The 57671-nt window shown below is 46.5% G+C and carries 57 protein-coding genes (1 of these 57 running past the window's edge); 38 read left to right on the plus strand and 19 right to left on the minus strand.

The features are described from left to right. The first annotated feature begins 142 nt into the window (after window positions 1–142). Window positions 143–691 carry a gamma carbonic anhydrase family protein gene (locus VOR_RS0111785; RefSeq protein WP_010319905.1) on the plus strand — a complete coding sequence of 183 codons (549 nt, stop codon included), beginning with the start codon at window positions 143–145 and terminating at the stop codon, window positions 689–691. Here VOR_RS0111785 and VOR_RS0111790 read toward each other — a convergent pair whose 3' ends face one another. From VOR_RS0111790 to tsaC, 4 genes are all read right to left on the minus strand, one after another. Continuing rightward, on the minus strand, window positions 692–958 hold the full coding sequence (locus VOR_RS0111790; protein ID WP_010319906.1) for a DUF1488 family protein: 267 nt from the start codon (window positions 956–958) through the stop codon (window positions 692–694). A 2-nt stretch (window positions 959–960) separates the two neighbouring features. Continuing rightward, window positions 961–1791, minus strand: a complete 831-nt coding sequence (gene aroE, locus VOR_RS0111795) for a shikimate dehydrogenase (RefSeq protein WP_010319907.1) — start codon at window positions 1789–1791, stop codon at window positions 961–963. 64 nt (window positions 1792–1855) lie between these two features. Beyond that, entirely contained in the window at window positions 1856–2770 is a 915-nt protein-coding gene (gene hemF / locus VOR_RS0111800) for an oxygen-dependent coproporphyrinogen oxidase (RefSeq protein ID WP_010319908.1), read from the minus strand. A 20-nt stretch (window positions 2771–2790) separates the two neighbouring features. After that, on the minus strand, window positions 2791–3348 hold the full coding sequence (gene tsaC, locus VOR_RS0111805; protein WP_010319909.1) for an L-threonylcarbamoyladenylate synthase type 1 TsaC: 558 nt from the start codon (window positions 3346–3348) through the stop codon (window positions 2791–2793). A 200-nt stretch (window positions 3349–3548) separates the two neighbouring features. On the opposite strand from tsaC, the gene purE reads away from it, so the two are divergent. Both purE and VOR_RS0111815 read left to right on the plus strand, forming a co-directional pair. Next, window positions 3549–4034, plus strand: a complete 486-nt coding sequence (gene purE / locus VOR_RS0111810) for a 5-(carboxyamino)imidazole ribonucleotide mutase (protein ID WP_010319910.1) — start codon at window positions 3549–3551, stop codon at window positions 4032–4034. Window positions 4035–4038: 4 nt separating this feature from the next. Continuing rightward, the gene (locus VOR_RS0111815; protein ID WP_010319911.1) at window positions 4039–5178 is read left to right on the plus strand and encodes a 5-(carboxyamino)imidazole ribonucleotide synthase; all 1140 of its coding nucleotides are present in this window, start codon (window positions 4039–4041) and stop codon (window positions 5176–5178) included. Between the two features lie 72 nt (window positions 5179–5250). Here VOR_RS0111815 and VOR_RS0111820 read toward each other — a convergent pair whose 3' ends face one another. From VOR_RS0111820 to VOR_RS0111835, 4 genes are read right to left on the minus strand one after another with little or no spacing between them, the layout of a single operon-like run. Further along, a complete protein-coding gene (locus tag VOR_RS0111820; protein ID WP_010319912.1) occupies window positions 5251–5823 on the minus strand; it encodes a DNA topoisomerase family protein in 573 nt (190 codons plus the stop codon). Between the two features lie 27 nt (window positions 5824–5850). Next, window positions 5851–6327 (minus strand): DUF494 family protein, encoded by a 477-nt coding sequence (locus VOR_RS0111825; RefSeq protein ID WP_033197449.1) that lies wholly within the window; start codon window positions 6325–6327, stop codon window positions 5851–5853. Window positions 6328–6329: 2 nt separating this feature from the next. After that, window positions 6330–7439 carry a DNA-processing protein DprA gene (dprA, locus tag VOR_RS0111830; protein WP_010319914.1) on the minus strand — a complete coding sequence of 370 codons (1110 nt, stop codon included), beginning with the start codon at window positions 7437–7439 and terminating at the stop codon, window positions 6330–6332. After that, on the minus strand, window positions 7439–8572 hold the full coding sequence (locus tag VOR_RS0111835; RefSeq protein WP_010319915.1) for a LysM peptidoglycan-binding domain-containing protein: 1134 nt from the start codon (window positions 8570–8572) through the stop codon (window positions 7439–7441). Before VOR_RS0111835 ends, dprA begins: the two co-directional genes overlap by 1 nt. Window positions 8573–8712: 140 nt before the next feature. Here VOR_RS0111835 and def point away from each other — a divergent pair, with 140 nt between their 5' ends. The 5 genes from def (at window position 8713) to VOR_RS0111860 (ending at window position 14437) form a co-directional block, all read left to right on the plus strand. Continuing rightward, window positions 8713–9222 carry a peptide deformylase gene (def, locus tag VOR_RS0111840; RefSeq protein ID WP_010319916.1) on the plus strand — a complete coding sequence of 170 codons (510 nt, stop codon included), beginning with the start codon at window positions 8713–8715 and terminating at the stop codon, window positions 9220–9222. 16 nt (window positions 9223–9238) lie between these two features. Continuing rightward, window positions 9239–10186 carry a methionyl-tRNA formyltransferase gene (gene fmt, locus VOR_RS0111845; RefSeq protein WP_010319917.1) on the plus strand — a complete coding sequence of 316 codons (948 nt, stop codon included), beginning with the start codon at window positions 9239–9241 and terminating at the stop codon, window positions 10184–10186. A 59-nt stretch (window positions 10187–10245) separates the two neighbouring features. Further along, on the plus strand, window positions 10246–11526 hold the full coding sequence (rsmB, locus tag VOR_RS0111850; protein WP_010319918.1) for a 16S rRNA (cytosine(967)-C(5))-methyltransferase RsmB: 1281 nt from the start codon (window positions 10246–10248) through the stop codon (window positions 11524–11526). A gap of 76 nt (window positions 11527–11602) precedes the next feature. Then, window positions 11603–12979, plus strand: a complete 1377-nt coding sequence (trkA, locus tag VOR_RS0111855) for a Trk system potassium transporter TrkA (protein ID WP_010319919.1) — start codon at window positions 11603–11605, stop codon at window positions 12977–12979. Window positions 12980–12991: 12 nt separating this feature from the next. Continuing rightward, window positions 12992–14437 carry a TrkH family potassium uptake protein gene (locus VOR_RS0111860; protein WP_010319920.1) on the plus strand — a complete coding sequence of 482 codons (1446 nt, stop codon included), beginning with the start codon at window positions 12992–12994 and terminating at the stop codon, window positions 14435–14437. A gap of 81 nt (window positions 14438–14518) precedes the next feature. On the opposite strand, the gene trhA is transcribed toward VOR_RS0111860, so the two are convergent. Next, window positions 14519–15178, minus strand: coding sequence for a PAQR family membrane homeostasis protein TrhA (gene trhA / locus VOR_RS0111865; RefSeq protein ID WP_010319921.1), 660 nt, complete (start codon window positions 15176–15178; stop codon window positions 14519–14521). A gap of 709 nt (window positions 15179–15887) precedes the next feature. On the opposite strand from trhA, the gene VOR_RS0111875 reads away from it, so the two are divergent. The 5 genes from VOR_RS0111875 to VOR_RS0111895 all read left to right on the plus strand — a co-directional run bounded on the left by VOR_RS0111875 (window position 15888) and on the right by VOR_RS0111895 (window position 20683). Further along, window positions 15888–16154 carry a YihD family protein gene (locus VOR_RS0111875; protein ID WP_010319923.1) on the plus strand — a complete coding sequence of 89 codons (267 nt, stop codon included), beginning with the start codon at window positions 15888–15890 and terminating at the stop codon, window positions 16152–16154. 253 nt (window positions 16155–16407) lie between these two features. Next, on the plus strand, window positions 16408–17826 hold the full coding sequence (ccoG, locus tag VOR_RS0111880) for a cytochrome c oxidase accessory protein CcoG (protein ID WP_010319924.1): 1419 nt from the start codon (window positions 16408–16410) through the stop codon (window positions 17824–17826). A 46-nt stretch (window positions 17827–17872) separates the two neighbouring features. After that, window positions 17873–18859, plus strand: a complete 987-nt coding sequence (locus VOR_RS0111885; protein ID WP_010319925.1) for a serine/threonine protein kinase — start codon at window positions 17873–17875, stop codon at window positions 18857–18859. Window positions 18860–18889: 30 nt separating this feature from the next. Further along, on the plus strand, window positions 18890–19489 hold the full coding sequence (locus tag VOR_RS0111890; protein ID WP_010319926.1) for a thiol:disulfide interchange protein DsbA/DsbL: 600 nt from the start codon (window positions 18890–18892) through the stop codon (window positions 19487–19489). Window positions 19490–19723: 234 nt separating this feature from the next. Beyond that, complete coding sequence (locus VOR_RS0111895) at window positions 19724–20683, plus strand: DUF2860 domain-containing protein (protein WP_010319927.1); 960 nt, start codon at window positions 19724–19726, stop codon at window positions 20681–20683. Between the two features lie 5 nt (window positions 20684–20688). On the opposite strand, the gene VOR_RS0111900 is transcribed toward VOR_RS0111895, so the two are convergent. Next, the gene (locus VOR_RS0111900) at window positions 20689–22212 is read right to left on the minus strand and encodes a YifB family Mg chelatase-like AAA ATPase (protein WP_010319928.1); all 1524 of its coding nucleotides are present in this window, start codon (window positions 22210–22212) and stop codon (window positions 20689–20691) included. Window positions 22213–22689: 477 nt separating this feature from the next. Between VOR_RS0111900 and ilvG the strand changes: the two genes are divergently transcribed. The 6 genes from ilvG (at window position 22690) to acuI (ending at window position 30099) form a co-directional block, all read left to right on the plus strand. Next, on the plus strand, window positions 22690–24336 hold the full coding sequence (gene ilvG, locus VOR_RS0111905) for an acetolactate synthase 2 catalytic subunit (protein ID WP_010319929.1): 1647 nt from the start codon (window positions 22690–22692) through the stop codon (window positions 24334–24336). Then, a complete protein-coding gene (gene ilvM, locus VOR_RS0111910; protein WP_010319930.1) occupies window positions 24336–24620 on the plus strand; it encodes an acetolactate synthase 2 small subunit in 285 nt (94 codons plus the stop codon). The genes ilvG and ilvM overlap by 1 nt, the downstream gene beginning before the upstream one ends. Window positions 24621–24632: 12 nt before the next feature. Continuing rightward, window positions 24633–25571, plus strand: a complete 939-nt coding sequence (gene ilvE / locus VOR_RS0111915) for a branched-chain-amino-acid transaminase (RefSeq protein ID WP_010319931.1) — start codon at window positions 24633–24635, stop codon at window positions 25569–25571. 16 nt (window positions 25572–25587) lie between these two features. After that, complete coding sequence (gene ilvD, locus VOR_RS0111920; RefSeq protein WP_010319932.1) at window positions 25588–27429, plus strand: dihydroxy-acid dehydratase; 1842 nt, start codon at window positions 25588–25590, stop codon at window positions 27427–27429. 3 nt (window positions 27430–27432) lie between these two features. Then, entirely contained in the window at window positions 27433–28971 is a 1539-nt protein-coding gene (gene ilvA / locus VOR_RS0111925; RefSeq protein WP_010319933.1) for a threonine ammonia-lyase, biosynthetic, read from the plus strand. A 147-nt stretch (window positions 28972–29118) separates the two neighbouring features. Continuing rightward, on the plus strand, window positions 29119–30099 hold the full coding sequence (acuI, locus tag VOR_RS0111930; RefSeq protein WP_010319934.1) for an acrylyl-CoA reductase (NADPH): 981 nt from the start codon (window positions 29119–29121) through the stop codon (window positions 30097–30099). 52 nt (window positions 30100–30151) lie between these two features. Here acuI and VOR_RS0111935 read toward each other — a convergent pair whose 3' ends face one another. Further along, the gene (locus tag VOR_RS0111935) at window positions 30152–31090 is read right to left on the minus strand and encodes a LysR family transcriptional regulator (RefSeq protein WP_010319935.1); all 939 of its coding nucleotides are present in this window, start codon (window positions 31088–31090) and stop codon (window positions 30152–30154) included. Between the two features lie 156 nt (window positions 31091–31246). Further along, complete coding sequence (locus tag VOR_RS0111940) at window positions 31247–31432, minus strand: hypothetical protein (protein WP_010319936.1); 186 nt, start codon at window positions 31430–31432, stop codon at window positions 31247–31249. 144 nt (window positions 31433–31576) lie between these two features. On the opposite strand from VOR_RS0111940, the gene tusA reads away from it, so the two are divergent. Continuing rightward, window positions 31577–31825 (plus strand): sulfurtransferase TusA, encoded by a 249-nt coding sequence (gene tusA, locus VOR_RS0111945; RefSeq protein WP_010319937.1) that lies wholly within the window; start codon window positions 31577–31579, stop codon window positions 31823–31825. Between the two features lie 115 nt (window positions 31826–31940). Here tusA and VOR_RS0111950 read toward each other — a convergent pair whose 3' ends face one another. Then, window positions 31941–32201 carry a hypothetical protein gene (locus VOR_RS0111950; RefSeq protein ID WP_010319938.1) on the minus strand — a complete coding sequence of 87 codons (261 nt, stop codon included), beginning with the start codon at window positions 32199–32201 and terminating at the stop codon, window positions 31941–31943. Window positions 32202–32354: 153 nt separating this feature from the next. Further along, window positions 32355–32909 carry a TMEM165/GDT1 family protein gene (locus VOR_RS0111955; protein WP_010319939.1) on the minus strand — a complete coding sequence of 185 codons (555 nt, stop codon included), beginning with the start codon at window positions 32907–32909 and terminating at the stop codon, window positions 32355–32357. Window positions 32910–33323: 414 nt separating this feature from the next. Between VOR_RS0111955 and glyQ the strand changes: the two genes are divergently transcribed. From glyQ to VOR_RS0111970, 3 genes are all read left to right on the plus strand, one after another. Continuing rightward, complete coding sequence (glyQ, locus tag VOR_RS0111960; RefSeq protein WP_010319940.1) at window positions 33324–34241, plus strand: glycine--tRNA ligase subunit alpha; 918 nt, start codon at window positions 33324–33326, stop codon at window positions 34239–34241. Window position 34242: 1 nt separating this feature from the next. Next, entirely contained in the window at window positions 34243–36324 is a 2082-nt protein-coding gene (glyS, locus tag VOR_RS0111965) for a glycine--tRNA ligase subunit beta (protein WP_010319941.1), read from the plus strand. A 213-nt stretch (window positions 36325–36537) separates the two neighbouring features. Then, window positions 36538–37785 carry a valine--pyruvate transaminase gene (locus VOR_RS0111970; protein ID WP_010319942.1) on the plus strand — a complete coding sequence of 416 codons (1248 nt, stop codon included), beginning with the start codon at window positions 36538–36540 and terminating at the stop codon, window positions 37783–37785. Window positions 37786–37853: 68 nt separating this feature from the next. Here the strand turns inward: VOR_RS0111970 and VOR_RS0111975 are convergent, their stop codons facing one another. From VOR_RS0111975 to dnaA, 5 genes are all read right to left on the minus strand, one after another. After that, on the minus strand, window positions 37854–38291 hold the full coding sequence (locus VOR_RS0111975) for an Hsp20 family protein (RefSeq protein WP_010319943.1): 438 nt from the start codon (window positions 38289–38291) through the stop codon (window positions 37854–37856). Between the two features lie 320 nt (window positions 38292–38611). Beyond that, entirely contained in the window at window positions 38612–41029 is a 2418-nt protein-coding gene (gyrB, locus tag VOR_RS0111980; RefSeq protein WP_010319944.1) for a DNA topoisomerase (ATP-hydrolyzing) subunit B, read from the minus strand. 19 nt (window positions 41030–41048) lie between these two features. Next, window positions 41049–42128 carry a DNA replication/repair protein RecF gene (gene recF, locus VOR_RS0111985; RefSeq protein ID WP_010319945.1) on the minus strand — a complete coding sequence of 360 codons (1080 nt, stop codon included), beginning with the start codon at window positions 42126–42128 and terminating at the stop codon, window positions 41049–41051. A gap of 9 nt (window positions 42129–42137) precedes the next feature. Continuing rightward, window positions 42138–43238 carry a DNA polymerase III subunit beta gene (gene dnaN / locus VOR_RS0111990; RefSeq protein ID WP_010319946.1) on the minus strand — a complete coding sequence of 367 codons (1101 nt, stop codon included), beginning with the start codon at window positions 43236–43238 and terminating at the stop codon, window positions 42138–42140. Between the two features lie 73 nt (window positions 43239–43311). Next, window positions 43312–44715 (minus strand): chromosomal replication initiator protein DnaA, encoded by a 1404-nt coding sequence (gene dnaA / locus VOR_RS0111995; RefSeq protein ID WP_010319947.1) that lies wholly within the window; start codon window positions 44713–44715, stop codon window positions 43312–43314. A 309-nt stretch (window positions 44716–45024) separates the two neighbouring features. Here dnaA and VOR_RS0112000 point away from each other — a divergent pair, with 309 nt between their 5' ends. The 15 genes from VOR_RS0112000 to atpB form a co-directional block, all read left to right on the plus strand. Then, window positions 45025–45774, plus strand: a complete 750-nt coding sequence (locus tag VOR_RS0112000; protein ID WP_010319948.1) for an amino acid ABC transporter substrate-binding protein — start codon at window positions 45025–45027, stop codon at window positions 45772–45774. A gap of 75 nt (window positions 45775–45849) precedes the next feature. After that, window positions 45850–46521, plus strand: a complete 672-nt coding sequence (locus VOR_RS0112005) for an amino acid ABC transporter permease (protein WP_010319949.1) — start codon at window positions 45850–45852, stop codon at window positions 46519–46521. After that, window positions 46518–47267, plus strand: a complete 750-nt coding sequence (locus VOR_RS0112010; protein WP_010319950.1) for an amino acid ABC transporter ATP-binding protein — start codon at window positions 46518–46520, stop codon at window positions 47265–47267. Before VOR_RS0112005 ends, VOR_RS0112010 begins: the two co-directional genes overlap by 4 nt. 195 nt (window positions 47268–47462) lie before the next feature. Further along, on the plus strand, window positions 47463–47600 hold the full coding sequence (rpmH, locus tag VOR_RS0112015; RefSeq protein ID WP_010319951.1) for a 50S ribosomal protein L34: 138 nt from the start codon (window positions 47463–47465) through the stop codon (window positions 47598–47600). A gap of 12 nt (window positions 47601–47612) precedes the next feature. Further along, on the plus strand, window positions 47613–47969 hold the full coding sequence (gene rnpA / locus VOR_RS0112020; protein ID WP_010319952.1) for a ribonuclease P protein component: 357 nt from the start codon (window positions 47613–47615) through the stop codon (window positions 47967–47969). Next, window positions 47936–48196 (plus strand): membrane protein insertion efficiency factor YidD, encoded by a 261-nt coding sequence (yidD, locus tag VOR_RS18495; protein ID WP_010319953.1) that lies wholly within the window; start codon window positions 47936–47938, stop codon window positions 48194–48196. The genes rnpA and yidD overlap by 34 nt, the downstream gene beginning before the upstream one ends. A gap of 2 nt (window positions 48197–48198) precedes the next feature. Then, window positions 48199–49821, plus strand: a complete 1623-nt coding sequence (yidC, locus tag VOR_RS0112030) for a membrane protein insertase YidC (RefSeq protein WP_010319954.1) — start codon at window positions 48199–48201, stop codon at window positions 49819–49821. 112 nt (window positions 49822–49933) lie between these two features. Then, window positions 49934–51295 (plus strand): tRNA uridine-5-carboxymethylaminomethyl(34) synthesis GTPase MnmE, encoded by a 1362-nt coding sequence (mnmE, locus tag VOR_RS0112035; RefSeq protein ID WP_010319955.1) that lies wholly within the window; start codon window positions 49934–49936, stop codon window positions 51293–51295. A 43-nt stretch (window positions 51296–51338) separates the two neighbouring features. Continuing rightward, window positions 51339–51773, plus strand: a complete 435-nt coding sequence (gene mioC, locus VOR_RS0112040; RefSeq protein WP_010319956.1) for an FMN-binding protein MioC — start codon at window positions 51339–51341, stop codon at window positions 51771–51773. 422 nt (window positions 51774–52195) lie between these two features. After that, complete coding sequence (gene mnmG / locus VOR_RS0112045; RefSeq protein WP_010319957.1) at window positions 52196–54094, plus strand: tRNA uridine-5-carboxymethylaminomethyl(34) synthesis enzyme MnmG; 1899 nt, start codon at window positions 52196–52198, stop codon at window positions 54092–54094. Next, the gene (gene rsmG / locus VOR_RS0112050) at window positions 54091–54723 is read left to right on the plus strand and encodes a 16S rRNA (guanine(527)-N(7))-methyltransferase RsmG (RefSeq protein ID WP_010319958.1); all 633 of its coding nucleotides are present in this window, start codon (window positions 54091–54093) and stop codon (window positions 54721–54723) included. Before mnmG ends, rsmG begins: the two co-directional genes overlap by 4 nt. 14 nt (window positions 54724–54737) lie before the next feature. Then, window positions 54738–55511 carry a ParA family protein gene (locus tag VOR_RS0112055; protein WP_010319959.1) on the plus strand — a complete coding sequence of 258 codons (774 nt, stop codon included), beginning with the start codon at window positions 54738–54740 and terminating at the stop codon, window positions 55509–55511. Window positions 55512–55535: 24 nt separating this feature from the next. Further along, entirely contained in the window at window positions 55536–56417 is an 882-nt protein-coding gene (locus VOR_RS0112060) for a ParB/RepB/Spo0J family partition protein (RefSeq protein ID WP_010319960.1), read from the plus strand. Window positions 56418–56605: 188 nt separating this feature from the next. Then, complete coding sequence (locus tag VOR_RS0112065; protein ID WP_010319961.1) at window positions 56606–56995, plus strand: F0F1 ATP synthase subunit I; 390 nt, start codon at window positions 56606–56608, stop codon at window positions 56993–56995. Window positions 56996–57003: 8 nt separating this feature from the next. Further along, window positions 57004–57671, plus strand: partial view of a F0F1 ATP synthase subunit A gene (gene atpB, locus VOR_RS0112070; RefSeq protein WP_010319962.1) — the 5' portion only. It continues 163 nt past the right edge of the window; 668 of the gene's 831 nt are visible here — the first part of the coding sequence; the start codon lies at window positions 57004–57006; the stop codon falls past the right edge of the window.

Genomic DNA, 57671 nt, shown 5'->3' on the forward strand with positions numbered 1-57671 from the left:
AGATCGCCGTCACGTTGGCAACCTCTTTTTGCTGTTTTTTTTGATTTTCTGTTCGTTGGGATAATTTTTATTCAAAAAGAGTTGTTTTGACGCTATTTCTGTTTAATTTATCTTATGGCATCAGTTATTAAAGGAGACGAGCATGTCATCAATTCGTAGTTATAAAGGAATATCCCCACAAATCGGACAGCGCGTCTATATAGATAGTAGCTCGGTGTTGGTTGGCGATATTGTTTTAGGCGATGATTCCAGCATATGGCCATTGGTTGCAGCCAGAGGCGATGTAAACCATATTCACATTGGCCAACGTAGCAACATTCAAGATGGCAGCGTACTGCACGTGACTCATAAAAACACCGAAAACCCGGATGGTTTTCCACTTATCATTGGCGATGACGTCACAATTGGCCATAAAGTGATGCTGCATGGTTGCGTAATCCATGATCGAGTCTTAATTGGCATGGGAGCAATTGTGCTCGATGGTGTAGTCATTGAATCGGAGGTGATGGTTGGAGCTGGCAGTTTAGTGCCACCAAACAAGGTATTGGTTAGCGGCTATCTTTATGTAGGCTCCCCAGTGAAACAGATCCGCCCGCTAACAGATAAAGAGCGAGCTTTTTTGCTTAAATCTTCCGACAACTATGTGCAGAACAAAAATGACTATCTTACGAGTGTCAAAGAAAGCCATTAACTAAGCTTTAATCTCTATTTGTCCATCTAAATTGAACGCTTCATCTTCAATCAAGCTTTCAGCAAGCTCTTCAAGGTCAAATCGCCATTGTTCAAAAACTTGAATAGCTTGCTCACCGTTAGTAATCATTTCACCAGACAGATGGCTCAGTACTGATTTGTGTACCGTACACTCGAGCAGCGCTCCCGCGTGTTGAGCAGGAAAAAGTACGCTTTGGCTTGCCGAGTGCCACGTTTGTCGGTCAGGAAATAAAATCGCTTGATTCATGATTAGCCTTCTAGATTTTTTCTCAGTTCTCTCAATATTTGTCGAGAACCCGGCCTGAGTCCGCGCCATAGCATAAAGCTCTCCGCAGCTTGCCCAACCAACATCCCCAAACCATCATAAGCATGAGCGCAATGATGACTTAATGCCCACTGATTGAATGTTGTTAATCCTTTGCCATACATCATGTCATAGGCCACACTGCTCTTACTGAAGATCGTCGGAGCGATATTTGGCAATTCACCATCCAAGCTGGCCGAGGTCGAGTTAATGATGAGGTCAAAATGTTGATTAATCTCTTCCAACGCGATTGCTTTTACCGCGCCAAAGGGGCTAAAAAGCGTGGCGAGCAGCTCGGCTTTTGCAAAGGTGCGGTTGGTAATCACGATACTTGCAGGGTGCTGATCGAGTAAGGGCTTAATCACGCCGCGTGCCGCGCCGCCAGCACCAATCACTAAAATAGAAGCATCTCGTAGTGGCACTTGGTACTGAAGCAGATCTTGAACCAGCCCTTCTCCATCGGTGTTATCACCGATAATTTCGCCATCATCTAATTTTTTCAGTGTATTGACCGCGCCTGCAAGTTGAGCTCGCTCGGTTAATCGATCCGCAAACTGATACGCTTCTTCTTTAAAAGGCACGGTAATGTTGCACCCTCGGCCACCGGAGGCAAAAAAGGTTTCAGCCGCTTGTTTAAAGCCATCTAGAGCCGCGAGTTGAGCGGTATAGTGCATTTCCTGACTGGTTTGCCGCGCAAAAAGTGTGTGGATCATCGGCGACTTACTGTGTCCAATCGGATTACCAAATACTGCATATTGATCAATGTGCTGAGCCATATCCTTACCTCTCGATAATTAACAGGGCCACCTCGGCGCCCCTATCATTGAAAATGTACCGCGGTCACCACTCCCTCGGCAGCAAGAAGGTGTTTAATTTCGCTTCTGCGCTGCCCTCTTCCGCTTGATAACGATATTGCCAACGAGCTAATGGCGGCATCGACATTAAAATCGATTCCGTTCGACCGCCACTTTGCAAACCAAACAATGTGCCGCGATCATACACTAAGTTGAACTCTACATAGCGACCACGGCGATAAAGTTGAAACTGGCGCTCTCTGTCACCGTACTCCATCGCTTGACGACGTTCAACAATCGGCAAATACGCAGCGGTGTATCCTTTACCGACAGCTTGCATATAAGCAAAACAGCGCTCAAATCCCCAAGCGTTTAAATCATCGAAAAATAGGCCACCAATACCGCGCGTTTCATTACGATGAGGGAGGAAGAAATACTCATCGCACCACGATTTATGTTCGGCATACACTTTTTCACCAAAAGGAACACACAGTGCTTTCGCTGTGGCATGCCATGATTGAGCATCTTCTTCAAACGGATAGAAAGGCGTTAAGTCAAATCCTCCGCCAAACCACCAGATAGGATCTTCGCCTTCTTTTTCAGCAATGAAGAAACGAACATTGGCGTGAGAAGTCGGAACATAGGGATTGTTTGGATGCATCACCAAAGAAACCCCCATCGCTTCAAAATGACGTCCAGCTAATTCAGGGCGATGCGCGGTTGCTGAAGCGGGCATTTGCTGCCCTTGCACATGCGAGAAATTCACGCCGCCTTGTTCAAAAACACGGCCTTCTTTCATCACTCGAGTTCGCCCACCGCCCCCCAAACGCTCACTCGGTTCGCGATGCCATGCATCTTCTTCAAACAGTGCTTGGCCATCCGCTTGTTCAAGTTGCTGGCAAATGGAGTCTTGCAGCTCAAGCAAAAATTGTTTGACGGCTTGCTTATCAATGGTTGGCATCGCTTACTTCCTTAGCAGGGTTAACCCTGTCTTAATACTTGTGAGGTTTTCGCGTCACGAATTTCACTGGGCTTATTTCGACCACCGGTTTGACCATCTAAAATCGCAACCAGTTGCTCACCCAATTGCGATTCAACTTCTTCCGTTGTCAGGCAAGGTGCAAGACCACTTAAATTCGCACTGGTCGAGGTTAATGGTTTTCCAAACGCATTGCATAGCTTTTGCACTAAAGGATGATCTGTTACACGTACGGCTATCGAATCAAATTGTCCACTCACCCAAGTAGAGACTTTATCACTGGTCGGCATTATCCATGTCACAGGGCCAGGCCAAGTGGCATGTACTCGTGCGATCTGCTCTGATGTCAACTGGCTCTCATCAATATAAGGAAGCAATTGTTCGTAAGAGGCCGCAATTAAAATCAACCCCTTTTCCACAGGACGCTGCTTGAGCGCTAAGAGCTTCTGAATGGCTTGCGGGTTATCTGGGTCACACCCAACCCCAAACACGCCTTCCGTTGGGTAGGCAATTACTTCACCGTCACGTAGAGCCTGCAAAGTGTGTTCAAAGTTATTCACAAAAACTGTCCATCGGTTTCTTTAATACAGTGCGGCTAAGTGTACAAACTTCGTTGAAAACTGGCTAAAGCTATTTGTTTATAAAATGTATCAATTGCACAATTAAGCTGACGCAAACGTTTTCCTAAGGAAAAAATACTCGTATAATGCGCGCAAATTATCCCGCTCACCCCATTTTTAGAAGTATTAAGGAGTTTGAGATGAAAGTCGGAATTATCATGGGTTCAAAATCCGATTGGCCCACAATGAAGCTAGCTGCTGACATGTTGGATCAATTTGGTGTGGCATACGAAACCAAAGTTGTCTCTGCTCACCGCACACCTCAACTTCTTGCCGATTACGCCACCAGCGCAAGAGAACGCGGCCTTAAAGTCATCATAGCTGGCGCAGGCGGAGCCGCACACCTGCCGGGCATGACGGCAGCGTTTACTAGCTTGCCGGTACTTGGCGTTCCCGTTCAGTCAAAAGCACTCAAAGGGATGGACTCTTTACTCTCGATTGTGCAAATGCCAAAAGGGATTGCGGTGGGCACCTTAGCTATTGGAGAAGCAGGCGCGGCCAATGCTGGGCTGCTTGCCGCGCAAATCATCGGCACCAGTGATGAGGCCGTCATGGCAAAAGTGGAAGCATTTCGTTTAGCACAAACTGAAGCGGTGTTGAGCCACCCTAACCCTGCAGAGGATTGATACTATGCATGTTTTAGTCTTGGGCGCTGGGCAACTGGCACGCATGATGGCGCTGGCTGGCGCTCCTCTGAACATTCAAATCTCCGCTTTTGATGTGGGCAGCGGTAACATCGTCCATCCTTTGACATTACACATCACTGGTCACGGTTTAAACAATGCGATCAAACAAGCGGATGTCATTACCGCTGAATTTGAGCATATTCCCCATGAAATCCTCACTGTTTGTGAGCAAAGTGGTAAGTTTCTTCCTAGTGTCGAAGCCATTAAAGCCGGAGGCGATCGCCGTCTTGAAAAAGCGCTACTCGATGAAGCCAACGCAAAAAATGCCCAATACTTTGTGATTAATACTCGTGAAGATTTAGATGCCGCGATAACTAACATCGGCCTGCCTATGGTTCTAAAAAGTGCACTGGGTGGCTATGACGGAAAGGGTCAATGGCGTTTAAAAGAAGCTTCACAAGCAGAGCTCATTTGGCCAGAAATGGAAGCCTGCATCCAAGCCACTCCGACTCAAGCGATAGTGGCAGAGCAGTTTGTTCCCTTTGATCGTGAAGTCTCGTTAGTCGGCGCGCGTGCCAAAGATGGCAGCATCGCGGTTTACCCGCTGGCAGAAAATGTGCACATTAACGGTGTACTGAGTTTATCAACAGCGATAGATGACCCAGCCTTGCAAGAACAAGCACTGTCGATGTTTGCCTCGGTTGCCGCTCGTCTCAATTATGTCGGTGTGCTAGCGCTCGAGTTTTTTGATGTGCAGGGAACATTGTTGGTGAATGAAATTGCACCACGAGTCCATAACTCTGGTCACTGGACACAGCAAGGCGCAGAAACCTGCCAATTTGAGAATCACCTTCGCGCAGTATGTGGCTTACCTTTAGGCAGCACGAAGTTACTTCGCCCAACCGCGATGATTAATATTTTGGGTGAGGACAATTTACCAGAAGCCGTGATGACGATTGAAGGCTGCCACATTCATTGGTATGGCAAAGAGAAACGTGCTGGGCGCAAAATGGGCCATATTAATGTCAGTGCAGATTACAACGCGCAGTTGCAACGAACGCTCTGTTGCTTGGCTGAAGTGCTTGATGCGACAACGTATCCAGCCTTGCACCATTTTGTTCAAGCGCTCAAGCCGACTCTCTAAAACAAACCTAATTGACGATAAATACGGATAAAAAATGGCACGTTCAATGTGCCATTTTCATATGCCGTCGCTTTACTCTGTGGCGGATTGAATATGACCACATTTTCGATCAGCACATTGCAGCTTGATACCACTGGCGAGTTTTTTCTCTATCAATAATCCAAACCCACATTTTTCGCATTTACCGGCAACAGGTTGCTGATTGAGGGCAAACTTGCATTTAGGGTAATTATCGCAAGCATTAAAAGTTTTACCATGGCGCGTTTTTCGCTCCACTAAATGGCCTTTCAAACATTCAGGACAAAGCTGTTTTGACTGAGGGACATTGTCTGCAGGGGAATCTGTATCTTGGATATGGTGGCAATGCGGATAATGGCTACACCCGATAAACATGCCATAACGACCTTGGCGTAACACTAATTCATGGCCACACTCTGGGCATGGCACACCCAACTCCTTAACGATATGACCATCATTTTGCTGCAGCGGCTTAATATAGTCACAATTGGGATAATGGTTACAGCCTAAAAACAGCCCATGCTTACCCTGACGAAGCTGTAATTGGCCACCACATTGCGGACAAGGCTCATGCTGCAGCGCTTGTCCATGCGCAGAAAAAAGGGGGGACTCAGTTTTACGACTCATAATGCTCAACTAAACGAACGGCTGCAATCAATGCAAAATACCTTGATCTTTGGTGTATAGCAGCTCTTCCATAAGCGTGTAAGCATTTTCATTTCCCGTAACATTAAATAGCACCATCAAAATGATCCACTTCAAGTCATCCAATTCAAATTCATTGGTTTCTAAGCCCATCACTCGATCAATCACCATTTCACGAATTTCAGGGGTTAATACTTTCACTTGTTCAAGGAACAATAAAAAACCTCGGCTTTCAAGATCCAGCCTGTCCATCTCTTGTGCTGTGAACATCCGCATTGAAGTCGCCGCACTGGTTGCCATCGCTGAATGAGCATCGCTTTGTTGCAATGCTGCAAGCTCTTCTAACCAATTCAAGGCCTTATAGATATCTTTCTGGTGAAAACCGGCTCGAAGTAATTCATCTTCAAGCTCATCTTGATCGACTTGCAAATCTACATCGCTATGGACGTAGGTTTCAAATAGATACATCAATATATCCATCATCATAGCTAACCCTTCCCTTTACGAATATAGCCGCCAGAAACGGCAACAACATGACCTGAAAGCTCAAGCTCTAAAAGCTGCATCATGACTTCATGGACAGGTGTATCGGTCCTGCTCGCAAGAATATCAACAGGCGTAGCCTCTACTCCTACGTTAGCTAACAGTTCAGCAAATGGCAATTGCTGATCGCTCTGTACAGAAAATAAATCAGGTTGAGGCTGCTTTTGGCGCAATGACCAGTCTACTAAGGTGCCGATTTCAGATAATACTTGTTCACTGTTTTGCACCAAGCACGCCCCACAACGAATAAGTTGATTACTACCGTGGCAATTTGGGTTGGCAATTGAGCCCGGAATAACAAACACATCTCGCCCTTGCTCAGCCGCATAGCGAGCCGTGATCAACGAGCCACTTTTCTCCGCCGCTTCCACCACTAAAACACCAACCTCTAACCCGCTGATAATGCGATTGCGCCGCGGAAAGTTATCTGGCCTTGGTTTGGCTTTGGGACGAAATTCCGAGACTAATGCTCCGCTTTCCATCACCCGTTGCGCTAATTTTTTATGTCGCGCTGGGTAAATAGATTCAAGGCCAGAACCGAGCACGGCTATCGTCTCACCACCCGCTTGCAACGCACCGTCATGAGCATGTCCATCAATACCTAATGCCAAACCACTGGTGACAAGCAAGCCCTGTTGCACAAATTCTCGCGCAAACTGATGAGCAACTCGTTGGCCATCAGGGCTCGCATTACGACTGCCGACGATCGCCATTTGCGGATCAGAGAGTGCTGTTATTCGTCCTTTGACAAATAAAACCGGAGGTGCGGTAGCAATTTCTTTTAGTAAAGAAGGGTAACCATCGCAAAATGGAGTAAGGATGTGATGAGACTCATTAGCTTGCTGCCAACTTAGGCATTCTTCAACTTCTTGAGGGGCCGTCTCGCGCAGATAGCGGATTTGCTCTTGAACTAGACCCAGCGCAGCTAACTCCCGCTCGGAATAGTCAATTAAATGAGCAAGAGAAGCGACGCTAGCAAGGCGAGAAAGTTTCTTGCCACCCAATTTTGGCACAAAGCTGAATGCTAGCCACGCCGCTAATTCGTTCTGCTCCATCAGCTTGCGGTATCATCCTTAACCACCGAGTCCGTATCGGCTTGTTCATTTGGCTCGATTGTTAGCTCTGGTTTGAGCGGCGAAACCGCGATTACACTTTTACCAATCGGCACGCGGCTATCGGTAATCAAAGCCAAACTAAAATGTTCATAAGGTCGAATGACCATCAAACTGCCCACCAAGCTGCTTGGTAATTGCAGGGTTTCATCAAGGTTATGTTGGTGCTGTCCTTTCTTTCCAGACACTTTAGAACCGGCTTGAATCAAATCAAACATCGTCCCTTGACGCAGTTGATCTGCAAGGCCTTTATCGATCACAACTACCTGATTCTGCGCCGAATACTCACTACCCTCCAACGATCCTAGGATATGCGTTTCAGCTTGTAGTAGCGATGGCGATGGGAAAAAAGTGGTTGAAAGCGTTAAGGTTTCGACGCCCACTTCAGGTAGGGCAATATCATTGACTCTTATCTCTTGTTGCTGTGCGGTGATGGTTAGCCCGCTAAAAGCCTCATCGGCGGAGACCAATTCACCAGTAGCAATCAAACGCAAAGCCGCCATGGTTTTATTTTTCGCGGCGGCATCATGACGAGAAAACTCAGCGATTTCACGATAAATGCCCCATTTGGGATGAGTCTGTTGCTCGCTTATGTAGAGCGTATCTTGCGCCGTCAGATATTGCTTACCGTCGCTGGCACCGAGCACACGCTGGCTCTCTTGTAATGCTTGCTTATCCAGTAAGCGATCCGTATGCAGATACGGCAACACTAATCCCTCTTGCACCGTCGGAACCGCTTTTTTCTCAAGCACGCGCACTTTCGGACTCAACTTGATCACAGGCTTTAAACTCAGCACTGGCTGTCCGTTACGCCAGACTAAGGTCAGCTTATCTCCGGGATAAATCAAATGCGGATTATCGATCTCTGGGTTAATTTGCCATAAACGTGGCCACAACCATGGGTTATCAAGATAGAGCGCAGAAATATCCCACAAGGTATCTCCTTTGACGACCGTGTATGTCTGCGGGGCATTTGCTTTGACGGTGAGGAGCGCCGTGTCTTGCGCCGCCGAAGCATTAACGACCAGTGACAACGGTAAAAAAGCACACACTAAATAACGAAGAAATCGTGACATGACCTCTGTTCCTTGGCCGAAATAAGTAAGGATGAATCAGATTATTAACATTTCGATGCTGTCATTTGGGTCATAAAATGTCTAGAATTGAGCCAACAAGCTTTAAGCTGTTTCGGCACAGTTCAATATTTAGAGTGTATATGTCTGTATTACAAGTATTAACATTCCCAGATGATCGTCTTCGTACCGTGGCAAAACCGGTAGAGAAAGTGACACCTGAGATCCAAAAAATCGTCGATGACATGATTGAAACTATGTACGACGAGGACGGTATCGGCCTTGCCGCAACGCAAGTCGATATTCACCAACGCATCGTTGTGATCGATATTTCAGAGAATCGCGACCAGCCAATGGTTCTGATTAACCCTGAAATTTTAGAGAAACGCGGTGAAGATGGCATTGAAGAAGGCTGTCTGTCGGTCCCGGGCTCACGCGCCCTTGTTCCTCGCGCAGCAGAAATCACAGTCAAAGCGTTAGATCGTAATGGCAACGAATTCTCATTTGAAGCGGATGACCTTTTAGCTATTTGTGTTCAACACGAGCTTGATCACTTACAAGGCAAATTGTTTGTGGATTACCTTTCGCCATTAAAGCGTAAGCGTATTAGAGATAAGCTAGAAAAAATCAAACGCTATAACGAAAAAAACTAACTTAAGTGAGGTTACCTTGAGCCAATCATTACGCATTGTGTTTGCAGGTACTCCGGACTTCTCCGCCCGTCATTTGGCGGCGTTGTTGTCTTCGGAGCATGAGGTTATCGCGGTGTACACTAAGCCCGATAGCCCGGCAGGACGCGGTAAAAAACTGACCGCCAGTCCAGTGAAACAGATGGCCGTTGAGCACAATATTGCTGTGTATCAACCAGAGAACTTTAAGAGCGACGAAGCCAAGCAAGCGCTCGCCGATCTCAACGCAGATTTAATGGTAGTGGTCGCCTACGGATTACTGCTACCTAAGGCCGTACTTGATATGCCAAGGCTTGGCTGTATTAACGTACACGGTTCCATTCTGCCACGTTGGCGTGGTGCCGCACCGATCCAACGCTCGATCTGGGCGGGAGACAGCGAAACGGGTGTAACCATCATGCAAATGGATGTCGGCCTAGATACGGGCGATATGCTCAAAATTACTAAGCTGCCGATTGAAGCAACAGACACCAGCGCTTCTATGTATGACAAACTGGCCGAGTTAGGTCCACAAGCGTTGGTAGAATGCATCGCCGATATCGCCAGTGGCAAAGCGATTGCCACTCAACAAGATGATACATTGGCCAACTACGCACAAAAACTTAGCAAAGAAGAAGCCAAAATCGATTGGTCAGCGGATGCTGCTTTTATTGAACGCTGCGTGCGTGCTTTTAATCCATGGCCAATGAGCCATTTTGATGTGGCTGAGAACAGCATTAAAGTGTGGCAAAGTCGCGTTGAAGCACAAACCAGCGACCACCCTGCAGGCACGATTGTTCAAGCCGATAAATCGGGTATTTATGTGGCAACCGGCAACGGCTTACTGGTGCTTGAGCAGTTGCAGGTACCGGGCAAAAAAGCGATGTCAGTGCAAGACATTCTCAATTCGCGCGCAAGCTGGTTTGAAGTCGGCACACAACTTAGCTAAACCTTAACGAGGGCAGAGATGCCCTCATTGATTTTCATTTATTTAAAGTCGGTACTTCTATGAATGTTCGCGCAGCTGCGGCTAACGTGTTGTTTCAAGTGGTTGATAAAGGCCACTCACTTTCTCACGCACTTCCTGCGGCGCAAAAAACCATCCGCCCAAGAGACCACGCTCTGTTGCAAGAGATCTGTTATGGGGCTTTGCGTTATTTGCCTCGTTTGGAATCAATTGCCAATGAGCTAATGGACAACCCACTGAAAGGGAAAAAGCGGGTTTTTCACCATCTTATTTTAGTTGGCATCTACCAGTTGAGTTTTATGCGCATTCCCGCTCACGCCGCAGTAGCCGAGACGGTTGAAGGCACCAAAACATTGCGCGGTGAAAATTTAGGTGGGCTCATCAACGCCGTATTGCGCAACTACTTGCGCGATCAAGAAGCACTGGACGCTATCGCCGTTAGCCACAACGCAGGCAAATATGGCCACCCAAGTTGGCTACTTAAACTGTTACAACAAGCGTACCCAGAACAGTGGGAAACGGTTGTGCAAGCCAACAACCAAAAAGCGCCAATGTGGTTACGCGTCAACCGTCAGCACCACACTCGTGATGAATATCTTGCACTACTAGCTAGCGAAAATATCGAGTGCAGCGTGCACTCTCACGCCGCCGACGCAATAAAACTCGCTGTACCTTGCGATGTAACGCTTTTACCCGGTTTTGATCGTGGTTGGGTATCGGTGCAAGATGCCGCTGCGCAGCTAGCGATTGACTACCTTCAACCTAAAGCAGGCGAGCTGATTTTAGATTGCTGCGCCGCCCCAGGGGGTAAAACCGCGCACATCCTGGAGCACACACATGATACTGAAGTGGTTGCGATTGACAGCGATGCAACCCGCCTTGAACGCGTCTATGACAACTTGGAACGCCTGCAACTTCGCGCTGATGTGATCTGCGGTGATGCTCGTTATCCTGAAGAGTGGTGGCATGGCGAACAGTTTGACCGAATTTTATTAGATGCACCTTGCTCTGCCACTGGGGTTATTCGCCGTCATCCAGACATCAAATGGCTACGTCGTGGTAGCGATATTGAGGCATTGGCTCAATTACAAAGCGAAATACTGGACGCAATGTGGAAGCAATTAAAAGTCGGTGGCACTATGGTTTACGCAACCTGCTCAGTCACTCCACAAGAAAACAGCTTGCAGGTCAAAGCCTTCTTAGAACGAACTCATAACGCTCAATTAGTGGGTTCCGATCGTGAGCAGCCGGGGCGTCAGATACTCCCCGGAGAAGAAGATATGGACGGTTTTTACTACGCAGTATTAACCAAACAAGCGTAAATTCGACGCACATTGGCAGCATTATTGCTGCCTTTTCAGTGGCCGATATTCGGCAGGTAGCAAAAGAGAACAGAGTATGAAAATCATTATTCTTGGTGCAGGTCAGGTCGGTGGCACACTGGCAGAAAACTTGGTCGGCGAGAACAATGACATCACCATTGTCGACAAAAATAGTGATCGCTTGCGCGAGCTGCAAGACAAGTACGATTTGCGGGTGATTAATGGTCATGCCAGCCACCCTGATGTACTGCGTGAAGCGGGCGCACAGGACGCAGACATGCTGGTTGCGGTCACCAATACCGACGAAACCAACATGGCAGCATGTCAGGTGGCATTCTCTTTGTTTAATACGCCCAATCGAATTGCGCGTATTCGTTCTCCTGAATATCTGCTTGAAAAAGAGACGTTGTTTCAGTCAGGTGCAATCCCGGTGGATCACCTCATTGCCCCTGAAGAGCTAGTGACGAGCTATATTGAACGGTTGATCCAATACCCTGGCGCACTGCAAGTGGTGAGTTTTGCCGAAGAAAAAGTAAGTCTAGTGGCCGTGAAAGCCTACTACGGCGGGCCACTGGTTGGTAATGCCATCTCTGCGCTACGTGAACACATGCCACACATTGATACCCGCGTCGCAGCCATTTTCCGCCAAGGTCGGCCAATTCGCCCGCAAGGCACCACCATTATTGAAGCTGACGATGAAGTGTTCTTCGTGGCAGCCAGTAATCATATTCGCTCGGTCATGAGTGAGCTACAGCGGCTGGAAAAAACCTATCGCCGTATCATGATTGTTGGCGGGGGTAACATTGGGGCAAGCTTAGCCAAACGTTTAGAGCACAACTACAGCGTTAAACTGATTGAGCGTAATTACCCACGTGCAGAGCAGTTATCGGAAGAGTTAGAAAACACCATTGTATTTTGTGGTGATGCTGCGGACCAAGAGCTGCTAGCCGAAGAGAACATCGACCAAGTCGATGTATTTATTGTGCTGACTAACGAAGATGAAACCAACATCATGTCGGCCATGCTCGCTAAACGTATGGGCGCGAAAAAAGTGATGGTACTTATCCAGCGTGGCGCATATGTCGACCTCGTACAAGGCGGCGTGATTGATGTCGCGATTTCACCCCAACAAGCCACCATTTCCGCACTACTGACTCACGTACGTCGTGCTGATATCGTCAACGTCTCTTCGCTACGCCGTGGCGCGGCTGAAGCGATTGAGGCAATTGCACATGGCGATCAAAACACCTCTAAAGTGGTCGGACGCGCAGTGGGTGATATTAAACTACCACCAGGCACAACCATTGGCGCGATTGTGCGCGGCGAAGAGGTGTTAATCGCCCATGACCGCACCATTATCGAGCAAGATGATCACGTGGTGATGTTCTTAGTGGATAAAAAGTACGTGACCGATGTAGAAACCTTGTTCCAACCTAGCCCATTCTTCCTATAGGTCACTGGCGTCATGCTGAATTTACGCCCCATTTCATTCGTTATAGGACTCGTGCTGTCTAAGCTTGCCCTATTTATGTATGTACCGACACTGGTGGCTTTTTTTACCGGTACCGGTGGCTTCCTTGATTTTGCTCAAGCGGTCATCATCACTCATATTGTCGCCTTTATCTGCTTAAGCTTAGGGCGTACCGCGCACTTTAAGCTCAGCGTGCGCGATATGTTTCTCATCACCAGTTTAGTGTGGACGGTTGCCAGTGCTTTCGCGGCGCTCCCTTTCGTCTTTATCAACCACATCAGCTTTACCGACGCCTACTTTGAAACCATGTCAGGGCTAACAACTACAGGTTCAACGGTACTCAGTGGCCTGGATAATATGCCGCCCAGCATCTTGTTATGGCGTTCTATCCTGCAATGGCTTGGTGGGGTTGGGTTTATCGTAATGGCGGTAGCGGTATTACCAATGCTTAATGTGGGTGGGATGAAATTGTTCCAAACCGAATCATCTGATTGGTCCGATAAAAGTAGCCCACGCGCCAAAACTGTCGCGAAAAATATTGTGCTGGTCTATTTGGTGCTGACCTTACTGTGCTTGATTGGCTATATCCTCACTGGTATGACGTTTTTTGAAGCAATCAACCACTCGTTCACCACCTTATCAACTGGCGGATATTCCACCTCCGATGGTTCGATGAACCACTTTTCAAATGGTGCGCATTGGGTAGCAACGCTGTTTATGTTTTTGGGGGGCTTGCCCTTTCTACTGTTTGTCGCCGCAGCACGTAAACAAAATATCAAAGTGATCATAAAAGACGCACAAGTTCGCGGATTTGCTTATCTTTTCTTAATTGCCAGTCTCATCATTGCATTGTGGCTGAATCTCAAACTAGGCTACCACTGGCTGGATGCCCTGCGAGTGGCGATGTTTAATATCGTTTCAGTGGTCACCACCACAGGTTACGGTTTAGAAGATTTTACCGCTTGGGGCGCACTGCCAAGTACACTGTTCATCTTCTTAATGGCAGCTGGAGCCTGCTCCGGCTCAACCTCTGGCGGGATTAAAGTATTCCGCTTCCAAATTGCGATGACGCTGCTCAATAAACAAATTATGAAGTTGGTTCATCCCTCGGGCATTTTTGTACAGCGCTATAATAATCGTCCGGTTAATGATGATATTGTTCGCTCTGTTGTGGCTTTTGGTTTGACCTTTTTCATCACTGTCATAGCTATAGCCGGCACGCTCAGTGCAATGGGCCTTGACCCTGTCACCAGCATTTCAGGTTCCATCACCGCAGTGGCCAACGTTGGTCCTGGAATGGGCTCGGTGATTGGCCCAACGGGTAATTTCGCACCACTGCCTGACGCAGCAAAGTGGGTTCTGAGCTTAGGAATGTTGATGGGGCGTTTAGAAATTTTGACGATTATCGTTCTGTTTTTTCCTGCATTTTGGCGACGTTAAATGAATATACAACTGGTTATGATGATGCTGGTCGCTATCTATCACCACCAGCTAGGCGAACATCGAACGCATTGAGATGCGTTAAGCGCTTACAGGGTGAACAAAAAGATAAACCGCAAAAAAGTGACAAGCACTGCCACCTAGCACGAATAAATGCCAAATCGCATGGTTATAGGGAATGCGTTTCGCTACATAAAAAGTTACCCCGAGCGAATAGATCAAACCACCAACGGCGAGTAGCACCAAACCACCGACCTCAATATTGAGAGCCAGTTGGTAGATCACAACCAAGGATAACCACCCCATCGCCAGATAAGTGACTAGTGAGAACTTTTTAAAACGGTAGACAAAGGCAATTTTCATGATGATGCCGAGCAGCGCCAACAACCAAATCACCACCATAAGCCCTATCGCCAAAGGTGTGCGAAGGCTAACCAACAAAAAGGGTGTGTAACTTCCGGCAATCAGTAGATAAATGGCACAGTGATCAAACGTTTTTAACCAGCGCTTGGCTTTCGGTGTCGCAACGGAGTGATAGAGCGTTGAAGCAAGGAATAACGCTATCATGCTGCCACCATAGAGACTCATGCTGATATAAGTCAATGCATCGGCCTGCGCACTTGTTGCCTTGATCAGCAGCAAGACTAAACCGACAAAACTAAGCAATAACCCCAAACCATGACTCAGTGCATTCGCCCGTTCTTCACCAGCACTATAGCCGTCATTGTCAACAGCAGACATAAACACCATACCAAAAGCAATAAAATGTGGGCTTAGTATTGCACACCTCAGCTTACAGTTGTAAGCCTAAATACAAATTTCGTAACGAAACGGGTATCAAGGAGAGCGATAAATCGCGAGTTTTTTGTAAACGACATAGGTACCTCCTATTTAACAAAACGCGATGTAATGCCGATCAGATGACAAACTCAATCAAGTATCACACTCAATTTTAGGCTTTATTTGCTGTAATATTCATTTCAATAATCGTTCAACTATCGATCAATTCAAAACTTGGTGCTAATCTAACTACGATATGAAAGCATATCGTTATTCCTGAATCATTATTTGGATTGGCGAGAGCCAGAAGAGCCTCCCTTCAATTATGAAGCTCAACTCATGGTGATTCAGGCCATTAGATTGGCAATGGATGTGCCTGACCGTTAGGTTAATGAATGCGCCCAACAGCTGTCAGGTTTTCGCACACAAACCGTAGTGCAATGCGTCGTCGTAGTGGTTTTGCTGCTGCTCCGACCGCAAAAAAAGTCGCTCCAGCAATGACTTTAGTTGAAAAAAATGCCCTTACTGCATCGAGCACAACTAATGTTGTTCAGGCAGCATAATTAAAAAGCGCAGCTAAACCCTGCGCTTTTTCTTTGCACCCAATTGGACTTCAATCCGCAATTTGATACCTTTACTCAAAATACTTATAAAAATTGGGGAAAAGAGAATGCAATGCCATCGAATTGAAGAGCTAATTGAACTACTTGCGCCTGAATGGCAAAAAGATCAGCAGCTCAACTTAATACAATTCATCACCAAACTGGCTCAAGAGGCGGGTTATAAAGGGCCATTAGAAGCGCTTACAGATGATGTATTGATCTACCATCTAAAAATGCGCAACAGCGCTAAAGATGAAATGATTCCGGGCCTGAAGAAAGATCAGGAAGATGATTTTAAAACGGCCATTTTACGCGCGCGCGGCATTATCAAATAGTATCCTTTATCGAGACTTAAGCGACCTTCTAGGTCGCTTTTTTATTATTCACGGCAAAGATTAGGAGTTGAGGCTTTATTGTTAAAGGTTGATAGTGTTAAAGAAATAAAATTGTTATTGACGTTATACTGGTTGCTTAACCAATATTTAGATAACAATGATTTCTCTTTTAAACACTAAAAAGAGAAAACAGCAATGTCTCAGAGTGTGAACCAATAGAAATCACACCTTACAGCCCAAAAAGGATCATTTCATGAGTCAGGACAAAATCGATATAAAGGATGTGACTCCTAAAATATTCAACCCCAAAACTCACAAAGGCAACGGTGACCGTTTTAACCCCAGCAACCGTATTTATGTGCGCGAAAGTCAAGGTACTTATCAACAACTCCGCCGTTATGGCGGCTGGTTTTTATTACTGCTTTTTACTTTGGTACCGTGGATCTCTTATGGTGATCGTCAAGCAATTTTGCTCGATATCGGCCACCAGCAATTTAACTTTTTCGGCACCACACTTTATCCACAAGACCTCACTCTACTTGCCCTGTTATTTATGATTGCGGCATTCGGCCTGTTTTTTATTACCACCTTTCTTGGCCGTGTCTGGTGTGGCTATCTTTGCCCGCAAACCGTATGGACATTTATCTACATTTGGTTTGAAGAAAAACTCGAAGGCGCCGCCAATAAACGCCGCAAGCAGGACTCAGTAAAACTCACAGCCAATCTTGCGATAAGAAAAGCCATCAAACACATTGCTTGGCTGGCGATTGCACTCGGTACTGGTTTTACTTTTGTCGGCTATTTCGTCCCGGTACGCGAACTCGTGGTGAATTTTTTCACACTCGATGAAAGCTTCTGGCCCGTCTTCTGGGTACTCTTTTTCACCCTTTGTACTTACGGCAATGCAGGCTGGATGCGATCAATTGTCTGCATCCATATGTGCCCTTATGCGCGTTTTCAGTCTGCGATGTTTGATAAAGATACCTTTATCGTCGGCTATGACAGCAAACGCGGTGAAACTCGCGGGCCACGTGCACGTAAAGCCGATCACAAAGCACTCGGTTTAGGTGACTGCATTGATTGTGATTTGTGCGTACAAGTGTGTCCGACTGGCATCGATATTCGTGATGGCTTGCAGTACGAATGCATTAACTGCGGCGCTTGTATTGATGCGTGCGATACCACGATGGAACGTATGGGCTATGAAAAAGGGCTCATCAGCTATACCACGGAGCACCGCCTCTCCGGTCACCACACTAAAATATTGCGCCCCAAATTACTTGGCTATGGCGCTGTGCTACTAATGATGTGTGGCCTTTTTGTGGCACAAGTGGCCAGTGTTGATCCGGTCGGCTTGAGTGTATTGCGTGATAGAAACCAGCTATTTAAAACCAACAGCAATGGTGAAATTGAGAACACTTACACCTTGAAAGTCATCAATAAAACTCAGCAAACGCAAGAGTATAAGCTTGACATGAAAGGACTATCGGACGTCTCTTGGTATGGTAAACAGACCATCCAAGTTAAACCAGGAGAGGTATTGAACCTACCAACCAGCCTTGGCGTCGCTCCTGACAAACTCAGCTCTCCTGTAGCGACGATTCAGTTTATACTCACGGACAGTAACCAATTCACGATAGAAGTTGAGAGCCGGTTTATTAATAAACTCTAACTTCGTAACGAATGGAAAAGGGCTCAGTAATGGGCCCTTTTTAATCATGACCAAAGCTTCTTTCCATTTTGATGCACTCACCCCTGATACCATGTGGTATGCCTTAGAAAGCATCGGCATTCGTGCTGAATCAGGATTTCTGGCACTCAACAGTTATGAAAACCGCGTTTATCAATTCATCGATGAAGAGCGCCAACGTTATGTGGTGAAATTCTATCGACCTCAGCGCTGGAGTGTTGAGCAAATTCAAGAGGAGCACGATTTCACACGCGAGCTGTACGCGGCGGAAATTCCGATTGCTGAACCATTACTCATCAACGGGGCAACCTTACATAACTATCAGGGCTATCATTTCGCGCTGTTTACCAGTGTGGGGGGGCGGCAGTTTGAAGTGGACAATATGGACCAATTAGAAGGCGTGGGCCGATTTCTTGGACGCATTCATCACATCAGTGCCACTCGAACTTTTGTTCATCGCCCGACCATCAGCTTAGATGAGTATCTTTATCAACCCAAACAGCTATTGGAAAATGCGTCCTTCATACCTCAGCACTTGCAAAATACCTTTTTCAGTGACTTATCGTTATTGATCAACAAAATTGAACAGCAATGGCCAGCAAAATCCTCGGCCATCCGCTTGCATGGTGATTGCCATCCAGGCAATATTTTGTGGCGAGATGGGCCCATGTTTGTCGATTTAGACGATGCTCGCAATGGACCTGCAGTGCAGGATTTGTGGATGCTACTCAATGGCGAATTGCAAGATAAGCGAATGCAGTTGGACATTATCTTAGAGTCGTATCAAGAGTTTCACGATTTTAATCCAGCCGAATTGAAACTAATTGAACCATTACGCGGTCTACGAATGGTGCATTATATGGCATGGTTAGCCAAACGATGGCAGGACCCTGCTTTTCCACTCGCCTTCCCTTGGTTTAATGACCCTAAATATTGGGAAAGCCAAGTGCTTGCGTTTAAAGAACAAATAGCAGCATTAGACGAGCCTACGCTCTCACTAATGCCACAATGGTAAGTCACCTTGAAGCAATAAATGGAGTACACAATGAAGAAGCTGTTTGCACTGGTTGCAACCTTACTGCTGAGCTTATCGGCTCATGCGGCCCAATTTAAAGAAGGTGAGCATTATAAAGTGCTTGATCTTGAACCCTCTAAAAATCCAACCGTGACGGAGTTTTTCTCCTTTTACTGCCCACACTGCAATACCTTTGAGCCGATCATCGCCCAACTGAAAAAGCAGCTCCCACAAGGGGTGACTCTGCAGAAAAACCATGTTTCTTTTATAGGTGGCTCTATGGGTAAATCAATGAGTAAAGCTTACGCCACCATGCTTGCCCTCAAAGTTGAAGACAAAATGGTGCCCGTGATGTTTAACCGCATTCACACGATGCGTAAACCACCAAGAGATGATGCGGATCTACGCCAAATCTTCCTAGACGAAGGCATTGATGCGGCAAAATTTGATGCCGCTTTTAATGGTTTTGCCGTCGATTCAATGGTGCGCCGCTTTGACAAACAGTTCCAAGAAAGCGGTCTTTCAGGTGTCCCTGCTGTCATGGTTAACAATCATTATTTGGTGCAGGGACAAGGTGTTAAATCGACCAATGAATACTTCGAACTGGTCAATTACCTACTGACCAAGTAATCATTCAAAAATGAGGAGTAAAAGCTCCTCATTTTTTTACTCAATCAAGTTCAACCTTGCAGCGCTTTCTCATACAACCAATATTGAAACACAAGCCATCGCAGCACAAAACTGTGTATGCCTAAGACAAGGCTCACCCTTCATTCATAAAACGGTCAGATTAGTTTTATCGTGTCGTCATCCAAGTTTATTCATATACTTAACCACTATTCAATCAAAGTATGGAAACGCCTAATGAATAAATACCTGTCCATGACGCTTGTTAGCGCTCTGGCTTTTCATGTATCTGCCGAACTGGCTCCAGAAACAGGTTTAAGTGGTGAGATTGCCATTAATACTATTTTTGCATCTTCTCAATCTCAATTTGATACGAACGGTGATGAACGTATTACATCACTCGAAACAAAGAGTAGCACGCAGTCAAACTTTGCCGTTGGGCCTTTGGGTAACCTTGCCTACACCTTCGGGGACAAACGTCAACAGCAGGTTTATTTAGGAACCTCACGTGACGATATTGCCGTCGGCACCTTAGCGCTTCAGTTCGGGTATCAATATGAGATGGAGACAGGTACCGTGGTTGATGTGGCTTTTTTGCCGACCGTGATGTCTGGAAAAACCTGGGCCAACCCTTACCAACTCAACAGCCAGCGCCAAGAAACCGATGAGTCAGGAAATGCCTACCGATTAACATTCAATAGTATTCAAGGCAGCCCATGGACAGTCGATGTCGCTTACGCGACCAAAGAGATCGACAACGATCAGTTTCCAAGCCCTGAACTGGCTCGTGATGGTAAAAGTTACTACCTAAAAGGGCAGTACCGTTACTCTCTAAGCCCAACCAGTTTGTTACTACCCTCCATCACTTATATCAACCACCAAGCGGATGGCGACGCCAATACTCATCACTCTTACGCCGCCGATCTCTCCTACTTCACGTTTATCAATCGCCATAAACTGGCACTGACCGCTGGTTATACCAAGCGCGACTATCAAGGTGGAAACTCACTGTTTAATCAGACTGTGCGTAATGACGATGAGCTGAGCCTATTCTTCGCCTACGAATACAGCCAATTTCTGGATTGGGATGATTGGTCATTAATCGCTTTAGCTGGTTATAACCAATCGAGCTCAAACCTCTCGTTTTATGACGAATCGTCTCTCTTTACAGCGCTAGGGTTAAATTACCAATTTTAAGTTCATTACACCGCTTGTGCGGTCAGTTGTTTCAACAAGCGGTCCATCGCTCGATAGCCGAGCGCTTCCGCTAGATGGGGCTTAGCAATCTGCTCGGCCCCTTCTAAATCGGCAATCGTACGCGCCACTTTGATAATGCGATGATAGGCGCGGATGGAGAGCCCTAGGCGGTGCAGTGCATTTTCCAAAAATTCGGCGTCAGCCTTAGTTAAAGGGCAATACTGTTCAATTTCTCGGCTCCCCAACAAAGCGTTAACCTTGCCATTACGAATCACCATCCGTTCACGAGCAATCAGCACTCTTTCTTTAACCACAGCCGTTGCTTCACCTCTTTCGCCGCCATTCGCCAACATCCCTTTGGGAAGCGAGGGGATTTCTATCGACATGTCAAAGCGATCAAGCAGTGGCCCCGATAAGCGTCCCAAATAGCGCAAAATACTCTGCGGGTTGGCTCTGGCTTGCGTGCCTTCGTAATAACCGGTTGGGCTGGGGTTTAACGCCCCCACTAATTGAAAGCGAGCTGGAAAACGCGTTTTGCCTTGCGCTCTTGAAATAATAATTTCACCTGACTCTAATGGCTCACGCAATGAGTCGAGCACTTTTCGTTCAAATTCCGGCATTTCATCAAGAAACAATAACCCATTGTGTGCCAAAGAAATTTCCCCCGGCCTCGGAATAGAACCGCCACCGACCAGCGCCGCCATTGAACTGGAATGATGAGGCGAGCGAAATGGCCTTTGCTTCCAGTTGTGCTGGTTGATGTCTTGTGGAGTCAGAGAAGCAACCGAAGCGGTTTCCATCGCTTCATCCTCATTCATTTCTGGCAATAAATCACACAACCGAGAGGCAAGCATGGTTTTACCCGTTCCGGGTGGACCGAGAAAAAGCAGGTTATGGTTGCCCGCAGCGGCAATTTCTAACGCTCGCTTTCCTTGCTGTTGACCAATGATATCTTGCAGATCGCGAGTATTTTTATCTCGGCACGGCTTAGGTTCGGTTTGAAAAAGAGAGAGGGTTTGTTGACCACACAAATCAGCACACACCTCAAGCAGCGTTTGCGCCGATTTATGCTGATCCTTTGCCACTAACGCGGCTTGATCACCATTACCATGAGGCACCACTAAACAGCGCTTGGCTCGATTCGCAGCTAAAGCAGCAGGTAATACGCCTTTAACAGGACGTAACTCACCAGATAAGGCTAATTCACCAATAAACTCATACCCATCTAACTTCGTTAGCGCTATCTGCTGTGAGGCCGCCAAAATACCCAGCGCGATCGGTAAATCAAATCGACCGCCCTCTTTGGGGAGATCTGCCGGTGCTAGATTGACCGTAATACGCTTGGCGGGAAACTCAAAGCGGGAATTAATGATAGCACTGCGCACGCGATCACGAGACTCTTTGACCGTCGTTTCTGGCAAGCCAACCAACGTAAAACCGGGCATGCCATTGCTAATATGTACTTCAACTGTCACTGTCGGTGCTTGCACGCCAACACTGGCTCGGCTGTGAATAATTGCGAGTCCCATTTCATTCCTTTGTGGTTGTTTAAAAAGCGTTCGTTCCGTTTCTGCGCCTTTATTTGCACACGAGAGATTGTTATATAGCTTGTTGTGATGCTGAAAGAATGTGAAAAAAGAATGAGTTTTTGCTTGTCATTTAACGGAAATGTATGTTAACACTAGAGACGTAAACAATTTCGTAAGATATTACGCCAACCATTTTAAGAATTAAGTGATGAATTTGAACGCTCACATTAACCTACTGCTAAGCCTGATTATCGTGGTCATTATTGATTCCGCGCGGGGGCTAGTTGGCGCAAAATAACCACCAGATTCAAAAAACCCCCGCACTGAAAAGTCCGGGGGTTTTTTTACAACTATTAAACTAAAAAGTTCATACTGGTTGGTGATTATCCAACCCGATATGACAGGAAGAATGGGAACGCACATGAAGTGCAAACACAACATGGTTTACTGTGCCATACACAGTTTGGGAGGGTTACGATGACAGGAGCACAACTGGTTGTAGCCGCATTAAAGCAGCAGGGAATCAAAACCGTTTTTGGTTATCCCGGCGGCGCTATCATGCCAATCTATGATGCATTATACGATGGCGGTGTAGAACACATCCTCTGTCGCCACGAACAAGGTGCCGCCATGGCGGCGATTGGCATGGCGCGCTCGACACAAGATGTCGCGGTGTGCATGGCCACCTCAGGGCCCGGAGCGACCAATTTGGTCACCGGTCTTGCCGATGCATTTCTTGACTCAATCCCCCTCGTCGCCATCACCGGCCAAGTGGCAAGCTCGCACATTGGTACCGATGCTTTTCAAGAGATGGACGTGATTGGTATGTCACTCTCTTGCACCAAACACAGCTACCTCGTTACCGATATCCACGATCTCGCACCCACCCTTGCCGAAGCCTTTGAGGTAGCGAAAGCGGGTCGCCCCGGCCCGGTGATTGTGGATATCGCTAAAGATGTACAACTGGCAAAAACCCCCGTGACTGAGCTACCTGCGTTCACTGCGCCAGCCATGCCAGTTGCCAGCCAAGAGCAGCTTCACGCAGCGCAACAACTGCTTTCACAAAGCTCTCGTCCTGTATTGTATGTTGGCGGTGGCGTTCAACTGGCCAAAGCGACCGATTCCGTACGCGAGTTTTTACGCCTCAATCCGATGCCATCAGTAAGCACCTTAAAAGGCTTGGGTACGATTGAGCGTAATGACCCGCACTATCTTGGCATGCTTGGTATGCACGGGACTAAGGCGGCAAACTTAGTCGTTCAAGAGTGTGATTTGCTGATTGTGGTTGGAGCGCGCTTTGATGACCGAGTAACGGGAAAGCTGGATACTTTTGCACCACACGCCAAAGTGATTCATATCGATATCGATGCGGCCGAGTTTAATAAACTCCGTATCGCCAATGCGTCACTACGTGGTGACATCAATCTCATTCTTCCACAACTGGAACTAACGCGTGATATCGCACCGTGGGTTCACCACAGTGAAAGTTTGCGCAGTGGCTTTAAGTGGCGCTATGACCACCCGGGCGATCTCATTTTTGCGCCATTGTTACTCAAACAACTGTCCGACATGATGCCCGATTCAGCCATCGTCTCAACCGACGTTGGCCAACATCAAATGTGGGCCGCGCAGCACATTCAGCCGCGTGCTCCCCAGAACTTCATCACCTCAGCTGGCCTTGGCACTATGGGCTTTGGGTTGCCCGCCTCAATGGGCGCGGCCGTTGCTCGCCCAGATGATCAATCCATTCTGATTTCTGGTGATGGCTCGTTCATGATGAACGTACAAGAACTTGGTACGCTCAAGCGCCGCCAAATCCCGGTCAAGATGGTACTACTGAACAACCACCGTTTGGGTATGGTGCGCCAATGGCAATCGCTGTTCTTTGATGGCCGCCATAGTGAAACAATTTTGGATGACAACCCAGATTTCGTGATGCTAGCTAAGGCGTTCGATATTCCTGGCAAAACCATCACCAAAAAAGAAGAAGTTGAACCGGCACTTAAAGAAATGCTGGCCAGCAAAACAGCTTATCTGCTTCACGTTTTGATTGATGAAGAAGAAAACGTATGGCCGCTCGTACCACCGGGCGCCTCAAATAGTGATATGTTGGAGAACACCTAATGGATAGATACCTATTAGACATCAAAGCCGATGATAAACCGGTGCTATTAGAGCGTGTTCTGCGCGTGATTCGCCATCGTGGGTTTGTGATAAAACAAGTGGCCGCAACGCAAAACCACGCCAGCAAAGTCGCCAGTGTTGAAATCATTGTTGATAGTGATCGCCCCATCAGCACACTGATCAATCAAATTGAAAAATTATGGGATATTCGCAGTGTCGATGTCACCCCAATAAAAAATAACGAACTACCGAATAACAATTTACAACAAAAGATTTGTGCATAAGGAAGGCAATAAATGGCAACAAAAACTGCAGATTACATATGGTTCAACGGTGAAATGGTTCCGTGGGCAAATGCAAACGTTCATGTACTGACACACGCGATGCACTACGGCACTTCGGTGTTTGAAGGTGTGCGTTGTTATAACACTCCTAAAGGTCCAATCGTCTTCCGTCATAAAGAGCACGCTCAACGCCTAAAAGATTCAGCAAAAATTTACCGTTTCCCTATCCCCTATACGATAGAAGAGATCATGGAAGCGACACGTGAAACATTGCGCGTCAATAAACTGGATTCAGCCTACATTCGCCCACTTGGCTTTGTTGGCAACGTTGGCCTTGGCGTTTGCCCCCCAGTGAACACTGAAATGGAGTTAATCATTGCCGCCTTCCCTTGGGGTGCTTACTTAGGTGATGAAGCGCTAGAAAATGGTGTGGATGCGATGGTTTCTAGCTGGCATCGCGCTGCGCCAAACACCATTCCAACCGCAGCCAAAGCGGGTGGTAACTATTTATCGTCTCTGCTTGTCGGTGGTGAAGCTCGTCGTCATGGCTATGCCGAAGGTATCGCCTTAAGCGTGGATGGTTATTTATCTGAAGGTGCAGGCGAAAACATTTTCGTCATCAAAAACGGTGTGCTGCTCACACCACCAACCACCAGCTCCATCTTGCCGGGCATCACGCGTGATTCGATCATGACGCTGGCTAAAGAGATGGGTTACGAAGTGCGTGAAGTGAACATTGCGCGTGAAGCACTCTACCTTGCTGACGAAATTTTCATGACCGGCACCGCCGCCGAAATCGTCCCTGTACGGAGCGTAGACCAAATTACGGTTGGAGAGGGCAAACGTGGGCCAATCACGAAAGTGATGCAAGAAGCTTACTTTGGCCTATTTAACGGCACCACAGAAGATAAGTGGGGCTGGTTGGATTACGTGTACCCACAACCGAAGTAATAGAGGACGATAGACAATGCCAAAGTATAGATCCGCAACAACGACACACGGACGTAATATGGCTGGAGCGCGCGCATTATGGCGCGCCACTGGCGTCAAAGATGAAGATTTCGGTAAGCCGATTATTGCGGTGGTTAACTCGTTCACTCAATTCGTACCGGGCCACGTGCACCTCAAAGATATGGGGCAATTGGTTGCGGGTGAAATCGAAAAAGCCGGCGGCATCGCCAAAGAATTTAATACCATCGCGGTAGATGACGGTATCGCCATGGGGCATGGCGGCATGCTGTACTCACTGCCATCACGCGAGTTGATCGCAGACTCTGTCGAGTACATGGTTAATGCACACTGCGCTGATGCGATGGTCTGCATTTCCAACTGCGACAAAATCACCCCTGGGATGATGATGGCGGCACTGCGCATTAATATTCCCGTCATCTTTGTTTCTGGCGGGCCAATGGAAGCGGGTAAAACCAAGCTTTCTGATCAAATCATCAAACTCGATTTAGTCGATGCGATGATCCAAGGCGCTGACCCAAAAGTCTCCGATGCACAAAGTGAACAAATTGAACGCTCGGCCTGCCCAACCTGTGGTTCTTGTTCTGGCATGTTTACCGCCAACTCAATGAACTGTCTCACCGAAGCGTTGGGACTTTCTCAACCGGGTAATGGTTCGATGTTGGCCACGCATGCCGATCGTGAAGCGCTCTTCATCAACGCAGGTAAACGCATAGTTGAATTAACCAAGCGTTACTACGAGCAAGATGATGCATCCGCCTTACCGCGTAATATTGCCAACAAAGCCGCATTCGAAAATGCGATGGCGCTCGATATTGCCATGGGCGGCTCAACCAACACCGTATTGCACCTATTAGCAGGCGCTCAAGAAGGTGAAATCGATTTTGACATGGGTGATATCGACCGCATGTCACGCCGCGTACCTCATCTGTGTAAAGTCGCGCCATCGACTCAAAAATATCACATGGAAGATGTGCACCGCGCGGGTGGTGTGATGGCGATTCTTGGTGAATTGGATCGCGCAGGCCTCATCAATAATCAAACTCACACCGTGTTGGGTTTATCGATGAAAGAGCAGTTGGCTCAATACGACATCATGCAAACCCAAGATGAAGACGTCTTAACCTTTTTCCGTGCCGGTCCTGCGGGTATTCGTACCACTAAAGCCTTCTCACAACAATGCCGCTGGGATCGCCTCGATGACGATCGCAAAGAAGGCTGTATTCGCACCAAAGAGCATGCTTTTAGCCAAGATGGTGGCCTAGCCGTCCTATCAGGCAACATTGCCGTTGACGGCTGTATTGTCAAGACAGCAGGGGTTGATGAAGGTAGCCTGAAATTTGCAGGCCCAGCCGTGGTCTTTGAAAGCCAAGAAAGTGCCGTTGAAGGTATTTTAGGCGGTAAAGTGAAGGCCGGTGATGTTGTCGTCATCCGCTATGAAGGCCCAAAAGGTGGCCCAGGTATGCAAGAAATGCTTTACCCAACCACCTACCTAAAATCAATGGGGCTAGGCAAAGAGTGCGCGCTACTGACTGACGGTCGTTTCTCTGGCGGGACTTCCGGTTTATCAATTGGTCACGTTTCTCCAGAAGCTGCCAACGGCGGAACGATAGGTTTGGTGAACTCTGGGGATATTATCGCCATCGATATTCCAAACCGCTCCATTACGCTCAACGTTTCAGAAGCTGAACTGGCTGAGCGCCGCGTAAAACAAGACCAGCTCGGTTGGAAACCTGTCAATCGCCAGCGTGAAGTCTCTTTGGCATTGAAAGCCTACGCAAGTATGGCCACCAGCGCTGATAAAGGGGCTGTTCGAGACAAATCTAAGCTCGAGGGCTAGCGGATGAGCGACTCAGGTAACGCAACTCAAACTGGCGCAGATTATCTGCGCCAAATCCTGCGCGCTCCCGTTTATGACGTCGCAACGGTAACGCCACTACAGGATATGCCCCGTTTGTCAGCGCGCATTAAAAATCGCGTTCAGCTCAAGCGTGAAGATCGCCAGCCTGTACACTCTTTTAAATTACGCGGCGCTTATAATATGGTGTCGAGTTTATCTGAAGCGCAAAAGCAAGCAGGGGTGATTGCCGCGTCAGCGGGCAACCACGCGCAGGGAATGGCTCTATCGGGCACAAAATTAGGCATTAAAACCACCATTGTGATGCCTAAAACTACCCCTGATATCAAAGTCGAAGCGGTGCGCGGTTTTGGCGGTTTGGTGATTTTGCATGGCAACAACTTTGATGAAGCCAAAGCCGAAGCGGAACGCTTGGCTCACGAGCAAGGTTATACGTTTGTTCCACCGTTCGATCACCCACTGGTCATTGCAGGGCAAGGCACGATTGGCATGGAAATGCTGCAACAAAATGGCCACCTTGATTACATTTTTGTACCGGTCGGCGGTGGCGGTTTAGCCGCTGGGGTCGCGGTGCTGATCAAACAGCTGATGCCAGAAATCAAAGTGATTGCGGTTGAACCTGAAGATTCTGCTTGTTTAAAAGCAGCACTCGATGCAGGTAAACCCGTAGTGCTTGACCAAGTCAGCATGTTTGCCGACGGTGTCGCGGTAAAACGTATTGGTGATGAAACCTTCCGTTTATGTCAGCAATACATTGATGGCCACATCACGGTATCAAGCGATGAAATCTGCTCGGCGGTTAAAGATATCTTCGAAGACACGCGTGCAATTGCCGAACCCTCAGGGGCGCTTGCTCTGGCTGGTCTGAAGAAATTCGCGGATAAACATAAACTGGTGGATAAACAGTTAGGCACCGTGCTTTCGGGCGCTAACACCAATTTCCACGGCTTGCGCTACGTGTCGGAGCGATGCGAGCTAGGCGAAAAACGTGAAGGGCTTTTGGCGGTGACCATACCTGAACGTCAAGGCGCGTTTTTTGAGTTTTGCAATATCATTGGCGGCCGTGCGGTCACCGAGTTCAACTATCGCTATAACGATGACAAGCTGGCCAACATTTTCGTCGGTGTACGCCTGTTAAGTGGGCAAGAAGAGCTCGACAACATCATTCACGATTTACGCCAAGGTGGCTACCCTGTGGTGGATCTATCGGATGATGAAATGGCCAAGCTGCATGTGCGTTATATGATTGGAGGCAAACCCTCTAAGCCGCTAAAAGAGCGATTATACAGCTTCGAATTTCCGGAATATCCGGGCGCTCTGCTGAAATTTCTCAGCACGCTTGGCACACACTGGAATATTAGCTTGTTTAATTACCGCAATCATGGCGCCGATTATGGCCGCGTATTGTGTGGTTTTGAACTCGAAGAGAGCGATTTAAACCGCTTCTCCGCTCACCTTAGAGAATTGGATTACCAATGCAAAGATGAGACAGACAATCCTTCATACCAGTTCTTCTTATCCTAAAGCTCAATGCCAGTCCCACGACTGGCATTTTTTATCAGTGATGCATAATACGCATAGAACCAATGCTAAAGTTTCATTTTAGTCATAGTTAATTCAGTACTACACTTAGCGACATCTTATGCTTGCTGTGCCAATCTGGAGATCCGAATGTTTAAAGCGTTAATCCTTAATCAACAAGAAAAAAACACAGTTGCCACCATTGAACAAATCGACGAATCACAATTACCGCAAGGTGAGGTTTTAGTCGCGGTCGATTACTCATCATTAAATTACAAAGATGGTTTGGCCATTACAGGTAAAGGCAAAATCATTCGCAATTTCCCTATGGTACCGGGCATTGATCTTGCAGGGACCGTACTTGAATCCCAAGATACTCGCTACCAAACCGGTGACAAAGTTGTACTAACCGGTTGGGGGGTTGGTGAAAACCATTGGGGTGGTATGGCGCAAAAAGCACGCTTGAAAGCCGATTGGTTAGTGCCACTCGTGCACGGCCTTGATAGCAAAAAAGCGATGATGATTGGCACTGCTGGCTTTACCGCCATGCTTTGCGTGCAAGCCATTTTAGATGCGGGTATTCAACCGGAAAAGGGTGAAATATTGGTGACGGGTGCCAGTGGCGGCGTTGGTTCAGTTGCTGTAACACTATTAGCTAAGCTAGGTTATACAGTTGCTGCGGTAACCGGTCGTGTTGAACAAAATGGTCCACTGCTAGAAAAACTAGGAGCAAACCGCATTATTGATCGCAGCGAATTTGAAGAGCCAGCTCGTCCGCTGGAAAAACAGATTTGGGCTGGCGCGGTCGATACAGTAGGCAGCAAAATGTTAGCCAAAGTGTTAGCTCAAATGGACTACAACAGCACGGTTGCGGCGTGTGGTTTAGCGGGTGGTTTTGATTTACCCACCACCGTCATGCCGTTCATTTTGCGCAATGTACGCCTGCAAGGTGTCGACTCGGTCTCTTGCCCGCTAGAAAAACGCATGGCAGCATGGGAAAGCTTAGCGAAACTGCTACCTGCAAGCTACTTTGAGCAAGCGTGTGAGGAAATCACCCTCGAACAAACAGCACAATACGCTGAAACGATCACCAATGGTCAAGTGACTGGTCGCGTGGTGATTAAGCTTTAAACCATTCATTCATCAAGCTTTGGTCTTACTCAAAGCTTGATGATTTTTACCCCTATAACTGCATCTCTTCAATACGCTTAGCAATCAACCGGCTGCACTCTTGTTTGACGATCTGCCTTAACCATTCTTGGGCAGGAGAATGCTCACATCGCGAGTGCCAAATCATAGAGTAGTCAAACGGCGTAAACTGAAACGGTAACGGCTTCACCACCAATGCGTAACGCTCTGCCACTAAATAGGCCAGATCCGCAGGCACCGTAATAATCAATGGCATGGTATCAACAATCGCTAGCGCAGCTTCTAAATGATAGGCTCTGAGCACCATTTTCCGTTTAGGCTGCCCACTTAATGCTTGTTCAATTAAGGCATTAACACCATCACTGATCGCAATCATCGCATGAGGGTATGCCAGGTAATCCGCTAAAGAGATCTGCCGATTCGCCAGCGGATGGTGCTGGGAGAGCAAACAAAGCACACCGACTCGCCCAGGCACCTCACTCATCAATGGTGCTACTGGCGACGTTGGGCGACAAATCGCTAAATCAGCCCCTTCATAAGTCAGTTGATCGGCCAACCTATCATGCTGCAAAGGTAAAAACTCAAACGACACGTTTGGTGCCTCTTGATATATCCTTGGTAAAGCAAACGGTAAGATGGTCTGCATTGCGTAATCTGTCGTGGCAATGGTGAAGGTTTGTTCACATTGCTGGGGGTCAAATTCAACAGGTGAAAGGATTTGACGTAGAGACTCCAGTGGCTCGCCTAAGGCGCGATTAAGCTCCAACGCTTTTTCAGTCGCAATGAGATGCTGACCTTGACGCGTAAAAAGAGGATCATTGAGCAGATCACGTAACCGACCTAATACACGGCTCATGGCTGACTGGCTAAGATTTAAACGCTGGGCCGCTTTACTGACACTGCTCTCTTCTATCAACACTCTCAGTGCAATCAATAAATTCAGATCGCGACGATAGATATCTTCCAACTCCATGCAACAACCACACTTTTATCATGGCAAATAGGCTCAGTGTACGCGTTAGGCAAAAAAAATCCCGCCTTTCAGCGGGGAAGCCCAAGAAAATGGGGATAGTGTCGGAATGTGTTACGTGTCGTATTTAGTGCTATGCGTTGATCAATATGTGATGGATTAGTGATTCTGCTCTTCTGAGATGCCTTTCCAAAGATGCATCTCAAGCCAGATCCCAACCAGTGACGCACTGACACCAAAAAGTGGCATCCATGACGTTTCTGCAGGCGTTCGCATCACTAAGGCACAAAATGAGATAAAGCAGAGAACCGAATAAATGGTTAACCTATCAAGCGCTGTTAACATAAGTGCCTCACCAAATTGTTATCAACTTGTTATCAACTTGTTAAGTAAGTTAAAACAAAAAGATCACTTTGCCAAGTGGTTATTGAATATTTTTTCCTCGCCAGTATTATCTACGCCTTGCGATAACATCGATTAGGTTTGACTATGACATTTGATCCGGCACTTGCCACACAAACACTCGAAGCCGAAGGATTGCGCTGTCCCGAGCCTGTAATGATGGTCAGAAAAACCATTCGAACCATGCAAGATGGCGAAATTTTACTAGTGAAAGCCGATGACCCGTCAACCACTCGAGACATTCCCAGTTTTTGCCGCTTTATGGATCATCAGTTAATTGCCGAGAAAGTGGACACATTGCCCTATCTCTATTTGATTAAGAAAGGATTGAGTTAAGCCTCGATCTAAGTGATGCGTACGCAAAAGAAAAGGCGACCTCAAAAAGGCCGCCTTTTGCTATTAATTCATTGATTCATTGATTCATTGATTCATTGATTCATTGCGCTGCACACTACTCATTAAACTCGATGGTGCGGATCTCTGATTGCAGTTTTGTGATCTGCTTTTGCAGGGTTCGAATTTCATCGTGCATCGGGATAATGTGCGCGACTCGGATCCAAGATTCCACCATCAAGCCACACAATATGATTGCGCCGGCCACCATAGGTAGCCACATTTCCGTTAACGCCATACCCAGCAACGTCAGCACAAAACCGAACGTAAACAAGTAACTTTGGCTCTTGGCGGTCATTCCCATATAACGTGTCAGCATATGCATTCCCTCTTACTTGCATCATCTAGCACTACAGTAACATGGCCAGTATGGCATAAATTTGTCACTCATCACGCAACTGTAGATGTTGGGCAACAAGTTGAGTAATAAATTGTGTCACACTCACTCGCCCAATCATCTAATCGATTGGAATTACCAAATCTCCGCGCCGATCGCTAATATCAAAAAGAGTACCGCCGTGATTTTACGAATCAGTCCTAGCGGCATTTTATCGGCGGATAATTTACCAATCAGCACCACAGGTACGTTAGCCAGCAACATACCAATCGTCGTTCCGAGCACCACCCACAGTAGAGCATCCGCATATTGCGCACCAAGAATAGACGTTGCTATTTGGGTTTTATCGCCAATTTCAGCGACAAAAAAGGCGATGAAGCTAGCGACAAAAGGGCCTCGATTGGTAATTTTTTCATCGCCGTCGAGTTTGTCTGGAATTAACACCCAACCTGCCATGGCTAAAAAGCTGGCGACCAACACCCATTTGAGGATCTCGGGTGAGAGATAGTCAGCGACCACAACGCCCAGCCAAGCGGCAAGAGCATGGTTAACCAGAGTGGCCAAAAAAATGGCGGCAATAATAGGTAAAGGTTTACGATAACGACTGGCTAGCAGCAGAGAAAGCAGTTGGGTTTTATCGCCAATTTCAGCTAAGGCGACGGTAGTAATTGAAATAGCTAATACGCTCACGACAGGCTCAATGGGGCGGGATAATTATAATAACCATAGACAAACGCCACTCCCCGCCCCGGTTTGTGATGTTTGTCTAAGGTCTTGCTAAGCTAAAATGACTTTAGCCTCGAACGCCACGGTGATTTGGCACCAATTATGTTGACGAACGAACCGTTAAGATAAGAAATCTCACTGGTAAGCTACTCCCCAAAGACGGCGCAATTCTAATCAGGCCGAGTGAAAATCTCAAGTTAGAAATCAGTCAAAATCATTCAGGTGTAATAATTTGGCACAATCGATGCGATAAATTCGGCTAAAACGGATTTTCGACCATTAATTAAGCAAGATTACCGCTACTCGCTGAGCGAATATCTGGGTATACTTGTTCGTTATTTTCATCCATTCAGACAGAAGAATCGCGCGAACCTGACTATGCAAAAATACGATATCAAAACCTTTCAGGGTATGATCCTCGCGCTGCAGGATTATTGGGCCCAACAAGGCTGTACCATTGTTCAACCATTAGATATGGAAGTGGGTGCAGGAACCTCTCACCCAATGACATGCCTGCGAGCTTTAGGCCCAGAGCCCATTGCAACGGCGTATGTTCAACCCTCTCGTCGTCCAACGGACGGTCGTTATGGTGAAAACCCAAACCGCCTGCAACACTATTACCAATTCCAAGTCATCATCAAACCTTCACCAGACAACATTCAAGAGTTGTATCTAGGGTCTTTAGAGGTGCTCGGTGTTGACCCACTAGTACACGATATTCGTTTCGTGGAAGATAACTGGGAAAACCCAACCTTAGGTGCTTGGGGTCTTGGCTGGGAAGTGTGGCTAAACGGCATGGAAGTAACTCAATTTACTTACTTCCAACAAGTCGGCGGCCTTGAGTGCAAGCCGGTAACCGGCGAAATCACTTACGGTATTGAACGTCTTGCCATGTATATTCAATGCGTGGATTCAGTGTATGACTTAGTCTGGACAGATGGCCCATTAGGTAAAGTCACCTATGGTGACATTTACCATCAAAATGAAGTCGAACAATCCACTTACAACTTCGAACACGCGGATGTCGATTTTCTTTTCACTTTCTTCGACCAGTGCGAAAAAGAGTGTAAGCATCTACTTGAGCTAGAAAAACCGCTGCCACTTCCTGCCTATGAGCGTATTTTGAAAGCGGGCCATGCCTTTAACCTATTGGACGCACGTAAAGCGATTTCGGTGACAGAACGTCAACGTTACATCCTACGCATCCGTAACCTGACCAAAGCGGTTGCAGAAGCGTACTACGCATCTCGTGAAGCACTCGGCTTCCCTATGTGTAAAAAGGGTGAGGACAAGTAAGATGGCAAAAGAATTTCTAATTGAATTAGGCACAGAAGAGCTACCACCAAAACAACTTCGCACTTTGGCTGAAGCGTTTGCGGCTAACTTTGCCGCAGAATTGAAAACCGCTGAACTGGCACACGAAGGCATCAAATGGTTTGCAACCCCTCGCCGTTTGGCACTGAAAGTGACCAACTTGGCCCAGGGTCAAGCGGATAAAGTGGTCGAAAAACGTGGCCCTGCTATTTCAGTTGCTTTTGATGCCGATGGCAATCCAACCAAAGCAGCACAAGGCTGGGCGCGTGGCAACGGCATTACTGTTGAGCAAGCGGATCGCCTAACAACAGACCAAGGTGAATGGCTACTGTTTAAACAGGATGTCAAAGGCCAAGATGCTAAAGCCATTGTGGTTGAACTCGCCGCCAAAGCCTTAGCAAACTTGCCTATCGCCAAACCCATGCGTTGGGGTGATAAAGAAACACAATTTATCCGCCCAGTAAAAACTCTGACTATTTTGATGGGTGATGAACTGATCGAAGGTGAGATCTTAGGCGTAGCTTCTGCGCGCACCATTCGTGGTCACCGCTTTATGGGCGAAAAAGAGTTCACCATCGATTCAGCAGAACAATACCCAGCGATTTTAGAACAGCGCGGTAAAGTGATCGCCGATTACGATGCGCGTAAAGCGATAATTATTGCTGATGCACAAAAAGCAGCGCTACAGGTTGGCGGTGTTGCCGATCTTGACGATGACTTGGTTGAAGAAGTGACCTCACTGGTTGAATGGCCAGTGGTGCTAACGGCGAAATTTGAAGAAAAATTCCTTAAAGTACCGTCAGAAGCTTTGGTTTACACCATGAAAGGTGACCAAAAATACTTCCCGGTTTATTCTCATCAGATGAGCGATGCGAATAAGCAATTGCTGCCTAATTTTATTTTCGTCTCTAACATCGAGTCGAAAGAGCCTCGCCATGTTATCGAAGGCAACGAGAAAGTCGTTCGTCCACGCTTAGCGGACGCGGAATTCTTCTTTAATACCGATCTCAAAAGCAAATTAGTCGATCGTCTACCACGACTAGAAACCGCGATTTTCCAACAGCAGTTGGGTACGATTAAAGATAAAACTGACCGTATTACTGAACTGGCTGGTTACATTGCAGAACAGATTGGCGCGGATGTAGAAAAATCAAAACGTGCGGGCTTACTGGCTAAATGCGATTTGATGACCTCAATGGTGTTTGAATTTACCGACACGCAAGGCGTGATGGGTATGCATTATGCTCGCCATGACGGAGAAGCAGAAGAAGTCGCCGTTGCACTAAACGAGCAGTACATGCCACGCTTTGCTGGCGATGCTCTGCCAACCAATGGCGTTTCCGCCGCAGTGGCCATCGCAGACAAGCTAGACACCATAGTCGGCATCTTCGGTATTGGCCAAGCGCCAAAAGGCTCGGATCCCTTTGCTCTGCGTCGCGCATCACTGGGTGTACTGCGCATCATCGTTGAATACGGCTATAACTTGGACTTAGTTGACCTAGTAGCAAAAGCGAAATCGCTGTTTGGTGATCGCCTCACCAACGACAACGTTGAGCACGATGTGATTGAGTTTATGCTTGGCCGTTTCCGTGCTTGGTATCAAGATGAAGGTTTTAGCGTCGACATCATCCAAGCGGTACTTGCTCGTCGTCCAACCAAACCCGCTGATTTTGACAAACGTGTTAAAGCAGTTTCCCACTTCCGTGAACTGGAAGCGGCTGAAGCCCTAGCGGCGGCAAACAAGCGTGTCGGTAACATTTTAGCGAAATTTGACGGTGAACTGGCTGCAGAAATCAACCTAACACTTCTTCAAGAAGCGGCCGAAAAAGCCTTAGCGGAAGAAGTGGAAGTGATGACCGAAGCACTAGAACCTGCTTTCGCTACCGGTGATTACCAACAAGCACTGAGCAAGCTGGCAGCACTACGTGAACCTGTTGATGCTTTCTTTGATAATGTCATGGTGATGGCAGACGATGAAGCATTAAAACAAAACCGTTTAACGCTGCTCAATAACTTGCGTAATCTGTTCCTACAAATTGCTGATATTTCACTGCTGCAAAAGTAGTCGCTGATATTTCGGCACACAAATTAATCTATCAAAGCCCAGCAGTCATCCGCTGGGCTTTTTGTTTTATCTGACCGCAGTGTGTTATTTGGCGAAAAATAGTGCTTTGACTCGCAAAAACATTGGGATATGTTCAAGGATTACTCGATGGGCATGGCATCGTTTTATGCCCCTTTATGCAAGCAAATACAAGAATGAATTAGGCAGTCAGCAATGCAGTTTTCGAAATTTGGTGAAAAATTTAATCAGTATTCCGGTATTACCCAGTTAATGGACGATCTCAATGATGGCCTGCGCACCCCCGGAGCCATTATGCTCGGCGGTGGTAACCCAGCCGCCATTCCCGCCATGATTGACTATTTTCATCAAACCAGTGCCGACATGCTTAGCAGTGGTGAACTGATCGCTGCCCTCGCCAACTATGATGGCCCACAAGGCAAAGATCTGTTCGTTAAATCTCTCGCAAAACTGCTCAAAGAAACCTATGGCTGGGAAATCAGTGAAAAGAACATTAGCTTAACCAATGGCAGCCAGAGTGGATTTTTCTATCTATTTAATCTGTTTGCTGGCCAGCAAGCTGACGGTTCACATAAGAAAATTTTACTGCCACTAGCGCCTGAATATATTGGTTATGGTGACGCCGGGATAGATGAAGATATTTTTGTCTCCTACCGCCCAGAAATAGAACTACTCGACAATGGCTTATTCAAATACCACGTGGATTTCGAAACCTTGAGCGTGGATTCGTCGGTGGCCGCCATTTGCGCTTCACGCCCAACCAATCCGACGGGAAATGTGCTCACAGAACAAGAGATCCACAAGCTCGATAAGCTGGCTAGAGAGAACAATATCCCACTGATTATCGACAACGCATATGGCGTTCCCTTTCCCAACATCATTTTTGAAGAGATTGAACCCTTTTGGAATGACAACACCATTTTATGCATGAGCCTTTCGAAACTGGGTTTACCCGGTGTGCGCTGCGGTATCGTCATTGCCAACGAAACCATTACCCAAGCATTAACCAACATGAATGGCATCATTAGCTTAGCGCCAGGCAGCATCGGCCCTGCCATTGCTCATCATATGATTGAAAAAGGCGATCTATTAAGGCTCAGTCGCGATGTGATCAAGCCCTTTTACCAACAGAAATCACAAAGAGCAGTCGAGTTACTCAAGCAAGCCATTAGCGACCCGCGCTTTCGTATCCATAAACCAGAAGGGGCGATCTTTTTATGGCTCTGGTTTGATGAGCTCCCTATAACCACCATGGAACTTTACCAACGTCTAAAAGCCAGAGGGGTATTGATTGTACCGGGTGAATATTTCTTTATTGGTCAACAAGACGATTGGCAACACGCGCATCAGTGTCTGCGTATGAACTACGTGCAAGATGATGAAGCCATGCAAAAGGGCATTCAAATTATTGCTCAAGAAGTGGCATTAGCTTATCAGCAGTAATCCATCCTTTCTGCCATGAAAAAGAGCGCCAAAAGGCGCTCTTTCACTACTTTAATGTGGCCAGTAACTTAATTGTTCTCAATTAAATTTTTGCCATTAATCGCAATTTTACGTGGTTGCATCGCTTCAGGTGTTTCACGTTCAAGATCCACGTGTAGCAAGCCATTTTCCATTGTGGCTCCGAGTACTTTAACATAGTCGGCCAATTGAAATTTACGTTCAAAATCGCGCTCAGCAATACCTTGGTAGACGTAGTTTTTATTCTCTTCGGGTTTACGTTCGCCACGTACAATCAGCGTATTTTCTTGTTGAGTAATCTCAATCTGCTCTTCAGAAAAACCAGCTACCGCCATCGTGATGCGATATTTATTGTCGTCTTGCTGTTCAATATTGTACGGAGGGTAACCCGCAGAACTATTCTTCGCTGAACTGGATTCCATCATGTTTAATAGACGGTCAAAACCAATTGCGTTGCGGTATAAAGGAGTGAAATCTACTGTTCTCATCATACTATCCTCATCATAAGCAATAGCCTTAGCGCATAGGCGCTAAGCCGTTAGCAGCCATTCTTTCAACATGGAGCTAACAACACATTTAATGATCACAACACAAGGCTCCTCTTAAGAGAGCAAACCTGTGTCGCCATTTCAGAGGTCCTTACGGCATCCTCTTCATTAATAGATATCGGGGCACGACAATTCTTTTCAAGTTTTTTTGAAAAAATTTTTAGCTACTGCAAGCGCTAACAAGGAATGTTAGGCCTGATAGTAAAAAAACACCGCTCTTGCGAAACGGTGTTTTTTGGGATTTGTTTTATAACAACGACTTAGACATCGAGGTTGGCAACTTTTAAAGCGTTCTCTTCGATGAATGCGCGACGCGGCTCAACTTGATCACCCATCAAGGTGGTAAACAGTTCATCAGCACCAACAGCATCTTCAATCGTGACTTGCAGCATACGGCGAGATTCAGGATCCATCGTCGTTTCCCACAACTGATCTGGGTTCATTTCACCTAGACCTTTGTAGCGTTGTAGGCTTAGGCCACGACGAGACTCTTTAATTAACCAGTTCAACGCATCAACAAAGTTATCGACAGGTTGAATACGCTCACCACGTTGAATGTAAGCCCCTTCTTCAACCAAGCCATAAAGTGCTTCAGAAAGGTCCGCCAGCTTGCTGTACTCTTTCGAATTGAGCAAATCAGCACTTAATAGATGTTGGTGCGTTACACCATGGGTGCGCACTACAATATTAGGCTGATAAATACCAAGCTCTGCATTGTGCTCAGTTTCAATGCTGTATTGGCTTGCACCAACTTCTTTCGCATTTAACTGCTCCACCAGCTGTTTGCCCCACGCTTCTACTACTGCAGAATCAGCGCATTGATCAACAATGATACGCGGCATATAGATGAATTCATGGATCAAGGCGTAAGGGTAGCGGCGGCTCATACACTCCACCAGCTTAATGGCGACATTGTATTGCTTAACCAAGGTTTCTAACGCTTCGCCTGCTAATGCTGGCGCTTGAGGGTTAACATGCAATGAGGCACCATCCAATGCCAAAGCAACTTGGTATTGGTTCATCGCCTCTTCATCTTTGATGTACTGCTCTTGCTTGCCTTTTTTCACTTTATATAAAGGCGGTTGAGCAATGTAGATGTAGCCACGCTCAATCAGCTCAGGCATTTGACGATAGAAGAAGGTCAACAGTAGCGTACGGATGTGCGAACCGTCGACGTCCGCATCGGTCATGATGATGATGTTGTGATAACGCAGTTTGTCTGGGTTATATTCATCACGGCCAATGCCACAGCCTAATGCAGTGATAAGCGTTGCGACTTCTTGCGAAGAAAGCATTTTGTCGAAACGAGCTTTTTCAACGTTAAGAATTTTACCTTTCAGCGGTAAAATCGCTTGGTTTTTACGGTTACGTCCCTGCTTGGCAGAACCGCCAGCAGAGTCCCCTTCCACTATGTACAGTTCAGATAGTGCAGGATCTTTTTCTTGGCAATCGGCGAGTTTACCCGGCAAACCAGCAAGATCTAACGCACCTTTACGACGTGTCATTTCACGCGCTTTACGCGCCGCTTCACGAGCACGAGCCGCATCAATGATTTTTGAACAGACCATTTTGGCTTCACTTGGGTTTTCAGCCAAAAACTCCGCCAATTTCTCACCCATTGCTGATTCAACCGCAGTTTTCACCTCAGATGAAACTAATTTATCTTTAGTTTGGCTAGAGAACTTAGGATCCGGCACTTTCACTGAAACCACCGCGGTTAAACCTTCACGAGCATCATCACCCGAGGTCGCCGCTTGCGCTTTTTTCGAGAAGCCTTCTTTATCCATGAAGGTGTTTAGGGTACGAGTTAACGCCCCACGGAAACCCGCTAAGTGGGCACCACCATCACGTTGAGGAATGTTGTTGGTAAAGCAGTAAATGTTTTCTTGGAAACCATCGTTCCACTGCATCGCCACTTCCACGGTAATCCCATCGTCACGCTCAGAGCTGAAATGGAATACTTTTTCATGGATCGGCGTTTTATTGCGGTTTAAATGGCCAACAAACGCTTTAATACCACCTTCATATCTGAAGTGGTCTTTTTTGTCTTCTTCGCGTTCATCAAATAGTTTGATGGATACACCAGAGTTTAGGAAAGAGAGCTCACGCAGACGCTTAGCTAAAATATCGTAATGGAATTCAATGTTGGTAAAGGTTTCAGCACTTGGCCAAAAACGCAGGGTTGTCCCGGTTTTATCGGTTTCACCCACCACAGCCAACGGCGCTTGTGGCACACCGTGACAATAAGTTTGTGTGTGAATAGCGCCGTTACGATAGATAGTCAGTAGCACTTTTTCAGACAGCGCGTTGACGACGGACACACCGACGCCGTGCAGACCACCCGAAACCTTGTATGAGTTGTCATCAAATTTACCGCCCGCATGCAGAACCGTCATAATCACTTCCGCGGCAGAAACTTGTTCTTCTTCGTGAAGGTCGGTAGGAATACCACGGCCATCATCGCTAACTGAAACTGAATTGTCTTCGTGAATAGTCACTACGATGTCTTTACAGTGACCTGCCAACGCTTCATCAATTGAGTTATCCACCACCTCAAAAACCATGTGGTGCAGACCGGTGCCATCATCCGTGTCGCCGATGTACATTCCTGGACGTTTACGAACTGCGTCCAGACCCTTCAGTACCTTAATACTCGATGAATCGTAATTATTCGACATGAGTTACTCTCTCACTATTTTATCCGTGCTCTATTGTGCCATGTTCCACATGAAACATCTTGCTGTTTGACTCAATCATGTCTGCAACTTGGCCTTGCGTAATAGAACTTACAAAAACTTGTGCCCCCGTCGATTTTAAGCAATCCGCTAAACGCTTACGACGATGGCTATCTAATTCGGAAGCAAAGTCATCAATTAAATAGATGCATTGCTTACCTGTCAGCTCGGTTAAGTGTTGTCCTTGTGCGACGCGCAGTGCACACACCATTAATTTAAGCTGACCGCGTGATAGAACATCTTCAACCGGTGTTCCATTGACCTTTATTTTTAAATCCGCTTTGTTCGGGCCACTGAATGTGTAGCCTAGCGATTGATCGCGTTCGAAGTTTTTCTCGAGGATTTGTTGATAGGGCGTCTCTTTTTCCCAACCACGATAATACTTCATTTGCACATCAAATTCTGGCAAAAAACTGCGACACAACGCCTCGGCAACACACTTCATTTGCGTCACATAATGTGTGCGCCATGCATCGATTTGTTCAGCCAAGCGCGCCATCTCCTGATCCCAGTAACTGAGTTCACGATAATGGGTTGCCGTTTTTAACAACGCATTGCGCTGCTTATTGAGGCGCTTAAAACGACCCCATGCATCATAAAAGGCAGGTTCACTATGAAATACCCCCCAATCAATAAATGCACGTCGTTGTTTTGGTCCATCGGTGAGCAGATCAAACCCTTCCGGATGAATCAATTGCAAAGGTAAAACTTGTGCCAGTTGCGCCAGTTTTTGTCCAGATTGACCGCCTATTTTAACCTCTGTTGAACCGTCACGCTGCTTATTAATGCCAATCGGTAGCTCAAATTGATCCGAGGTCAAAAAACGCCCATGCACAAACAGCTCCTGACACTCATTTTGTATGACGCGTCCGGTTAAGGCGTTTTTGAACGAGCGGCCATGACCCAGCAGGTAAATCGCTTCCAGTACACTGGTTTTGCCGCTGCCATTAGGGCCAATAAGAAAGTTAAAGCCTGATGATAATGGGATATCACAGGCTTTAATATTGCGAAATTGTTGGACGATTAAACGAGTCAGCGGCATTGCGCAAACTTAAAGTCGGATCGGCATGACGACATACATCGCACTATCGTCATCGCGATTTTCAATCAGCGCGCTGGCGTTGGCGTCAGACATCGATACACGAACCTGTTCACAACGTAATGTATTCAGTACATCGAGTACATAGCTGACGTTAAAACCAATTTCGATGGCGTCGCCCTCAAAGGTAACATCCAACAACTCTTCCGCTTCTTCTTGCTCTGGGTTATTGGCGGTAATGCGCATTGCGTTATCCGCAAGATTAACCCGTACACCGCGAAACTTTTCATTTGAGAGAATTGCAGCACGAGAAAACGCCTGACGTAACTCATCACAGCCCGTTTCTAAGGTTTTGGTGGTTTGCTGCGGCATAACGCGGCGATAATCAGGGAAGCGGCCATCAACCAGCTTAGAAGTGAAGATGAAATTATTCACTTGGGCGCGCAAATTTGAGCTACCAATTTGCAGCACAACTGGCTGTTCTGGCGCATCAAGTAACTTGACCAGTTCCTGTACCCCTTTACGCGGCACGATGATCTGTTTATTGGCAAAATCCGCGCTGAGTGCCGTTTGCGAAACCGCCATACGGTGTCCATCGGTTGCCACAGAGCGCAAGGTTGAACCGTCGATTTCAAATAGCATACCGTTCAGGTAATAACGCACATCTTGGTTAGCCATCGAAAACTGGGTTTTCTCAATTAAACTACGCAGTTCTGCCTGAGTGAGCGACACTTCCACTTCACTTTGCCAATCTTCAATATTAGGAAAGTCACTGGCAGGTAAGGTTGCCAGAGAGAAACGGCTACGGCCAGAACGCATCTGGATGCGATCGCCTTCCAATACCACAGTGATCACGGCGCTATCGGGCAAGCCGCGACAAATATCTAAAAATTTACGCGCAGGGACAGTGATGCTTCCTGCTTCGCACTCACCTTCAAGTGTCACGCGGCTAATCAGTTCGACTTCAAGATCGGTCGCCGTCATCGACAGCACGTTCTCTTCCACTTTGAGCAACAAATTACCAAGAATTGGCAAAGTCGCACGTCCGCCTAATGTTCCAGATACTTGCTGAAGTGGCTTAATGAAGTGGCTACGTTCAATAGTAAATTTCATAGTTAGCTCTTACGATGTTATCGGGCGACCCCAAATGTGAGGGTTAAAATAGCTGATATAAGAAGGTTGTGCATCAAGAAGACAGGGTACGAATTAAATTCGAATAGTCTTCTTTAATGTCGTGGCTCTCTTCGCGTAACTGCTGGATTTTACGGCAAGCATGCAGCACTGTCGTATGATCTCGGCCACCAAACGCATCACCAATTTCAGGCAAGCTGTGGTTAGTCAGCTCTTTAGCCAGTGCCATCGCCAACTGGCGTGGACGGGCAACCGAGCGAGAACGACGTTTAGAAAGCAAATCCGCCACTTTAATTTTGTAGTATTCCGCCACGGTCTTTTGAATGTTATCAATGGTGACCAATTTTTCTTGCAAAGCTAATAAGTCACGCAGCGCTTCACGCACAAAATCGATGGTGATCGGACGGCCGGTAAAGTTAGCGTTGGCGATAACACGGTTTAGTGCACCTTCCAATTCACGCACGTTGGAACGTAAGCGTTTGGCAATAAAAAAGGCAACTTCATCGGCAAGATGAATTTGGTGATCTTCTGCCTTCTTCATTAAAATCGCGACACGCGTTTCAAGCTCTGGTGGCTCAATCGCAACCGTCAAACCCCAACCAAAACGAGATTTCAGGCGATCTTCCACCCCATTGATCTCTTTCGGATAGCGGTCGGAAGTCAAAATGATTTGTTGGTTACCTTCAAGCAGTGCGTTAAAGGTATGAAAGAACTCTTCTTGCGAACGCTCTTTATTGGCAAAGAATTGAATATCATCGATCAAGAGTGCATCAACACTGCGGTAATAGCGTTTGAACTCTTCAATCGCATTATTTTGCAGCGCTTTCACCATATCTTGCACGAAACGCTCTGAGTGCATGTAAATCACTTTCGCATTCGGGTTGTTATCAACAATCGCATTACCAACGGCGTGCAATAAGTGTGTTTTACCTAGCCCTGTACCACCGTATAAGAAGAGTGGGTTATAGGCCGCGCCAGGGTTATCGGAAACTTGACGCGCTGCAGCCAAACCGAGTTGGTTCGATTTACCTTCAACGAAGTTATTGAACTTATGTTTAGGGTTAACGTTTGATCTGTGATTAATGTCTGCCACAACCGTGTCGTTTTCCCACGTACGATGTACTGGTTTACGCGCTTGTAACTGTGCAGGAGCTGAAGATTCAGCCGCGACATCCGCTTGAGTACGAACGGGAGCAGCTTTAGGCGCGCTGACCCGGCGACTACCCACTTCAAAACGCAGGTTCGGGGTATCGTGGCCACAATGCTCTTGCAGTAGTCGGTTGATGCTGTTGATGTATTTATCGCGCACCCAATCAAGCACAAAGCGGTTTGGGGCGAATAAAGTGAGAGTATTGTCATTGAGCTCCGCTTGTAACGGACGTACCCACATGCTGAATTCCGCTGCTGGTAACTCTTCTTGAAGCTGTTGCAAACATTGCAACCAAAGCGAAGATGACACGGTTGCCCTCACCCTAAGTAAATGATCGAAAAGACTGGCGATTTTACCTGTTGATAACCAAGATCGCCAGCGATTGATCCGTGATCCAGTGAATAAGATCGAAGTTATTCACACAATTTGCGCTTGATTTTTGTCGATCTTCACAATTAGCACCACTTTACCCACACGATGATCCACATATACAAGGATCCTCTATACTTATCCCCAATTGTGTCACTATGTTCGGTTATGGTTAATAACTACTGGTTATTTATTCTATTGAGTGCTTTACCAGTAACATCCCTCTCTATAAATATAAGGAGTTTCAAGATGAAAAACTGGGTTAAAGTCGCCATTACTGCAATTGCACTCTCCGCTGCAAGCGTACACGCGGCAACGGAAATAAAAGTCGGCATGTCAGGGCGCTATTTTCCATTCACTTTTGTCAAACAAGACAAGCTGCAAGGCTTTGAAGTGGATGTTTGGGATGAGATAGGTAAACGCAACGATTACGATGTAAAATATGTGACTGCTAATTTCTCCGGTCTCTTTGGCCTACTTGAAACTGGCCGAATTGATACCATTTCAAACCAAATTACCGTCACAGAAGCACGTAAAGCGAAATACTTATTTGCTGACCCGTATGTCATCGATGGGGCACAAATTACCGTTCGCAAAGATAATGACAGCATTAAAGGGATTGACGATCTTGCCGGCAAAACGGTCGCGGTCAATTTAGGCTCAAACTTCGAGCAGCTGCTACGCAGCTTTGACAAAGACAATAAAATCATCATCAAAACTTACGATACCGGTATTGAACATGACGTTGCTCTTGGCCGTGCCGATGCGTTTGTGATGGATCGCCTTTCGGCTCTGGAATTGATTAAAACAACGGGCTTACCGTTGCAATTGGCTGGTCACCCTTTTGAAACCATTGAAAACGCTTGGCCGTTTGTTAACAACGAGCAAGGCCAAAAACTGCAAGCTGAAGTGAATCAAGCGTTAGCCTCGATGCGCGCTGATGGCACACTGAGTGCGATTTCTGAAAAATGGTTTGCTGCCGATATCACCAATAAGTAAATTCCCCTATTATCAAAAAATAGGATTGAGGTGGAACCACACATTCCACCTTTTTTGTTTTAAAAAGGTAAGCCGATGGGATTTGATTTTCACTATATGCTTGAGCTGATGCCAATACTGCTCAGGTATTTAGGCACCACCATGGAGATGGCGACTTGGGGCTTAGTGTTTGCTTTGATCCTGTCGGTCATTTTAGCCAATATTCGTGTATTCAAAGTGCCCATTTTGGATCCGCTAAGCCAACTGTACATCAGCTTTTTCCGCGGCACTCCCCTGCTGGTACAACTATTTCTACTCTACTATGGTCTGCCACAAGTGTTACCGTGGATGGTCGGTTTAAATGCATTTAGCGCCGCGGTGATCGGGCTAACTCTTCACTTCGCCGCTTATATGGCAGAAAGTATTCGCGCCGCCATTTTGGGTATTGATCGCAGCCAAATGGAAGCGAGTTTGTCTGTGGGTATGACCACAAGCCAAGCAATGCGCCGCATTATTTTGCCGCAAGCTACTCGTATCGCGTTGCCATCATTAATGAATTACTTCATTGATATGATCAAATCGACCTCATTAGCTTTTACATTAGGAGTCGCTGAGATCATGGCCAGAGCGCAGATGGAAGCTTCGTCAAGCTTTCGCTTCTTTGAAGCTTTCCTCGCCGTTGCATTAATTTACTGGGCCGTAGTGGTGGTACTGACTCGGGTACAAATTTGGGCTGAAGAGAGACTCAATAAGGCGTATGTACGATGATTAAACTCGATAATATTCATAAGCGCTTTGGCGATACTGAAGTGCTCAATGGCATCAGCTTAGCAATAGAAAAAGGTGAAATCATCGTCATTATTGGCTCAAGCGGTACCGGTAAATCGACCTTACTGCGCTGCGTCAACTTCCTAGAACGCGCAGACCAAGGCTCCATTACCATTGACGATGTCACCGTCGACACCCAGCAACAGACCAAAGCAGATGTATTAGCACTGCGCAGAAAAACAGGCTTTGTTTTTCAAAACTACGCGCTGTTTGCTCATATGACGGCGAGGCAAAATGTCGCCGAAGGGCTCATTACGGTGCACGGTTGGAAAAAAGATCTCGCCCTGACCCGCGCACAGCAGATTTTGGATGACATCGGTCTTGGGGATAAAGGAGAGAGTTATCCCGCAGCGCTTTCTGGTGGCCAGCAGCAGCGCGTTGGGATCGGTCGTGCGATGGCGCTACAACCAGAATTACTGCTATTTGATGAACCTACATCAGCACTTGATCCTGAATGGGTTGGCGAAGTGCTTGCTTTAATGAAGAAATTAGCCACTCATCACCAAACAATGCTGGTGGTTACCCATGAGATGCAGTTTGCAAAAGAGGTAGCCGATCGCGTGATCTTCATGGCTGATGGGCAAATTGTAGAGCAAGGCTCTCCACAGGATATCTTTGGTAATCCACAGGATCCTAAGCTCAAGAAATTTTTAAATCAGGTGGGGATCGACGAAGGATCCTTGTGATTTAAAGGAGACTGCGTATAATCCCCCGACCGGAATTTTAGTGAACCCAATCGTTGACACTTATTGTGACAGTGATTACAATTCCGCCTCTTTGTTGAGAGGCGTCGGATTCCTTTCTTTCTATAAAGAAGCGAAAATATGCCCACGCCGGGTTTATTTGAACCTAAAAACTACTGATCAGTAAGGTAATTACACATGTCTAAACGCACTTTTCAACCTACCGTTCTAAAGCGCAAGCGTACTCACGGTTTCCGTGCACGCATGGCAACTAAGAATGGCCGTAAGGTTATTAATGCACGTCGTGCTAAAGGCCGCGCGCGCCTGTCAAAATAATTCGCGATTATTTTGAATACGTACGCGTTCAATCGGGAGTTACGTTTGTTAACTCCCGAACATTATAAAAAAGTCTTCCAGCAAGCGCACAGCGCAGGCTCCCCCCATTTCACTATCATTGCTCGCGAAAACGCTCTTACCCACCCAAGGTTAGGGTTGGCCGTCCCCAAAAAACAGATCAAAACAGCTGTTGGCCGTAACCGCTTCAAACGCCTCGCTCGCGAAAGCTTCCGTAATAAACAGCATCAACTTCCTAACAAAGATTTTGTTGTGATTGCGAAAAAGAGCGCGCAAGATTTAAGCAATGAAGAAATTTTCAAACTATTTGAAAAATTATGGCATCGCCTGTCTCGCCCTTCGCGTGGTTAGCAATCGGATTCGTCCGTCTTTACCAAGGAATCATCAGTCCTCTGCTTGGACCACGCTGTCGTTTTACTCCAACCTGTTCAAACTATGCGATAGAAGCGTTGAAAGCTCACGGTTTTGTAAAAGGGTGTTGGTTATCAGGCAAACGTCTATTAAAATGCCACCCTTTGAACGAAGGGGGTTTTGACCCCGTTCCACCACCAGTCCAAAAACAAGACAGAGATAATTAACGATGGATTCTCAACGTAATATCCTGTTAATCGCCTTGGCACTCGTTTCTTTTTTACTTTTCCAGCAATGGCAAGTAGCAAAGAACCCAGCACCTCAAGCGGTTGAGCAGGCACAAAATAGCAGCACTTTAACTGCACCATCTATGGCTGATGAGTTAGACCCAGCACCAGCAGTAACCAATGCGTCTGCAAAAACTATCACCGTCAAGACTGATGTACTGACTCTGTCAATTGACACGGTAGGTGGTGATGTAGTGAAGGCGGAGCTGAATAAGTACGATGCTGAACTCAATTCAGAAGACCCATTTGTGCTACTTAAAGACATTCCTGGTCACCAATTTATCGCGCAAAGTGGTTTAGTCGGACCTCAAGGAATCGATTTAAGCAGCAATAATCGTCCAAACTATACCGTTAGCGCAGATACTTTTGCTTTAGCCGATGGTCAAGACGAGCTGCGCATTCCTATGACTTATCAAGCCAATGGCCTTGAATACACCAAAACCTTCATCCTTAAACGTGGCAGCTACGCGTTGGATGTTGAATTTGATGTAGTCAACCAATCTGGTAATAACGCGACACTGGGTATGTACGCACACTTACGCCAAAACTTATTGGACGCTGGTGGCAGCTTGGCTATGCCAACTTATCGTGGCGGTGCTTACTCAACGCAAGATACACGTTATAAGAAATACAGTTTCGATGATATGCAAGATCGTAACTTGTCACTGCCTTTGGTTAACGGTGAAGGTTGGGCGGCGATGATCCAACACTACTTTGCCAGCGCGTGGATCCCACGTGATGCAGCAGGGTCAAACTTATACACTCGCGTGATTGGCAACTTAGGTGATATTGGTGTTCGCATGCCAAATAAAACCATCGCCAACGGTGAAAAAGCGACATTCTTAGCCACACTTTGGGTGGGTCCAAAACTGCAAGATGAGATGGCTGCTGTTGCGCCAAATCTTGATCTAGTTGTCGACTACGGCTGGTTATGGTTTATTGCAAAACCACTGCACATGTTGCTTTCATTCATTCAAAGCTTCGTTAGCAACTGGGGTGTAGCAATCATCTGCTTAACCTTCATTGTTCGTGGTGCTATGTACCCACTGACCAAAGCACAATACACCTCTATGGCAAAAATGCGCATGCTGCAACCGAAGCTGCAAGCAATGCGTGAGCGCATCGGTGATGACCGCCAACGCATGAGCCAAGAAATGATGGAGCTGTATAAGAAAGAGAAAGTAAACCCACTCGGTGGTTGTTTACCTATCTTCCTGCAAATGCCTATCTTCATTGCGCTTTACTGGTCATTAATGGAATCGGTTGAACTGCGTCATTCACCTTTCTTTGGTTGGATTCATGACCTTTCAGCACAAGACCCATACTACATCTTGCCACTGCTGATGGGTGTGAGTATGTTTATGATCCAGAAAATGAGCCCGACGACAGTCACTGACCAGATGCAACAGAAGATCATGACCTTTATGCCGGTTATGTTTACATTCTTCTTCTTGTTCTTCCCATCAGGTTTAGTGATTTACTGGTTGGTATCGAACATCGTTACCTTGATCCAGCAAACCTTGATTTACAAAGCGCTGGAGAAAAAAGGCTTACACTCTAAGTAGCCACTTCAGCAAGAAGTCACACTGACAAGTGAAACAAAGGCGACCTTTTGGTCTCCTTTTTGTTTTTGGCTGATTACAATTGCGCTCATACACCCCTATGTTAGGTACCCTTATGTCTACAGACACCATTGTTGCTCAAGCAACCGCTCCAGGCCGAGGTGGCGTGGGGATTATTCGCGTCTCAGGCCCGAAAGCCGCTCAAGTCGCGCTTGAAGTAACCGGGAAAACGCTAAAACCTCGTTATGCGGAATACTTGCCTTTTAAGCATCAAGATGGCACCGAACTTGACCAAGGCATCGCGATCTATTTTCCTAACCCTCACTCCTTTACCGGCGAAGATGTGCTCGAACTACAAGGACACGGCGGCCCGGTTGTCATGGATATGCTGATCAAACGCATTTTGGCTATCAGTGGCTTGCGCGCAGCGCGCCCGGGTGAATTTTCTGAGCGTGCGTTTTTAAACGACAAAATGGATTTAACCCAAGCGGAAGCGATTGCCGATTTGATTGACGCCAGCTCTGAAGAAGCGGCCAAATCCGCCCTGCATTCATTGCAAGGTCAATTTTCCAAACGCATTCACACCTTGGTCGATTCCCTAATCCACCTGCGAATTTACGTTGAAGCAGCGATTGATTTTCCTGAAGAGGAGATCGATTTTATTGCCGATGGTAAAGTTGCCGCAGATCTGCAAAATATCATCGACAACTTAGACGCCGTGCGCAAAGAGGCCAATCAAGGGGCCATTTTACGCGAAGGGATGAAAGTGGTGATAGCGGGGCGTCCTAACGCGGGTAAATCGAGTCTATTGAATGCGCTTTCAGGCAAAGATTCAGCCATCGTTACAGACATAGCAGGAACCACGCGTGACGTGCTGCGAGAGCACATCCACATCGATGGCATGCCACTGCATATCATCGATACCGCTGGCCTACGTGATGCCAATGACGAAGTCGAAAGAATAGGCATTGAGCGTGCTTGGGATGAAATAGCAAAAGCAGATCGTGTACTCTTTATGGTTGACGGCACCACCACCGCTGCCACCGATCCGAAAGAAATCTGGCCAGATTTTGTCGATCGATTGCCTGAAAACATCGGCATGACGGTGATCCGCAACAAAGTCGATCAAACCAAAGAATCGCTCGGTATCTGTCATGTGAATTCTCCAACCTTAATCCGCCTGTCGGCAAAAACTGGAGAGGGAGTTGATGCTCTGCGCACTCATCTCAAAGAGTGCATGGGCTTTGCTGGGGGCAATGAAGGCGGTTTTATGGCCAGACGACGCCATTTGGACGCGCTAGAGCGCGCCGCACAGCACCTCATGATTGGTCAGCAGCAGCTCGAAGGCTACATGGCTGGTGAAATCTTAGCGGAAGAACTGCGTTTATCGCAGCAACATCTAAACGAGATAACGGGCGAATTTAGCTCCGATGACTTGTTAGGGCGCATCTTTTCGTCGTTCTGTATCGGCAAATGATCGCAGTGAGAAGCTTGATCACTCTTAATTATAGGAATATCTCATGATCCATATCATCACTGGCAGCACCTTAGGAGGCGCTGAATATGTCGCCGATCATCTCAACGATCTACTGCAAGAGCAAGGTTATACTACGACTATCCACAACCAACCCAACTTAAGTGATATATCCTCACAAGGGACTTGGCTCATTGTCACCTCCACGCATGGAGCGGGTGACTACCCAGACAATATCCAACCTTTTATCACTTCTTTGCAATCAACACCACCGAACACGAGCGAGTTAAAATATGCAGTGGTAGCACTTGGCGATTCAAGCTATGACACGTTTTGCGCAGCAGGTAAGCATGCATATCAACTGCTTGAGGATATAGGTGCCACGCCAATTAGCGACTGTTTAACCATAGATATATTAGAATATTCCGTTCCTGAAGATGCCGCTGAAGTATGGCTCAAACAGCACATCGAGCAATTCTAGCAAATGGCATAAAGTCACCAAGCGGCCTGTGAGCCGCTTTTTTTGTACCCTTAAGCTCTGTGTATAACTATGCTGTTATTCGGTGATTAACCTATAGTTATCCAATTAATAACTTATGCATTTCACGACCCTGTGCATAACTAGCCTTTTTGATCCCAGCTAATACACGATTAGATCATGTCAGGATCACAGCTTGTGATCCTCTTAAAAACCATGATCTTGTTGATCATTTATCGGTTATCCACAGATATGCTCGATCCTAATAATAGATCTAATAAAAGATCTCTATATAGATCTTATATATTATTAACTTACCAAGCTCAGATTAAAAAAGCAGAAAAGCGATTTTCTAGCCAGTGGAAAGCAGGTAGAATACGCCTCTTTTGTCAGTCCATGCTTCATTGAATACCTGAGGTCGGTTCATGCTTTATCACGAAAAATTTGACGTCATTGTGGTCGGTGGTGGCCATGCTGGAACGGAAGCCGCTCTCGCTGCAGCTCGTACTGGTCAAAGTACGCTATTGCTTACCCATAACATTGAGACTCTAGGACAGATGTCGTGCAATCCTGCGATCGGCGGAATTGGTAAAGGACATCTGGTTAAAGAAGTCGATGCCATGGGCGGTCTAATGGCACAAGCGATTGATCATGCAGGTATTCAATTTAGAACACTCAATGCCTCAAAAGGGCCAGCGGTTCGAGCGACTCGAGCCCAAGCAGATCGTGCGCTTTACAAATCGTATGTGCGTGATGTGCTTGAAAACACGCCAAACTTAACTTTGTTCCAACAAGCGGTCGATGATCTTATCGTTGAAAATGATCGTGTAATGGGCGTTGTGACTCAAATGGGCCTCAAATTCCACGCCAAAGCGGTGGTATTGACGGTAGGCACCTTCCTTGGTGGAAAGATCCACATTGGTCTTGAAAACTTCTCAGGAGGCCGCGCAGGAGATCCTCCATCGATCGCATTAGCGCAACGTTTACGTGAACTGCCGTTTCGAGTCGATCGTTTAAAAACGGGTACGCCACCAAGGATCGATGCACGCAGTGTGGACTTCTCAGTGTTAGAAACACAACACGGTGATAACCCAACGCCTGTTTTTTCCTTCATGGGACAACGTGAACAGCATCCACGTCAAATACCATGCTACATCACGCATACCAACGATAAAACGCATGATGTGATCCGTGCCAATCTTGATCGTAGTCCGATGTACGCAGGTGTCATCGAAGGTATAGGTCCACGCTATTGCCCATCGATCGAAGACAAAGTCATGCGTTTTGCCGACAAAAATAGCCATCAAATTTTTATCGAGCCTGAAGGTTTGACCACGACAGAACTCTACCCTAACGGTATTTCCACCAGCTTACCGTTTGATGTACAAGTGCAGATAGTTCGCTCAATGAAAGGGTTTGAAAACGCACATATTGTTCGTCCGGGTTACGCCATCGAGTACGATTTTTTCAATCCACAAGATTTAAAACAAACCTATGAAACCAAATTCATCAGTGGTTTGTTCTTTGCTGGTCAAATCAACGGCACCACCGGATACGAAGAAGCGGCAGCGCAAGGGTTAATGGCTGGTTTGAATGCAAGCTTATTTAGCCAAGAAAAAGAAGGCTGGAGTCCACGCCGTGATCAAGCTTACATGGGCGTGTTGATCGATGATCTTTCCACTATGGGTACCAAAGAACCTTATCGCATGTTTACCTCTCGCGCTGAATATCGCTTACTGCTACGCGAAGATAACGCCGATTTACGTTTAACCGAAAAAGCCAGAGAGTTAGGTTTAGTCGATGATGCGCGCTGGGCGCGTTTTAATCAAAAAATGGAAAACATGGAAATCGAACGTCAACGTTTGAAACAAACGTGGATGAACCCGAACTCCGTTGGTGTTGATGCACTGAATGCGTTGCTCAAAACACCTATGTCTCGTGAAGCAAGTGGTGAAGATCTACTACGTCGACCAGAAATCACCTATCAACAGCTCACGTCGCTTGAGTCATTTGCACCAGCATTGAACGATAGTGAAGCGGCTGAGCAAGTTGAAATTCAAATCAAATACGATGGTTATATTCAGCGTCAGCAAGATGAGATCGACAAATCATTGCGCCATGAGCACACTAAATTGCCGCTGGATCTTGACTATAAACAGGTCAAAGGCTTGTCCAACGAAGTGATCCTTAAGCTTAACAATGCCAAGCCTGAAACGGTTGGTATTGCCTCTCGTATTTCCGGTATTACACCAGCTGCTATTTCTATCTTATTGGTTTATTTGAAAAAGCAAGGTGTACTGAAGAAAGGGGAAGACGCCGCATGAGCGAGTTAAGAACGCGTCTCGATGATTTAATTGGTCAAACCGATCTCGAGGTCAATGAGCAGCAACGTAGCCAATTAGTCGGTTACGTGGAACTGCTGAATAAATGGAACAAAGCCTACAATCTCACCTCAGTGCGCGATCCTATGGATATGTTGGTGAAACATATCTTAGATAGTATAGTGGTAAGTCCTCACTTACAGGGTGAGCGTTTTATCGACGTTGGTACTGGGCCTGGTTTACCTGGTATACCTCTCGCTATCATGAATCCTGATAAAACCTTTTACTTACTCGATAGTTTGGGTAAGCGCATTCGTTTTATTAAACAAGTTCTGCATGAGCTTGGTATCAAAAATGTGACCACGATTCAAAGTCGAGTCGAAGAGTTTCAGCCTGAAGTAAAATTTGATGGCGTACTGAGCCGTGCGTTTGCTTCAATGCTCGATATGGTGGAATGGTGTCACCATTTACCAAAAGAAACATCGGGCCGATTTTTAGCCCTGAAAGGACAACGGCCAGATGAGGAAATAGCCACACTACCTGAGTGGTGTTCTGTGACTGATGTCAAAGCTTTGAAAGTTCCTGAGTTGGAAGGTGACCGTCATCTTGTAATCTTATCTCGCAAGGGATAACAGCGAGGCATACCGTGGGCAAAATCGTAGCAATCGCCAACCAGAAAGGTGGCGTAGGAAAAACAACAACGTGCATTAACTTAGCGGCCTCTATGGCGGCGACTAAGCGTAAAGTTTTAGTGATCGATCTCGACCCACAAGGCAATGCAACGATGGCCAGTGGTGTTGATAAGTATCAAGTAGATGCAACCGCGTACGAATTGTTGGTCGAAGACACCCCTTTTGATGAAGTCGTGTGTCGCAAAACAACGGGACACTACGATTTGATTGCGGCAAACGGAGACGTGACAGCCGCTGAAATCAAATTAATGGAAGTCTTTGCTCGCGAAGTGCGTTTGAAAAATGCCCTCGCACCAGTTCGTGATAACTATGATTTCATCTTTATTGATTGTCCTCCTTCTTTAAATCTTCTTACAATCAACGCCATGGCCGCAGCGGATTCTGTGTTAGTGCCAATGCAATGTGAGTATTTTGCATTAGAAGGTTTAACGGCGTTAATGGATACCATCAGCAAGTTAGCCGCGGTAGTCAACGAAAACCTGAAAATCGAAGGGTTACTTCGAACGATGTACGATCCGCGTAATCGCCTAGCCAATGAAGTATCCGATCAACTGAAAAAGCACTTTGGAAACAAAGTCTATCGCACCGTTATTCCTCGTAATGTCCGTCTTGCTGAAGCGCCAAGTCATGGCAAGCCAGCAATGTACTACGACAAGTATTCAGCTGGGGCAAAAGCGTATCTCGCCTTAGCTGGTGAAATGCTTCGTCGAGAAGAAATACCCGCATAATCTCAACTAAAGGAATTCGTCTACATGACTAAACGTGGTTTAGGAAAAGGATTGGATGCATTGCTCGCAACCAGTTCTCTTGCCCGTGAAAAGGAGCAAGCCGCCTCACATAGCCAAGCACTCTCTTCTGATGGCGAATTAATGGATATCGCGGTATCAAATTTGAAACCTGGCATGTATCAACCACGTAAAGATATGTCGGCAGAAGCGTTGGAAGAGCTATCTGCGTCTATCCAATCGCAAGGTATTATCCAGCCGATCGTGGTAAGACGTTTAGAGCTTGGCGGCTATGAAATTATTGCAGGTGAACGCCGTTGGCGCGCTGCAAAACAAGCAGGTTTAAAGCAAGTGCCCTGTTTGATCAAAAATGTCCAAGATCGCGCTGCGATTGCGATGGCACTGATAGAAAATATTCAGCGCGAAGATTTGAATGCGATTGAAGAAGCACAAGCTTTAGAGCGATTACAAGACGAATTTAAGCTCACTCACCAACAGGTGGCTGATGTGATTGGTAAATCACGCACTACCGTGAGTAACTTATTACGCTTAAATCAATTGGCGGATGGCGTGAAGCGTTTAGTGGAAACCAAGCAGCTTGAAATGGGCCATGCACGAGCATTATTGATGCTCGAAGGCGATCAACAAATTGAAATTGCACAACGTGTGGCCGCAAAACAGCTGACCGTGAGACAAACTGAGCAATTAGTGAAAAAGTGTCTAACACAGCCTTCTGAGGACGGATCGGCATCGGAAGACTTAGATGCACAACAAATGTCACAAAGATTGAGTGAAATGTTAGGGGTTAAAGTGTCGATCATTCGTTCAAAAGGTGGCAAAGCCAAAATGACGATTAGTCTTGATGAGCCTCACAAATTAGAGCAACTAATTGCCAAGCTAGAAAGCTAAATGAGATAATTGATTTAAGTCAATTATGCAAAAAACATTTTTTTATTTGAAAGTTGTCGGTTTGTAAACAAAATTGTAACTTTTTGCTGTCTTTCAATTGCAATCAGTTCGACTCACCGTATAATTTTCGCCAATTTCCCAGCCCTATGTTGTAGATGAGCTGAGGATATTATTAGAGGTACGAATACATGGTAGCTGCGTTAGCTAGACCAGGGCGAGAGCTTGCTAAGCGATTGCTAATGATCCAGGTTAGCGTGGCTATGTTTGTGGCTATAGTGGTGAGTATCATCATTAATGTTCATTGGGGTTATTCAGCGTTAATTGGTGGCGGCATTTTTGTGATTGCTAACACCGTATTTTCGCTGCTTGCTTTTAGGTATAGTGGAGCTCGAGCAATAAAGCTTATTACTGTTTCTTTCTATGCTGGTGAAGTATTGAAAATTCTAATAACAATAGTGCTCTTCTCTTTAGTCTACATGTATATGCAGGTGGAACTTGTTCCCCTCAAACTAACCTATTTACTGGTTCTTGGTATTAATATTTTTGCACCAGTGCTTTTCATTAACAACAAAAAATAGGATGAGTTATGGCTGCGCCAGGTGAAGCGCTAACATCGTCCGGATACATTGAACACCATTTGACAAACCTTTCTCTTGCGAAAATTTCTGAGCATTATGACTTGGGATTGTCAATTAGTGAGACGAGTTTCTGGAACGTACATATCGATAGCCTGTTTTTTTCCTTGTTTACTGGCTTAATATTTCTTTGGGTATTTCGCTCTGTAGCAAAGAAAGCAACAGCAGGTGTTCCGGGTAAGCTTCAGTGTGCTGTAGAAATGATTGTTGAATTTGTCGCGGATAACGTCAAAGACACCTTTCATGGACGCAATCCACTGATCGCTCCTTTAGCACTGACTATCTTTTGTTGGGTATTGTTGATGAACGTGATGGACTTAGTGCCCATCGACTTCTTACCGTATCCAGCAGAACATTGGCTTGGAATCCCTTATTTAAAAGTGGTCCCGTCTGCTGATGTGAATATCACCATGGCTATGGCTCTAGGCGTATTTGCTCTGATGATTTATTACAGCATCAAAGTAAAAGGTCTAGGTGGTTTTGCGAAAGAGTTGGCTCTACATCCATTCAATCACTGGACTATGATTCCGTTTAACCTACTTATTGAAGTGGTATCGTTACTAGCGAAGCCTCTCTCACTCGGTATGCGTCTATTCGGTAATATGTTTGCAGGTGAGGT

It is taken from the genome of Vibrio ordalii ATCC 33509, from assembly GCA_000257205.1.
Lineage (GTDB): Bacteria > Pseudomonadota > Gammaproteobacteria > Enterobacterales > Vibrionaceae > Vibrio > Vibrio ordalii.

Coding starts and splice junctions, on each gene's coding strand:
- mnmE (WP_010319955.1), top strand. CDS start 49,934: ATGTCTACAGACACCATTGTTGCTCAAGCAACCGCTCCAGGCCGAGGT.
- def (WP_010319916.1), top strand. CDS start 8,713: ATGTCTGTATTACAAGTATTAACATTCCCAGATGATCGTCTTCGTACC.
- rsmB (WP_010319918.1), top strand. CDS start 10,246: ATGAATGTTCGCGCAGCTGCGGCTAACGTGTTGTTTCAAGTGGTTGAT.
- ccoG (WP_010319924.1), top strand. CDS start 16,408: ATGAGTCAGGACAAAATCGATATAAAGGATGTGACTCCTAAAATATTC.
- VOR_RS0111900 (WP_010319928.1), bottom strand. CDS start 22,212: ATGGGACTCGCAATTATTCACAGCCGAGCCAGTGTTGGCGTGCAAGCA.
- VOR_RS0111975 (WP_010319943.1), bottom strand. CDS start 38,291: ATGAGAACAGTAGATTTCACTCCTTTATACCGCAACGCAATTGGTTTT.
- ilvG (WP_010319929.1), top strand. CDS start 22,690: ATGACAGGAGCACAACTGGTTGTAGCCGCATTAAAGCAGCAGGGAATC.
- yidC (WP_010319954.1), top strand. CDS start 48,199: ATGGATTCTCAACGTAATATCCTGTTAATCGCCTTGGCACTCGTTTCT.
- VOR_RS0111970 (WP_010319942.1), top strand. CDS start 36,538: ATGCAGTTTTCGAAATTTGGTGAAAAATTTAATCAGTATTCCGGTATT.
- dprA (WP_010319914.1), bottom strand. CDS start 7,439: ATGGAGCAGAACGAATTAGCGGCGTGGCTAGCATTCAGCTTTGTGCCA.
- yidD (WP_010319953.1), top strand. CDS start 47,936: ATGGCATCGCCTGTCTCGCCCTTCGCGTGGTTAGCAATCGGATTCGTC.
- ilvD (WP_010319932.1), top strand. CDS start 25,588: ATGCCAAAGTATAGATCCGCAACAACGACACACGGACGTAATATGGCT.
- VOR_RS0112005 (WP_010319949.1), top strand. CDS start 45,850: ATGGGATTTGATTTTCACTATATGCTTGAGCTGATGCCAATACTGCTC.
- dnaN (WP_010319946.1), bottom strand. CDS start 43,238: ATGAAATTTACTATTGAACGTAGCCACTTCATTAAGCCACTTCAGCAA.
- VOR_RS0111940 (WP_010319936.1), bottom strand. CDS start 31,432: ATGTTAACAGCGCTTGATAGGTTAACCATTTATTCGGTTCTCTGCTTT.
- VOR_RS0111895 (WP_010319927.1), top strand. CDS start 19,724: ATGAATAAATACCTGTCCATGACGCTTGTTAGCGCTCTGGCTTTTCAT.
- ilvA (WP_010319933.1), top strand. CDS start 27,433: ATGAGCGACTCAGGTAACGCAACTCAAACTGGCGCAGATTATCTGCGC.
- glyS (WP_010319941.1), top strand. CDS start 34,243: ATGGCAAAAGAATTTCTAATTGAATTAGGCACAGAAGAGCTACCACCA.
- VOR_RS0111875 (WP_010319923.1), top strand. CDS start 15,888: ATGCAATGCCATCGAATTGAAGAGCTAATTGAACTACTTGCGCCTGAA.
- VOR_RS0111825 (WP_033197449.1), bottom strand. CDS start 6,327: ATGATGATGGATATATTGATGTATCTATTTGAAACCTACGTCCATAGC.
- acuI (WP_010319934.1), top strand. CDS start 29,119: ATGTTTAAAGCGTTAATCCTTAATCAACAAGAAAAAAACACAGTTGCC.
- rsmG (WP_010319958.1), top strand. CDS start 54,091: ATGAGCGAGTTAAGAACGCGTCTCGATGATTTAATTGGTCAAACCGAT.
- rpmH (WP_010319951.1), top strand. CDS start 47,463: ATGTCTAAACGCACTTTTCAACCTACCGTTCTAAAGCGCAAGCGTACT.
- ilvE (WP_010319931.1), top strand. CDS start 24,633: ATGGCAACAAAAACTGCAGATTACATATGGTTCAACGGTGAAATGGTT.
- mioC (WP_010319956.1), top strand. CDS start 51,339: ATGATCCATATCATCACTGGCAGCACCTTAGGAGGCGCTGAATATGTC.
- VOR_RS0111950 (WP_010319938.1), bottom strand. CDS start 32,201: ATGCTGACACGTTATATGGGAATGACCGCCAAGAGCCAAAGTTACTTG.
- ilvM (WP_010319930.1), top strand. CDS start 24,336: ATGGATAGATACCTATTAGACATCAAAGCCGATGATAAACCGGTGCTA.
- recF (WP_010319945.1), bottom strand. CDS start 42,128: ATGCCGCTGACTCGTTTAATCGTCCAACAATTTCGCAATATTAAAGCC.
- VOR_RS0111785 (WP_010319905.1), top strand. CDS start 143: ATGTCATCAATTCGTAGTTATAAAGGAATATCCCCACAAATCGGACAG.
- VOR_RS0111885 (WP_010319925.1), top strand. CDS start 17,873: ATGACCAAAGCTTCTTTCCATTTTGATGCACTCACCCCTGATACCATG.
- glyQ (WP_010319940.1), top strand. CDS start 33,324: ATGCAAAAATACGATATCAAAACCTTTCAGGGTATGATCCTCGCGCTG.
- VOR_RS0111860 (WP_010319920.1), top strand. CDS start 12,992: ATGCTGAATTTACGCCCCATTTCATTCGTTATAGGACTCGTGCTGTCT.
- trkA (WP_010319919.1), top strand. CDS start 11,603: ATGAAAATCATTATTCTTGGTGCAGGTCAGGTCGGTGGCACACTGGCA.
- VOR_RS0112010 (WP_010319950.1), top strand. CDS start 46,518: ATGATTAAACTCGATAATATTCATAAGCGCTTTGGCGATACTGAAGTG.
- VOR_RS0112000 (WP_010319948.1), top strand. CDS start 45,025: ATGAAAAACTGGGTTAAAGTCGCCATTACTGCAATTGCACTCTCCGCT.
- aroE (WP_010319907.1), bottom strand. CDS start 1,791: ATGGCTCAGCACATTGATCAATATGCAGTATTTGGTAATCCGATTGGA.
- VOR_RS0111790 (WP_010319906.1), bottom strand. CDS start 958: ATGAATCAAGCGATTTTATTTCCTGACCGACAAACGTGGCACTCGGCA.
- gyrB (WP_010319944.1), bottom strand. CDS start 41,029: ATGTCGAATAATTACGATTCATCGAGTATTAAGGTACTGAAGGGTCTG.
- VOR_RS0111815 (WP_010319911.1), top strand. CDS start 4,039: ATGCATGTTTTAGTCTTGGGCGCTGGGCAACTGGCACGCATGATGGCG.
- VOR_RS0111890 (WP_010319926.1), top strand. CDS start 18,890: ATGAAGAAGCTGTTTGCACTGGTTGCAACCTTACTGCTGAGCTTATCG.
- VOR_RS0112060 (WP_010319960.1), top strand. CDS start 55,536: ATGACTAAACGTGGTTTAGGAAAAGGATTGGATGCATTGCTCGCAACC.
- VOR_RS0112065 (WP_010319961.1), top strand. CDS start 56,606: ATGGTAGCTGCGTTAGCTAGACCAGGGCGAGAGCTTGCTAAGCGATTG.
- mnmG (WP_010319957.1), top strand. CDS start 52,196: ATGCTTTATCACGAAAAATTTGACGTCATTGTGGTCGGTGGTGGCCAT.
- trhA (WP_010319921.1), bottom strand. CDS start 15,178: ATGTCTGCTGTTGACAATGACGGCTATAGTGCTGGTGAAGAACGGGCG.
- purE (WP_010319910.1), top strand. CDS start 3,549: ATGAAAGTCGGAATTATCATGGGTTCAAAATCCGATTGGCCCACAATG.
- tusA (WP_010319937.1), top strand. CDS start 31,577: ATGACATTTGATCCGGCACTTGCCACACAAACACTCGAAGCCGAAGGA.
- hemF (WP_010319908.1), bottom strand. CDS start 2,770: ATGCCAACCATTGATAAGCAAGCCGTCAAACAATTTTTGCTTGAGCTG.
- VOR_RS0111935 (WP_010319935.1), bottom strand. CDS start 31,090: ATGGAGTTGGAAGATATCTATCGTCGCGATCTGAATTTATTGATTGCA.
- VOR_RS0111835 (WP_010319915.1), bottom strand. CDS start 8,572: ATGTCACGATTTCTTCGTTATTTAGTGTGTGCTTTTTTACCGTTGTCA.
- VOR_RS0111820 (WP_010319912.1), bottom strand. CDS start 5,823: ATGAGTCGTAAAACTGAGTCCCCCCTTTTTTCTGCGCATGGACAAGCG.